Source organism: Paraburkholderia sp. RL17-380-BIE-A (assembly GCF_046028085.1).
Taxonomy (GTDB): Bacteria; Pseudomonadota; Gammaproteobacteria; order Burkholderiales; family Burkholderiaceae; genus Paraburkholderia.
Genome location: NZ_JARESQ010000030.1, coordinates 1 through 56663, shown reverse-complemented (window position 1 = coordinate 56663; position 56663 = coordinate 1). Strand labels below are relative to the sequence as shown.

52 protein-coding genes and 2 riboswitches (1 of these 54 running past the window's edge) are annotated in these 56663 nt (G+C 64.6%); of the genes, 25 read left to right on the top strand and 27 right to left on the bottom strand.

Features of this window, described 5'->3' with window-relative positions; all coding sequences use genetic code 11:
- Nucleotides 1-324, top strand: the 3' end of a protein-coding gene (locus P0D68_RS34055; protein ID WP_408303580.1) for a DeoR/GlpR family DNA-binding transcription regulator. The gene continues 432 nt to the left of window position 1, outside the view; 324 of the gene's 756 nt are visible here — the last part of the coding sequence; the start codon falls outside the window, past its left edge; it ends in the stop codon at nt 322-324.
- A gap of 53 nt (nt 325-377) precedes the next feature.
- Here the strand turns inward: P0D68_RS34055 and P0D68_RS34050 are convergent, their stop codons facing one another.
- Nucleotides 378-608: a hypothetical protein gene (locus P0D68_RS34050; protein ID WP_408303579.1), complete on the bottom strand. Its 231-nt coding sequence runs from the start codon at nt 606-608 to the stop codon at nt 378-380.
- 101 nt (nt 609-709) lie between these two features.
- Between P0D68_RS34050 and P0D68_RS34045 the strand changes: the two genes are divergently transcribed.
- A complete protein-coding gene (locus P0D68_RS34045; protein ID WP_408187798.1) occupies nt 710-1126 on the top strand; it encodes a hypothetical protein in 417 nt (138 codons plus the stop codon).
- 608 nt (nt 1127-1734) lie between these two features.
- Complete coding sequence (locus tag P0D68_RS34040) at nt 1735-2688, top strand: peptidoglycan DD-metalloendopeptidase family protein (RefSeq protein WP_408303578.1); 954 nt, start codon at nt 1735-1737, stop codon at nt 2686-2688.
- A gap of 10 nt (nt 2689-2698) precedes the next feature.
- Here the strand turns inward: P0D68_RS34040 and P0D68_RS34035 are convergent, their stop codons facing one another.
- Nucleotides 2699-3517, bottom strand: coding sequence for an alpha/beta fold hydrolase (locus tag P0D68_RS34035; protein ID WP_408303577.1), 819 nt, complete (start codon nt 3515-3517; stop codon nt 2699-2701).
- 362 nt (nt 3518-3879) lie between these two features.
- Complete coding sequence (locus P0D68_RS34030) at nt 3880-4278, bottom strand: hypothetical protein (RefSeq protein ID WP_091801762.1); 399 nt, start codon at nt 4276-4278, stop codon at nt 3880-3882.
- 407 nt (nt 4279-4685) lie between these two features.
- Here P0D68_RS34030 and P0D68_RS34025 point away from each other — a divergent pair, with 407 nt between their 5' ends.
- From P0D68_RS34025 to P0D68_RS34015, 3 genes are read left to right on the top strand one after another with little or no spacing between them, the layout of a single operon-like run.
- Entirely contained in the window at nt 4686-5141 is a 456-nt protein-coding gene (locus tag P0D68_RS34025; RefSeq protein ID WP_091801759.1) for a (2Fe-2S)-binding protein, read from the top strand.
- Between the two features lies 1 nt (nt 5142).
- Nucleotides 5143-7395, top strand: a complete 2253-nt coding sequence (locus tag P0D68_RS34020; RefSeq protein ID WP_408303576.1) for a xanthine dehydrogenase family protein molybdopterin-binding subunit — start codon at nt 5143-5145, stop codon at nt 7393-7395.
- 12 nt (nt 7396-7407) lie between these two features.
- Nucleotides 7408-8700, top strand: coding sequence for a c-type cytochrome (locus P0D68_RS34015; RefSeq protein WP_408303575.1), 1293 nt, complete (start codon nt 7408-7410; stop codon nt 8698-8700).
- A gap of 81 nt (nt 8701-8781) precedes the next feature.
- Here P0D68_RS34015 and P0D68_RS34010 read toward each other — a convergent pair whose 3' ends face one another.
- The 7 genes from P0D68_RS34010 to P0D68_RS33980 all read right to left on the bottom strand — a co-directional run bounded on the left by P0D68_RS34010 (nt 8782) and on the right by P0D68_RS33980 (nt 15273).
- Nucleotides 8782-9438: an amino acid ABC transporter permease gene (locus tag P0D68_RS34010; RefSeq protein ID WP_408303574.1), complete on the bottom strand. Its 657-nt coding sequence runs from the start codon at nt 9436-9438 to the stop codon at nt 8782-8784.
- 2 nt (nt 9439-9440) lie between these two features.
- Nucleotides 9441-10187, bottom strand: coding sequence for an amino acid ABC transporter permease (locus tag P0D68_RS34005; RefSeq protein ID WP_408303573.1), 747 nt, complete (start codon nt 10185-10187; stop codon nt 9441-9443).
- A gap of 93 nt (nt 10188-10280) precedes the next feature.
- Complete coding sequence (locus tag P0D68_RS34000; protein ID WP_408303572.1) at nt 10281-11105, bottom strand: transporter substrate-binding domain-containing protein; 825 nt, start codon at nt 11103-11105, stop codon at nt 10281-10283.
- 91 nt (nt 11106-11196) lie between these two features.
- Nucleotides 11197-12270, bottom strand: coding sequence for an ABC transporter ATP-binding protein (locus P0D68_RS33995; protein WP_408303571.1), 1074 nt, complete (start codon nt 12268-12270; stop codon nt 11197-11199).
- 47 nt (nt 12271-12317) lie between these two features.
- Nucleotides 12318-13220 carry an ABC transporter permease gene (locus P0D68_RS33990; RefSeq protein ID WP_408303570.1) on the bottom strand — a complete coding sequence of 301 codons (903 nt, stop codon included), beginning with the start codon at nt 13218-13220 and terminating at the stop codon, nt 12318-12320.
- On the bottom strand, nt 13217-14182 hold the full coding sequence (locus P0D68_RS33985) for an ABC transporter permease (protein WP_408303569.1): 966 nt from the start codon (nt 14180-14182) through the stop codon (nt 13217-13219). The genes P0D68_RS33990 and P0D68_RS33985 overlap by 4 nt, the downstream gene beginning before the upstream one ends.
- Nucleotides 14179-15273, bottom strand: coding sequence for an ABC transporter substrate-binding protein (locus P0D68_RS33980; protein ID WP_091801731.1), 1095 nt, complete (start codon nt 15271-15273; stop codon nt 14179-14181). The genes P0D68_RS33985 and P0D68_RS33980 overlap by 4 nt, the downstream gene beginning before the upstream one ends.
- A gap of 526 nt (nt 15274-15799) precedes the next feature.
- On the opposite strand from P0D68_RS33980, the gene P0D68_RS33975 reads away from it, so the two are divergent.
- Nucleotides 15800-16693 carry a LysR substrate-binding domain-containing protein gene (locus P0D68_RS33975; RefSeq protein ID WP_408186700.1) on the top strand — a complete coding sequence of 298 codons (894 nt, stop codon included), beginning with the start codon at nt 15800-15802 and terminating at the stop codon, nt 16691-16693.
- A gap of 20 nt (nt 16694-16713) precedes the next feature.
- On the opposite strand, the gene P0D68_RS33970 is transcribed toward P0D68_RS33975, so the two are convergent.
- Together P0D68_RS33970 and P0D68_RS33965 are read right to left on the bottom strand one after the other, a co-directional pair.
- Nucleotides 16714-17796, bottom strand: coding sequence for a calcium:cation antiporter (locus P0D68_RS33970; protein WP_091801724.1), 1083 nt, complete (start codon nt 17794-17796; stop codon nt 16714-16716).
- 460 nt (nt 17797-18256) lie between these two features.
- Nucleotides 18257-18613 (bottom strand): BON domain-containing protein, encoded by a 357-nt coding sequence (locus tag P0D68_RS33965; RefSeq protein WP_091801721.1) that lies wholly within the window; start codon nt 18611-18613, stop codon nt 18257-18259.
- Between the two features lie 453 nt (nt 18614-19066).
- On the opposite strand from P0D68_RS33965, the gene P0D68_RS33960 reads away from it, so the two are divergent.
- Complete coding sequence (locus tag P0D68_RS33960; RefSeq protein WP_408303568.1) at nt 19067-19708, top strand: DNA-3-methyladenine glycosylase; 642 nt, start codon at nt 19067-19069, stop codon at nt 19706-19708.
- A 283-nt stretch (nt 19709-19991) separates the two neighbouring features.
- A complete protein-coding gene (locus P0D68_RS33955; RefSeq protein WP_091801715.1) occupies nt 19992-20336 on the top strand; it encodes a DUF4148 domain-containing protein in 345 nt (114 codons plus the stop codon).
- 412 nt (nt 20337-20748) lie between these two features.
- Here the strand turns inward: P0D68_RS33955 and P0D68_RS33950 are convergent, their stop codons facing one another.
- The gene (locus P0D68_RS33950) at nt 20749-21192 is read right to left on the bottom strand and encodes a CBS domain-containing protein (RefSeq protein WP_091801712.1); all 444 of its coding nucleotides are present in this window, start codon (nt 21190-21192) and stop codon (nt 20749-20751) included.
- A 275-nt stretch (nt 21193-21467) separates the two neighbouring features.
- Here P0D68_RS33950 and ribA point away from each other — a divergent pair, with 275 nt between their 5' ends.
- On the top strand, nt 21468-22118 hold the full coding sequence (gene ribA, locus P0D68_RS33945; RefSeq protein ID WP_035516591.1) for a GTP cyclohydrolase II: 651 nt from the start codon (nt 21468-21470) through the stop codon (nt 22116-22118).
- Nucleotides 22119-22290: 172 nt separating this feature from the next.
- On the opposite strand, the gene P0D68_RS33940 is transcribed toward ribA, so the two are convergent.
- Together P0D68_RS33940 and P0D68_RS33935 are read right to left on the bottom strand one after the other, a co-directional pair.
- Nucleotides 22291-22491 (bottom strand): hypothetical protein, encoded by a 201-nt coding sequence (locus tag P0D68_RS33940; protein ID WP_408303567.1) that lies wholly within the window; start codon nt 22489-22491, stop codon nt 22291-22293.
- 26 nt (nt 22492-22517) lie between these two features.
- Nucleotides 22518-23423, bottom strand: a complete 906-nt coding sequence (locus P0D68_RS33935; protein ID WP_408303566.1) for an NmrA family NAD(P)-binding protein — start codon at nt 23421-23423, stop codon at nt 22518-22520.
- A 205-nt stretch (nt 23424-23628) separates the two neighbouring features.
- On the opposite strand from P0D68_RS33935, the gene P0D68_RS33930 reads away from it, so the two are divergent.
- Nucleotides 23629-24555, top strand: coding sequence for an AraC family transcriptional regulator (locus tag P0D68_RS33930; RefSeq protein WP_408303565.1), 927 nt, complete (start codon nt 23629-23631; stop codon nt 24553-24555).
- Nucleotides 24556-24587: 32 nt separating this feature from the next.
- On the opposite strand, the gene P0D68_RS33925 is transcribed toward P0D68_RS33930, so the two are convergent.
- The 3 genes from P0D68_RS33925 to P0D68_RS33915 form a co-directional block, all read right to left on the bottom strand.
- Nucleotides 24588-25415: an anti-sigma factor family protein gene (locus P0D68_RS33925; protein WP_091801703.1), complete on the bottom strand. Its 828-nt coding sequence runs from the start codon at nt 25413-25415 to the stop codon at nt 24588-24590.
- Complete coding sequence (locus tag P0D68_RS33920) at nt 25412-25930, bottom strand: sigma-70 family RNA polymerase sigma factor (RefSeq protein ID WP_091801701.1); 519 nt, start codon at nt 25928-25930, stop codon at nt 25412-25414. The genes P0D68_RS33925 and P0D68_RS33920 overlap by 4 nt, the downstream gene beginning before the upstream one ends.
- 139 nt (nt 25931-26069) lie before the next feature.
- Nucleotides 26070-26792 carry an anti-sigma factor family protein gene (locus tag P0D68_RS33915; protein WP_408303564.1) on the bottom strand — a complete coding sequence of 241 codons (723 nt, stop codon included), beginning with the start codon at nt 26790-26792 and terminating at the stop codon, nt 26070-26072.
- A 278-nt stretch (nt 26793-27070) separates the two neighbouring features.
- Here P0D68_RS33915 and P0D68_RS33910 point away from each other — a divergent pair, with 278 nt between their 5' ends.
- The 3 genes from P0D68_RS33910 to P0D68_RS33900 all read left to right on the top strand — a co-directional run bounded on the left by P0D68_RS33910 (nt 27071) and on the right by P0D68_RS33900 (nt 29080).
- Nucleotides 27071-27340: a DUF4148 domain-containing protein gene (locus P0D68_RS33910; protein ID WP_091801696.1), complete on the top strand. Its 270-nt coding sequence runs from the start codon at nt 27071-27073 to the stop codon at nt 27338-27340.
- Nucleotides 27341-27452: 112 nt separating this feature from the next.
- Nucleotides 27453-28544 carry a catalase family peroxidase gene (locus P0D68_RS33905; protein WP_408303563.1) on the top strand — a complete coding sequence of 364 codons (1092 nt, stop codon included), beginning with the start codon at nt 27453-27455 and terminating at the stop codon, nt 28542-28544.
- Nucleotides 28541-29080, top strand: coding sequence for a cytochrome b (locus P0D68_RS33900; RefSeq protein WP_091801691.1), 540 nt, complete (start codon nt 28541-28543; stop codon nt 29078-29080). The genes P0D68_RS33905 and P0D68_RS33900 overlap by 4 nt, the downstream gene beginning before the upstream one ends.
- Before the next feature lie 12 nt (nt 29081-29092).
- On the opposite strand, the gene P0D68_RS33895 is transcribed toward P0D68_RS33900, so the two are convergent.
- Entirely contained in the window at nt 29093-31588 is a 2496-nt protein-coding gene (locus P0D68_RS33895) for a GcvT family protein (protein WP_408303562.1), read from the bottom strand.
- 282 nt (nt 31589-31870) lie between these two features.
- Here P0D68_RS33895 and P0D68_RS33890 point away from each other — a divergent pair, with 282 nt between their 5' ends.
- The 3 genes from P0D68_RS33890 to P0D68_RS33880 all read left to right on the top strand — a co-directional run bounded on the left by P0D68_RS33890 (nt 31871) and on the right by P0D68_RS33880 (nt 37496).
- On the top strand, nt 31871-32653 hold the full coding sequence (locus P0D68_RS33890; protein ID WP_408303561.1) for a DeoR/GlpR family DNA-binding transcription regulator: 783 nt from the start codon (nt 31871-31873) through the stop codon (nt 32651-32653).
- A gap of 126 nt (nt 32654-32779) precedes the next feature.
- The gene (locus P0D68_RS33885; protein WP_408303560.1) at nt 32780-36238 is read left to right on the top strand and encodes a DEAD/DEAH box helicase; all 3459 of its coding nucleotides are present in this window, start codon (nt 32780-32782) and stop codon (nt 36236-36238) included.
- 460 nt (nt 36239-36698) lie between these two features.
- On the top strand, nt 36699-37496 hold the full coding sequence (locus tag P0D68_RS33880; protein ID WP_408303559.1) for a peptidoglycan DD-metalloendopeptidase family protein: 798 nt from the start codon (nt 36699-36701) through the stop codon (nt 37494-37496).
- Between the two features lie 452 nt (nt 37497-37948).
- Here the strand turns inward: P0D68_RS33880 and P0D68_RS33875 are convergent, their stop codons facing one another.
- Nucleotides 37949-38434 carry a hypothetical protein gene (locus P0D68_RS33875; RefSeq protein ID WP_408303586.1) on the bottom strand — a complete coding sequence of 162 codons (486 nt, stop codon included), beginning with the start codon at nt 38432-38434 and terminating at the stop codon, nt 37949-37951.
- Here P0D68_RS33875 and P0D68_RS33870 point away from each other — a divergent pair.
- The 4 genes from P0D68_RS33870 (at nt 38351) to P0D68_RS33855 (ending at nt 43736) form a co-directional block, all read left to right on the top strand.
- Complete coding sequence (locus tag P0D68_RS33870; protein ID WP_091801678.1) at nt 38351-39088, top strand: response regulator transcription factor; 738 nt, start codon at nt 38351-38353, stop codon at nt 39086-39088. The two genes, P0D68_RS33875 and P0D68_RS33870, sit on opposite strands and share 84 nt — an antisense overlap.
- Nucleotides 39085-40536 carry a FecR family protein gene (locus tag P0D68_RS33865; protein WP_408303558.1) on the top strand — a complete coding sequence of 484 codons (1452 nt, stop codon included), beginning with the start codon at nt 39085-39087 and terminating at the stop codon, nt 40534-40536. The genes P0D68_RS33870 and P0D68_RS33865 overlap by 4 nt, the downstream gene beginning before the upstream one ends.
- Nucleotides 40537-40602: 66 nt before the next feature.
- On the top strand, nt 40603-43095 hold the full coding sequence (locus P0D68_RS33860) for a CHASE2 domain-containing protein (RefSeq protein ID WP_408303557.1): 2493 nt from the start codon (nt 40603-40605) through the stop codon (nt 43093-43095).
- The gene (locus tag P0D68_RS33855; RefSeq protein ID WP_408303555.1) at nt 43092-43736 is read left to right on the top strand and encodes a DUF4136 domain-containing protein; all 645 of its coding nucleotides are present in this window, start codon (nt 43092-43094) and stop codon (nt 43734-43736) included. The genes P0D68_RS33860 and P0D68_RS33855 overlap by 4 nt, the downstream gene beginning before the upstream one ends.
- 10 nt (nt 43737-43746) lie before the next feature.
- Here the strand turns inward: P0D68_RS33855 and bluB are convergent, their stop codons facing one another.
- From bluB to cobA, 5 genes are read right to left on the bottom strand one after another with little or no spacing between them, the layout of a single operon-like run.
- Nucleotides 43747-44406, bottom strand: coding sequence for a 5,6-dimethylbenzimidazole synthase (gene bluB / locus P0D68_RS33850; protein ID WP_408303554.1), 660 nt, complete (start codon nt 44404-44406; stop codon nt 43747-43749).
- Entirely contained in the window at nt 44390-45742 is a 1353-nt protein-coding gene (locus tag P0D68_RS33845) for a cobyrinic acid a,c-diamide synthase CobB (protein WP_408303553.1), read from the bottom strand. Before P0D68_RS33845 ends, bluB begins: the two co-directional genes overlap by 17 nt.
- 3 nt (nt 45743-45745) lie before the next feature.
- Nucleotides 45746-46348 (bottom strand): cob(I)yrinic acid a,c-diamide adenosyltransferase, encoded by a 603-nt coding sequence (gene cobO, locus P0D68_RS33840; RefSeq protein WP_091801661.1) that lies wholly within the window; start codon nt 46346-46348, stop codon nt 45746-45748.
- Nucleotides 46349-46395: 47 nt separating this feature from the next.
- Nucleotides 46396-46803, bottom strand: a complete 408-nt coding sequence (locus P0D68_RS33835) for a cobalamin biosynthesis protein (protein ID WP_408303552.1) — start codon at nt 46801-46803, stop codon at nt 46396-46398.
- Nucleotides 46800-47573 (bottom strand): uroporphyrinogen-III C-methyltransferase, encoded by a 774-nt coding sequence (gene cobA / locus P0D68_RS33830; RefSeq protein WP_177205179.1) that lies wholly within the window; start codon nt 47571-47573, stop codon nt 46800-46802. Before cobA ends, P0D68_RS33835 begins: the two co-directional genes overlap by 4 nt.
- A gap of 240 nt (nt 47574-47813) precedes the next feature.
- Nucleotides 47814-48068, bottom strand: a riboswitch (cobalamin riboswitch).
- 67 nt (nt 48069-48135) lie between these two features.
- Nucleotides 48136-48416: riboswitch (cobalamin riboswitch) on the top strand.
- Nucleotides 48417-48635: 219 nt separating this feature from the next.
- Here cobA and cobW point away from each other — a divergent pair.
- From cobW to P0D68_RS33810, 4 genes are all read left to right on the top strand, one after another.
- Nucleotides 48636-49727 carry a cobalamin biosynthesis protein CobW gene (gene cobW / locus P0D68_RS33825; protein WP_408303551.1) on the top strand — a complete coding sequence of 364 codons (1092 nt, stop codon included), beginning with the start codon at nt 48636-48638 and terminating at the stop codon, nt 49725-49727.
- A gap of 6 nt (nt 49728-49733) precedes the next feature.
- Nucleotides 49734-53537, top strand: a complete 3804-nt coding sequence (gene cobN, locus P0D68_RS33820) for a cobaltochelatase subunit CobN (protein WP_408303550.1) — start codon at nt 49734-49736, stop codon at nt 53535-53537.
- Nucleotides 53534-54592, top strand: a complete 1059-nt coding sequence (locus P0D68_RS33815) for a magnesium chelatase ATPase subunit I (RefSeq protein ID WP_408303549.1) — start codon at nt 53534-53536, stop codon at nt 54590-54592. The genes cobN and P0D68_RS33815 overlap by 4 nt, the downstream gene beginning before the upstream one ends.
- Nucleotides 54593-54666: 74 nt before the next feature.
- Complete coding sequence (locus P0D68_RS33810) at nt 54667-55257, top strand: vWA domain-containing protein (RefSeq protein ID WP_408303548.1); 591 nt, start codon at nt 54667-54669, stop codon at nt 55255-55257.
- A gap of 39 nt (nt 55258-55296) precedes the next feature.
- Here P0D68_RS33810 and P0D68_RS33805 read toward each other — a convergent pair whose 3' ends face one another.
- A complete protein-coding gene (locus tag P0D68_RS33805) occupies nt 55297-56241 on the bottom strand; it encodes a flagellar brake protein (RefSeq protein ID WP_408303546.1) in 945 nt (314 codons plus the stop codon).
- Between the two features lie 226 nt (nt 56242-56467).
- A partial coding sequence (locus tag P0D68_RS33800) for a hypothetical protein (protein ID WP_408303545.1) occupies nt 56468-56663 on the bottom strand: 196 nt, incomplete at its 5' end.

The following is a 56663-nucleotide window of genomic DNA, read 5'->3' as shown; positions in this document are numbered from 1 at the left end:
AGGCATTCGATGGTCAACGTGGGCGCAGCAGCCATCGAAGCGCTCAGCCACATTCGCGCCGACCTGTATTTCATGGGCGTGACCGGCGTGCATCCGCAAGCGGGCCTGAGCACGGGCGACAGGGAAGAGGCCTATGTGAAACGCGCGTTCCTCGCGCACGCGGCGGAGACGGTGGTGCTGGCGTCGGCGGAAAAACTCAACGCGGCCTCGGCGTACAAGATCGCCGATGTGACGGCGGCGGGGACGATCGTAGTCGAACGGAACACCGCCGAAGCGCTGACCGCGCCATTCGAGGCGTTGGGCATCACGATAGCGCGGGCATAGTTCGGGATGCTTAGGAACTGAAAACCGTTATATGGCGGTTCTTACAGGATCCGTCATTTGTGAAATGGCTTCACGTAGTTTGACGCATCCTGCGGCGAATTGGCGCGATGATCCCGGCCCTTGCCCGCTATCGGGTGGGCAACTCGACGCTGCGTCAAGGCGATGCTCAGGGCATCGGCTTTTTCATGTGCGGGGGTGAAGGGCCGCCAACGCAGTCCGGCACCGTGGGCGCCACGCAAACGTGCGATGAACTTGCGCGCCGTGCTCTGTTCAAATGAATTCACGGTGCCGCTGCCTGCTCTTGGCTTACGGCTCGCGGCTTACCGCTTACGGCGCGCCCAACGTTTTCCCCGCAGGCAATGCTGATTCCTTTCACGGAGACTTCATGAGCAATCGCGCGACGCAGATCCTTCCTCACCATAGTTACGTTCATTCGATCGGCGCGCCGCTGGCTTGCGTGCAAGGCACGATCAGCAAGGTGTTCGCCAGCCCGGAAAATCACAACGGCGCCAATCACCAGCACTTCCTCATCAAGGTCGACACGGTGGTGAAGTTCGAGGGCGGTACGGAGAATCTCGTGGGCACCGAGCTATTCGTTGCCGTGCGTTTCGGCGACAACGAGGGTCTCGCCCATGAGATTCCCGCACTGCAGACCGGTCAGCCGATCGAAGCCCAAGGCGAATACATCCCCGACGCCAGCGCCTATCCCACTGAAGACAATCGCAATCCCGTTCTGCCTGTCCTGCACTTTACGCATCATCCGATCGGCTATGTGAAGTACCAGGGCCAGTACTACAGCTAGCCGGCTTCCATCGCGCAGGCCGGAAACAAATCCGTCCTCGCGCGGCCGCCATTCTCCCGCCACGCTCAATGTCGGTCCCGCTGCCGATTCAAGTTTTGGCGGCGCTTTGCCGTTAAAGCAAACGTTATCGTGCGGTTGCCGAGGTGTAGCCGTGGGTGCGGCTCGCATGGCCGACCGATGGGGGCGCCTGTGCGCGAATGGCGCTTGACGCTCGGTCCAACAACGACCGCTCTTGCAATGGCCACGCGCCGCCGCGCTACACGTTGCATGAGCAACGATGTCCGCAATACCGTGCGTAAGGTTTGTATCAAAGTATGTGAGCTGACGCGTTTTTTATAAAACGCACTTTACAATTCCGCTTGAATTTTAATTGGTAATCTGACCCTTTTCGCAGAAGATCGGCTGTTTTGACGGGCGGTATCCGTGCGCCCCAGGCATCCGGCAGCTCGTGAACGCATGGGGTTGGGTTGGCCGGCACGGCATGGATGAGCGCCGCACGAGGCGGCCTGGCTGTGTCGCGAGGAAAGCAGCGCGGCGGTTGGGCGCGCGCATCGCTCGCGGCAAGGCGGCATCCAGCTCGACAATGAATGAGGCAGGAGTCGAACAAGATGGGAAAGCGTTTCGACAGAACGATGTTGGCCAGTCTGGCCGGCGCATGGGTCGCGCTGGCGGTCAGTGGTTGTGCGAATGTGGGGCAGCAGGGTGCGCAGACAGGCGCCGCATCAGGCGCGGCGGTTGCGTCCGGCGTGCCGGCCGCGAGCGCGCCGGCATCCGATGCGGCGGCCGCAACGCCGGCCGCACTCAGCGCCGAGCAGAGCGCGCTGCTCAAGAAGTCACCGCCGCTCGTGTATCGCGTGAAACGTGGCGACACCTTGGCACGCATCGCGCAGCATCATCATTGCAGTGTCGGGCAGTTGCAAGCCTGGAATGGATTGAAGGCGTCCTCGCGGCTGAAGCGCGGGCAGGTGTTGCACGTCGCGTCGCCGGAGACGGTGCGGGCGGTGAATGCGGCTAATGCGGCCGCCAAGGCCGCTGCGGCTTCCGGGGCCGCGGCTTCCGCCGCTGCGCGGCAGGCCGCGGCATCTGGCGCATCGGTGGCGGGCGCGCCGCGATCGCAGTCCGCCCAGTCGCCCGCGCCGAGCGCCGCTGAAGCGCGCGAAGTGGCGCAGCAAACCGCGCGGCATGCGAATGCCGTGTCGCTGGCCTGGCCGGCGGGCGGCAGCGTGGTCGAAGGATTCCAGCCGGGCGAAACGCGGGGTATCGAAATCGGCGGCAAGCCGGGCGATCCTGTGCGGGCGGCGGCGGACGGGAAGGTGATGTATGCGGGCATGGGCCTGAACGGTTACGGCAGTCTGATCATCGTGCAGCACAACAAGGACTTCCTGACCGCTTACTCGCATAACCGCAAGCTGCTGGTCAAAACCGGCGATATCGTCGTGCAGGGACAGCAGATCGCCGAAATGGGCGACGAAAAGAACTCGCGAGTTTCGCTGGGCTTCGAGTTGCGCCGCGACGGCAAGCCGATCGATCCCATGCCGTACCTGCCGCAAGGACGCGGCTAGGCGCGCCCCCTCAATCCAGCCACCGCAGCGCCGCGGCGACGATCGCTTCCGGCGCGTCTTCCTGCATCAGGTGGCCGGCCTTCGGTACCGGCTGAAATCGCGCTTCCGGTATGGCTGCGGCCAGTTGACGGCCGCGCGCCAGCGGAATCCACTGGTCCTCCTCGCCCCACAGAATCTGCACCGGACAACGTAGGTGCGGATAGTGCGCTTCGACCTCGTCGGTGTAGCGCTGGTCCATCTGCGCGATTTGCCGGTAGAACGCGGCCTGGCCCGTTGCCCCGAGCCAGGGCGTTACATAAGGCGCGAGCTCGTGATCCGGAATCTCACGCGCGATCGCGCCGCGCACATACGCCTTGACCACTGCCTCGTGGATGTACGGCGGCAGGCCGGCGAACGCATCACCGTGCTCGCGCACGTGCCGCACGAACGGCGAACCCCACGGCGCGACCGCCACCGGATCGATCAGCGTGAGACTGCGATAGTCGCAGCCGTCGATCAGATGCGCACGCAATGAAGTCGCGCCGCCGAAATCATGCGCGATGACGTCCGGGTTATTTACCCGCCAATGCACGAGCAATTCCGCAAGCAACCTGTTCTGCACGCCGAGCGAAACGTCCTGAGCGTCGCGCTGTTCGGATTGCCCATAGCCGAGCAGATCGTAGTAGTAGATCGTGCGCGTTTGCGCGAGGTGAGGGGCAATGCGGTGCCACACATACGAAGAAAACGGCGTGCCGTGAACCAGCACTAGCGGCGGACCGTTGCCGGTCACGTTGAAGCGCACGGTTTGATCGCGAAACGTATAGCTTTCGGGGAGCGGCCAGTTTTGCATAACGATGAGCGTCGCAAGAAAGTTTGGCTACCTTAGCAGGGCTTCGTGCTGCATGCTGACCGGGTTTTCGTAGCCGGCCCGGAACGTCTCCCGCAGAAGCTCACCTTTGTTTTATTCAGCAAAGCCAGGCAAATTCAAACGTGGCTCGATCGCAGACGCGTTTCAATGACAAACGAGCCGCGCACGCGACACACACTCTTACGAATCGCGCATAAATTGCCTTGAAATAAGGCGTAAAACCATTGTCCGCATCCAAAAACGCCTGGTAATCGCACGATGACGCCCGCAAGGCGCCATCGTGCGAACAGGGTTAAGCGCGATCGAACCACGCACTTTATATGGTGAGGAAATTCGGGAGCCGGCTACTTCGACTCGATCCCGCGCAACAACTGCGACACCTGACCGTGCTGATGCAGGATCGCCGGATCGGCATGCAGTAGCGGCAGGTAGCGCGGCAGAAAAGTATTGTTCGGCATGTCGGGCGAGAACAGTCCCGCTACCGCTTCGGCCGCCGCGATCCGGTCGGTGGCCTCGGCTTCCTTGTCGTCGAGAATTTCGTCGACGTTCGCAATCACCGTTGAGAGCGGCGTGAGCCAGCGGAAACCCGAACCGTTGATGAGCGCCTGCAGGAAAGCCGCTGGCGTTACCGGGCCGAATTCCTTCTCATACGCTGCCCGCTCGTGATCGAGAATGGCCTTGTGCAGCGCCAATAGCGGCCGGCGAATGTCCGAGAGGAATTGAGTGCATTGCGAGTCGTTCATGTGTGCTGCTCCTTCGGATAGTCAGACCGGATCCATGCTAACAAAATCGCACGGCAGTGATTCGACAAGATTAACCGATCGTGCGAAGTCGCTCGGCTCGGGTGGATGCGCGCAAGGTAACGCCTTGATTCGAATCCGCTTTCAGCCTGGCAATATGCGCTGGGGTCATTATTTGGCCGGCCGGCGGCGTGCAGCCAGGCGGCGAACTTCTTAATGCGCGGCTACAATCTGCCGGTCAGTTTCCGGCGCGCTCGCGCCATGCATTAACCGCCGTTTTCAAGTATCGGAAAGCCGCAACGCGTATTAGTTCGGCTTATCGAATAAACGCGGCAGGTCTTCACGTTTTGGTTCGACGTCTCTGTCTAAACAGCCTCATCAACAATAAACCCGACTCTCGGAGCCGCTCAATGACAACGCTCAATATCAACGGCCAGACGCATACCGTCGACGCGCCTCCCGACATGCCACTTCTGTGGGTCTTGCGCGATCTGGTCGGCTTGACCGGCACGAAGTTCGGTTGCGGCATCGCTCAATGCGGCGCATGCACCGTGCACCTCGACGGCGTGGCAGTGCGCTCGTGCGTGTTGCCGGCAGCGGCGGTCGGCGACCGCAAGATCACCACGATCGAAGCAGTGGGCAACACGCCGGCGGGTCAGAAAGTGCAGCAGGCATGGCGTCAACTGGACGTGGTGCAATGCGGCTACTGCCAGTCCGGGCAGGTGATGTCGGCGGCTTCGCTGCTCGCGAGCAACCCCAATCCTACCGACGCGGACATCGACGCGGCCATGGCCGGCAATATCTGCCGCTGCGGCACATACAACCGCATCCGCGCGGCGATCAAGCAAGCCGCGAAGGGGGCCTGACATGTCCCAGGGATTGCTCGATGCACAGAACGGCGGCGCGTCTTCGAAAGGCGGCGCGCGCGCCGCGGGTGGATTGTCCCGCCGCACCTTTCTGAAGTTCGGCGTGACGGTGGGGGCGGCGGCCGGTGGCGGCCTGCTGCTCGGCTTCAGCATGCCGGCCGCCAGCCAGGATCAGAAGGCCGGCAAATCGGTGATTGGCGGCGACGGTGTCGAAACGCCGCAAAGCGGTGTGTTCGCGCCGAACGCGTTCATCCAGATCGATACTGCGGGCAAGGTCACGCTCGTGATTCCGAAGGTCGAGATGGGCCAGGGCGTCTATACGTCGATTCCGATGCTGATTGCCGAAGAGCTCGAAGTGCCGCTCGACTCGATCACCGTCGACCACGCGCCGCCGAACGAAAAGCTCTTCATGGACCCGCTGCTCGGCGGCCAGCTCACGGGCGGTTCGACCTCGATCCGCTATGCGTGGGAGCCGATGCGTAAAGCCGGCGCCGCCGCGCGCACGGTCCTGATCAGCGCGGCCGCGCAGCAATGGCAAGTCGATCCGGCGAGCTGCCATGCGCAGGCCGGGCAGGTGATTCATGAGGCCAGCAAGCGCAGCATCGGCTATGGCGAGCTGGTCACCGCGGCCGCCGGTCTGCCGGCGCCGCAGAACGTCAAGCTCAAAGACCCGAAGGACTTCAAGCTGATCGGCACGCCGGCGAAGCGCCTCGACTCGCCGGAGAAAGTGGACGGCACCGCGCAGTTCGGGCTCGACGTGCGCGTGCCCGACATGGTCTATGCGGCGATTGCCAACTGTCCGGTGTTCGGCGGCACGCTCGCGAGCGTCGACGACACCCACGCGAAAAAGATCCCCGGTGTGCGTCAGGTCATCAAGATCGACAACGCGGTCGCCGTGATCGGCGACCACACCTGGGCCGCGAAGCGCGGCGTGCAGGCACTGGTTATCAAGTGGAACGAAGGCGCGGGCGCAAACCTGTCGATGAAGCAGATCGTCGACGATCTCGCGAACGCGTCACAGCGCAACGGCGCGGTGGCGCGCAAGGATGGCGACGTCGGCAACGCATTTTCAAATGCCAAGACGCGCGTGGACGCCGTCTATCAGCAGCCGTTCCTCGCGCACGCCACCATGGAGCCGATCAACTGCACGGTGCATGTGCGCCCCGACGGCTGCGATGTCTGGCTCGGCTCGCAAGTGCCGACGCGGGTCGTGGACGCCGCCGTGGCGGTCACGGGTTTGCCCGCCGACAAGATCGTCGTGCACAACCACCTGATCGGCGGCGGCTTCGGGCGGCGGCTCGAATTCGACATGGTCACGCAGGCGGTCAAGGTCGGCAAACAGGTGTCGACGCCGGTGAAGGTGGTCTGGACGCGCGAAGAAGACATTCAGCACGACATGTACCGGCCGTACTACTACGACAAAATCTCCGCGGGCCTCGACGCGAACGGCAAGCCGGTTGCGTGGCAGCACCGCATCGTCGGTTCTTCGGTGATGGCGCGTTTCGCGCCGCCGGCCTTCAAGAACGGGCTCGATCCGGATGCGGTCGAAGTCGCTTCGGACCTGCCGTACGACTTGCCGAATCAACTGGTCGACTACGTTCGTCAGGAGCCGCACGCGGTCCCCACCGCATTCTGGCGCGGCGTGGGACCGACGCGCGGCACGTTCGTGGTGGAGAGCTTTATCGACGAACTCGCGGCGCAGGCCAAAGTCGATCCGGTCAAATACCGGCAGGATCTGCTCGGCAAGACGCCGCGCGCGTTGAACGTGCTCAACGTCGCCACGCAGGCGGCGAACTGGGGCAGCGCGGTGCCGAAGGGGCAGGGGCGCGGCGTGTCCGTCATGCATGCGTTCGGCAGCTTCTTCGGGATCGTCGTGGATGTCGCGGTGGATCAGGGCGAGGTGGCGGTCAAGCGTGTGGTGTGCGCGGTCGATTGCGGCATGGTGGTCAATCCGAACACGGTGGAGGCGCAGGTGCAGGGCGGCATCATCTTCGGCATCACGGCGGCGCTTTATAGCGAGATCACGATCAAGGACGGCCGCGTCGAGCAGAACAACTTCACCGACTACCGGATGTTGCGGATCGATCAGACGCCGCCTATCGAGGTGCATATCGTGAAGAGCGGCGAGGCGCCCGGCGGCATCGGCGAACCCGGCACGGCGGCGCTCGCGCCCGCGCTGACCAACGCGATTTTCGCGGCCACCGGCAAGCGGCTGCGGCAGTTGCCCGTTGGCAGCCAGTTGCAAACCGCCTGACCGGAGCCCGATATGAAAAACACACTGAAGGGTTTTGCCGTCGCGTTGAGCGTGACGCTGCCGTTGTTCGCGCAGACTCCGGCGCAGGCGGCCGCGCAATCCGCCGATCCTGCGCTCGTGCAACGTGGCGCCTATCTGGCCAAGGTCGGCGATTGTGTCGCCTGTCATACGGCGCCGAAAGGCAAGCCGTTTGCGGGCGGCCTGCCGATGACCACGCCGATGGGCCAGATCTACACCACCAACATCACGCCCGATCCGCAAACCGGCATTGGCGGTTACACGGAGGAGGACTTCGCGCGGGCCATGCGCGAAGGCATCGCGAAAGACGGCCACAATCTCTATCCGGCGATGCCGTACCCGTCGTACGCGAAGGTCAACGACGACGACATGAAAGCGCTGTACGCGTATTTCATGAGCGGCGTGGCGCCCGTGCAGCAGGCGAACCGCGAGCCGGACATCAAGTGGCCATTGAACATGCGCTGGCCGCTGAAGTTCTGGAACATGGTGTTCCTGGAGAAAGGCGTCTACCAGGACAAGTCGGGCAAAGACGTGGCCTGGAATCGCGGCGCGTATCTGATTCAGGGGTTGGGGCACTGCGGCTCGTGCCACACGCCGCGCGGCATCGCGTTTCAGGAGAAGGCACTGGATGAAAGCGGCAGCGCGTTTCTGACCGGCGGACTGCTCGACGGCTGGTTCGCGGCGAACCTCACCGGCGAGCACAACGTCGGTCTGGGCCGCTGGAACGATCAGGATCTGCAGGCGTTCCTGAAGACCGGCGCGAATCGCCATGCATCGGCGTTCGGTTCGATGACCAGCGTGATCAACAACAGCACGCAGAACATGAACGACACCGACATCGCCGCGATGACGACGTATCTGAAGTCGCTGCCGTCGGCGGGCGGCAGCGGCGCGCCGCCTTATACGTACGATCCGCAGGCGACCAAAGTGTCGCTGAACCGTCCCGCGAACAATGAAGGCGCGCGCGTCTACACGGCGTACTGCATGCACTGCCACGGCGTCGACGGACGCGGCTTCGCGCCGATGCTGGCGCCGTTGTCCGGCAATCCGAACGTGCTGGAAAAGGATCCGTCGTCGCTGATCAACGTGACGCTGAACGGCACGGAGGACCTGGTGATCGGCGGCATTCCCGCGCCGTATCCGATGCCGAAGTACGCACCCGTGCTCAACGACCAGCAGATCGCGGATGTGTTGACCTTCGTGCGGGCGGGTTGGAACAACGGCGCGCCGGCGGTGACGGCGGAAGACGTGGCGAAGTTGCGTAAGTCGACGCACGCGGCGCGCTAGTTCTGTCAGGCGGCATACAAAAAAGCGTTCAACCGTGCCGAGCGGTTGAACGCTTTTTTTATTCGCCCATCGCTGCACATTTCAGCGATGCTGGCCCACCTTCTGCCGTTTCTCCAGCACCCGCGCGTACCACGTCAGCGGGAAGCACATCGCGAAGTAAATCATCGCGACCATGCCGTAGATGGGGAACGGGCGGAACGCGGCGTTGGTGATCATGGTGCCGGTCTTGGTCAATTCCGTGAAGCCGATGATGGACGCGAGCGCCGTGCTTTTCACCACCTGCACGAGAAAACCAACCGTCGGCGCCACGGCGATTTTCAGCGCCTGCGGCCACACGATATAGCGCAACTGCTGGCCGAACGTCATGCCGAGGCTCGCGCCCGCGGCCCACTGACCACGCGGCACGGCTTCGACGCAGCCGCGCCAGATGTCGACCAGATACGCGCTGGTATAGAGCGTCAGCGTGACAGTGGCCGCGACCCATGGCGATACGTCGACACCGAGCAGCGGCAAGCCGAAGAACGCGAGGAAAAGCTGCATCAGCAGCGGCGTGCCTTGAAACACTTCCACGTACACCACGACGATACGGCGCAGCCAGCCGATCGGCGACACGCGCATGGCGAGCAGAATCAGCCCGACAATGCCGCCGCCCACGAACGCGATCAACGAGAGCAGCACCGTCCAGCGGGCGGCGAGCAACAGATTGCGGGCAATGTCCCACAGCGTGAATTCGACCATGATCAACGCTCCGTGGGCAGAGTGCGGGCGCCGCGCCACATCAGGCGGTTGCGCCAGTTACGCGGCGCGCTGTCGTTGCCGCGCGCCGCACGGCCCGCGAACAGACCGCGGCCGAGCCGGTTGAGGATTTGCCGCAAGACGATGGACAACAACAGATACGTCGCGGTGATGATCAGGTAGCTTTCGAACGAGCGGAAGTTGCGCGACTGGATGAAGTTGGCCGCGTAGGTGAGATCGGGCACGGAGATCTGCGAGACCACGGCCGAGCCGAGCATGACGATCAGCACCTGGCTCAGCAGCGCGGGAAACACGTTGGCGATGGCCTGCGGCAGCACGACATAGCGAAACACCTGCCCTCCGTGCAAACCGAGCGCCTGCGCGGCCTGCACCTGGCCGCGGGAAATCGAGTCGATGCCGGCGCGCACGATTTCGATCGCGTACGCGCCGAGATTGACGGTCATGGCCAGAATCGCGGCCTGCACTTCGTCGATATGAATGCCGAGGCTTGGCAAGCCGAAGAACACGAAGAACAACTGCACGATGAACGGCGTATTGCGGATCAACTCCACATAACTCGCCACCACCCAGCGCGCCCATTTCGGCCCGGCCACCGCCACACTCGCGCCGGCAATGCCGACAATCGCGCCGAGCACGGTGGAGACGGCCGTCAGCCCCAAGGTCACGGCGACGCCGTGCGCGAGCATGCCCGCATAAAGGCCGAAGCCGCTGAAATCGAACGCATAAGTCATGGCGTGGCGCTCATCGTGAGGTCAAACTCCGGCGCTGCGCCACGCAGGCAATCTCCTCGCGGGATTACGCTTCGTGGCGCGCGCAAAAAAGGTTCAGAGGTCGGCCGGCAGCGGCGCGCGCAGCCACTTCTGCGAAATCGCGTTCATGGTGCCGTCCTTGCGGGCCTTGGCAATCGTTTCGTCGACCTTCTGCTTCAGACGCGGCTCGTTCTTGTTCAAGCCGACGTGATCGGGTGAGCTGAACAGCGAGAACTTCTGCTCGGGATCATTGGCCGGATGACGCGCGAGAATCGTGGCGCCGACGTCGTTGCCGACTACCATCAACTGTACCTGACCAGAAAGAAACGCCGAAATTGCGCCGTTAGGATCGTCGAAACGTTTGATGTTCGCGGAGGGCGGCGCGATCTTGGTCACGCTCAGGTCTTCCAGCGTGCCGCGCGCGACCGAAATCGACTTGCCGGCGAGGTCGGCGGCGTTCTTTACGGGCAGGGCTTTCGGGCCGAACACGGCGAGGTAGTAGGGCGCGTACGGTTGCGAGAAATCGATCACCTTCTCGCGCTCCGGCGTCTGGCCGACCGACAGCAGCATGTCCGCCTTGTGGTCGGCGAGGTAAGCCATACGGTTGTCGCCTGTCACCTGTACGAGTTCGACCTTGGCGTTGAGCGCGCGGCCGATCAGGTTGGCCACGTCGATGTCGTAGCCCATCGGCTTCATGTCCGGGCCGATCGAGCCGAACGGCGGATAGTCTTCGAATACGCCGATGCGCACCGTGCCCGACTTGGCGATGTTGTCGAGCGCATCCGCATGCGCGGTGGACGGCAACGCGCTCAGCGCGCCGAGAGCGGTGAAGGCGAGCGTCGCGGCGAGTGTGGCGAACACCCGGCGGGTGCTGGATTGGGCAACGCGGCGTTGGTTCATGGTCTGTCCTCTGTCGAAAATAGCGGTATTGGAATGGGCGAATTCTTGAGTGATTCGGCGGTGCGCTTGGGTGCCTGAGTCTTGCCTGAAGTCAGTGTGCGGCGCGCGCGGCGATCAGCTTGCACGCATGCGGCGGCAATTCCGCGAACACCGGCATGCCGAGCGCGAGCCCCGGCGTTTCGCGCGGCGTGGTGGCGGCGGTCAGCGTAAAGCCGGCGCAGTCGATGGTCGCTTCGAGCGATGCGCCCACGTCGCGGATAAACGTCACGGTGCCTTGCAGCCGGTTCGGGCCCGCCGCGTCGGACGCCGCTTTCAGGCACACGTCTTCCGGGCGGATCAGCAGACGGATATCGCTGCTGGACGCCGGCACGCGCGCCGGCTGCGCCACGCTAATGCGACGGCCGCCCGGCAGGCTCACGCCGCCCGCGCCATCGTACGTGACCGGCAGGATATTGCCGAGGCCGATGAAGTCGGCGACGAATTCGCTGACCGGATCGCGATAGATGTCGAGCGGTTTGCCGACCTGGGCGATGCGGCCTTTCTCCATCACGACGATCTCGTCGGCCATTGTCATGGCTTCGCGCTGGTCGTGCGTGACCATGATCGTGGTGATGCCGAGACGCTGTTGCAGCAGGCGGATTTCCACCTGCATCGCCTCGCGCAGCTTGGCGTCGAGCGCGGAGAGCGGCTCGTCGAGCAGCAACAGTTTCGGCTGCGACGCGATAGCGCGCGCAATCGCCACGCGCTGGCGCTGGCCGCCGGAGAGTTGCGTGACCGGCCGGTTCGCCATGTGCGGCAACTGGATCAGGTCCAGCAATTCGGCCACGCGCCGCGTCTGCTGGTCCTTCGCGGTTTTGCGCAGCTTCAGCGGATACGCGACGTTCTGCGCGACCGTCATGTGAGGAAACAGCGCGAGCGACTGGAACACCATGCCGAAGTCGCGCTGGTTCGCCGGCAGGCGCGTGATGTCGCGTCCGGCGAATTGAATGCTGCCGGATGTGGGCGTTTCGAGACCGGCGATCATCCGCAGCAGCGTGGTCTTGCCGCAGCCGGACGGGCCGAGAAAGCACACCAGCTTGCCGTCGGGCACGCTCAGATCGACGCTGTCGACGGCATGCGCCGCGCCGAAGCGCCGGGTCACGGCCTGCAACGTTAAATGGGTCATCGGATGCTCCAGCAAGGGGTCGTCATGAGCGCGTGTTCGAGGGGCAGTCACAGGGCGACGCCTTCGTCGCCGATCAGCTTTTCGAGCAGCCAGATCAGCGCGAAATCGATCGCGACAATGAATACGGCGAAACAGAACACGGTCGGATCGAGCGACGACACCGTGCGGCTATAGAGCCACACCGGCAGCGTCATCGTATCGATGCCGTAAAGGAAAAACGTCACCGTGAATTCGTTGAACGAGACAATGAACGCGAACAGCATGCCGGCGAGAATGCCGGGGCGCATCAGCGGCAGGATCACGTCGACGAGCGCGCGGCCGGGACTCGCGCCCATTACGCAGGCGGCCTCTTCGAACTCCGGGCCGATGGCGGCGACCGAGGCCGCGCAGTTCTTCACGGTAAACGGCAGCGCCAGAATCACGTGCGCGATGATCAGGCGGAACACGCCAAGTTCGACCGGCAGCACGTTGAACACCAGCAGCAGCGACAGGCCGAGCATCACGAGCGGATAGACGAGCGGCAGCGCGACCAGCTGTTCGACCGCGGGCTTGCCACGAAAGCGGTAGCGGCTCAGCGCGTAGGCGGCGGGCACCGAGACGAGCGTGGCGATCACCATGGTGGAGAGCGCGACGATCAGGCTCGTGCTCAAGGCGGCGCCCATCGACAGCGAGTCGCTTGCGTCCGGTGACACGAAGCTGTGCCACGCGGCGCGATACCAGTGCAGGCCATAGGCGTGCGGCGGGAATTCGAGCGTGTCGGCCGCGCTGAACGACATCGTGATCATGGTGAGGATCGGCAGCGCGGCGAGGAACAGGACGATCGCCGCGAGCAGGGCGGCGGCCTTGCCGAGCTGGCCGGGCATGACGGAAGGCCAGCGCGGTGAGCGGGGCGATCGCGGCTGCCGGCGAACGACTTGCGCGGTTTGCGCGGTTTGAACAGGCGTGCTCATGCGTGAGGCTCCTCGGCGAGACGTTGGGTACGGCGCACGAGACGCTGCGACAGCGCCATCACGGTCAGCGTGGCGACCATCAGTACGACACCCGACGCGGACGCCGCCGGCCAGTTCAGCAACGGCGCGACCTGATCGTGGACCAGCACGGCGAGCATCGGCACGCGTCGTCCGCCGAGCAAAAGCGGCACGGCGAACGCGCTTGCGTTGTAAGCGAACACGAGCAGTGCGCCGGACACGAGGCCGGGCATGGCGAGCGGCAGCAGGACGTGACGCAGCGTTTGCCAGCGCGTCGCGCCGAGCGTGGCGGCGGCTTCCTCGTAAGAAGTCGACACCGCGCGCATCGCGCTCGAAAGGGGTAGCACGGCGAGCGGAAACGCGGTCTGGATCAGCCCGAGCAGCACGCCGTTTTCGCGGTATAGCCACATCAACGGGCGTTGCACGAGGCCGCTGCCGAGCAGCGCGTGATTGAGGAGGCCAGCCGGCCCGAGAATGATCAGCCAGCCATAACCTTGCAGCAGCAGGTTGACGAGCAGCGGCAGCAGCACGCCCGCCAGCAGGAGGCGCCGGGCGAGCCGCGACTTCGTGCGGGCCATGGCCAACGCAACCGGAATCGCCAGCAGCACCGCGCAGATCATGCTTTGGAATGCGAGCTTCAACGTGAGCCACAACGACTTCATGAAGTAGCCGTCGAGCAGGTCCGCGTAGTTTTGCAGCGTGAAGCCGCGCCACTCGTTGCCTTGCGTGCCGAAGCTCATGCGCAGCGCCACCAGCGCCGCCGCGCCGAGAATGGCGAGAAACAACAGGATCGGCGCGAGCAGCAGCCACGGCCGCGCCTTTTCCATCGCGGTGGCGGCGGGCGCATCGGGCACGAGATCGGGCCCGGCGTCCGGCATCGTATTTGACGAAGCAGCGGACGCCGCCGAAGCACGCCGCGAAAAGCGCGCGAGCATCGTGGTCATGCCGAGAAGATTTCGGTGTAGCGCTTGATCCATGCCGGCTGCACGACGGCGAGCGCCTTGTCGTCATGCAACACGGCCTTCTCGGCGATCTGCTGCGGGCTCGGCACGAACGCACGGCTCTCGGCGGGAATCACCGCTTTCGAATTGACCGGGCCGTTCAGCACGTCGGCGGCCATGCGGCCTTGCACGCCCGCGTCGAGCGAGTGATTGATGAAGGCGTGGATCAGATCGCTGTCGCCCGGGTGCGACTTGGGGATCACCGTGAACATCAACTGCGTGGCGAAGCCTTCCTTCATGCCGTAGGTCACGCCCATCTTGTATTCGGGCTTGCGGATCTGGTCCGGGAAAAACGCCGGCGAATAAATGCCGCCAATATCGAGCGAGCCGGTGCGGAACAGATCGGCCACCTGGTTCGGATTCTCGCCGAGCGTCATCACGCGATCTTTCAGTTGCATCAGCTTCTTGAAGCCCGGCTCGATGTTCTGCTGCGAGCCGCCGTTCATCTTCGCGGCGATGATCGCGAGGTCGACCGCTTCGGCCCACTCGGGCGGCGGCAGGAACAGGCGGCCGGCGTACTTGGGATCCCACAGCGCTTCGTACGATGCCGGCGCGGTCTTCACGGTCGAGGTGTTGTAGATCAACCCGTCCGACCACAGCAGATAGCCGACGCCGAAGCCGTTCGCGCCCGTGCGGTATTGCGGCGCGACGTCTTTGAGGTTCGGCAGTTTGTCCAGATCGGGCTTCATCAGCAGGCCGGCGTCGCCGAGACCCGCTGCGCCGACGCCCGCCAGCGTGATGACGTCGTAGGTGGGGCGATCGCCCGCGGCCTTCACCTTGGCGACCATGCCGGAGGTGCCGTCGGCGCGGTCGGCGATCACTTTGGCGCCGGTTTTCGCCGTGAAGGTGGCGGCGATGTTGCGCAACGCGGCCGCGCCTGTGTCGTCCGACCAGGTCAACAGACGCAGCGTCTTGCCGCTGAAGTTGTGTTCCTGCGCGCGCAGGTTGATGAACGGCATCGGCAAGGTGGACGCCGCGAGTGCCGCGCCGATCGTCTTGATGGCCTGCCTTCTACCCCGTTTGATCTCTTGCATGGCGGTCTCCTGTGTTGAACGCCTGTTGCCTGGTGAAATTGCTGTAACCGCCGCCGATGCAGCGCCTCTTCGCGTTGCGTGCCGATGCTGCGTGTGGATGCACTCTAGGTTTGCCAAAATCCCTCAACAAACGAAATATGCGCATGGAGGGCATGACGTAATCTCATGCGACGGCCGTCACGCGATCCGGCTGGCCTACACCGGTCAGACGGTGGGAGCGCCTAGGCAGTGGCGCATGCGGGTTAACGTCCATGTTTTGCCGATGTTTCGTTTGCCCACGGAGGTATGAGGAAAGCTCAGTTCTGGTGCGATTGAAAGCGCATCTCTCCCTATGTTGGTGCGTGGCCGGCCGGCGGACCGCGAGATCGGGCGGCGACATGAGCCAAACGCATGGTTGCCGCGGCGGCCGCTTCTCGTGCTGCAACCCGTGATCGCGTATCCTATGGGCTCGACAGACGTTTCAGCGGCAAGCGTTAAGCCGTACCGCAACGTCCACCAATGATTTTTTCTGATCCCGGATAAGCCGATGCGACGCCTACCGCCGCTCAACGCGCTGCAGATTTTCGAAACGGTGGCGCGGCATCGCAGTTTCACGCGCGCCGCCGACCATCTCTGCCTGACGCAAGGCGCGGTCAGCCGGCAAATCATCGCGCTCGAGGACTACTACAAGTTTCCGCTCTTCAAGCGTCATGCGAAAGGCCTGACGCTCACCGCCGAAGGGGAATTGCTGCTGCCCGCCGTGAAGGAGAGCTTTGCGCGCATCGAGGAAATCTCGCTGCGCCTCACACGGCAGCGCACCGACCTCGCGCTGAAAGTGCCGACCTGTGTGATGCGCTGGATGCTGCCGAAAATCATGCGCTTCCAGGCCGAGTATCCCGAACTCCACGTGCAGATCACGACCACGTGGCAGCACGACGTCGATTTCCAGCTCGAACCGTTCGACGCCGCGATCATCTACGGCTCGTCGCCCGGTGCGGATGTGCAGGCAGTGCCGTTGTTCGAGGAGCGCCTGACGCCCGTGTGCGCGCCCGATCTGCTGAAAGACAAGCCGCTGGCCGAAGTGGCCGACCTCGCGCGCCATACGCTGCTGCATCCCACGCGCGATCATCGCGACTGGAAGATGTGGCTCGCCAAGGTGACCGAGGTGGATGCGGCGAACGCGCCCACCATCGACGCCGAGCACGGCCCGAGCTTCGACACGCTCGATATGGCGACCAACGCCGCGCTACAGGGCTTCGGTGTTGCGATCAGCGACCTCGCGCTGATCGACGAGGACGTGGCGGCCAAGCGCCTCGTGCGGCCGTTCGATACCGTGCTCAAGACCGGGTGGCGCTATTACTTCGTCTATCCGGATTCGGTCGCGCATCAGCAGAAGCTGAATCTGTTTCGCGACTGGATCGCGGCGCACTGGGAGGAGTAGTCCGCAGCGTCGGCGCCCGATCAAGGCGCGAACGAGAGAAACAGATACGCGGCGAACAGCGACAGGTGTACCGCGCCTTGCAGGATCGTCGTGCGACCGCTGCTGAGCGTGAGCGTGCCCACTATCAGCGTGAGCACGAGGAGCACGGTTTCCTTGCCGTCGATCCCGAGCACGAGCGGCTGACCGGTGTACAAAAATACGCCGGCCACGGTTGGAATGGTCAGGCCGATACTGGCAAGCGCCGAGCCGAGCGCGAGATTCAGGCTGTTTTGCAAACGATCGACGCGCGCCGCGCGCACGGCGGCAAGCCCTTCGGGCAGCAGCACCAGTGCGGCGATCACAATGCCGACCACGGCCGCCGGCGCGCCCGCGTTCTTGACCGCGGTTTCGACCACCGGCGAGAGGACCTTGGCGAGCAGCACCACCGCGACGAGACACACCAGCAGCAAGCCGCCGGCTGCCAGCGCCTGAGCGGCGGTCGGCGGCGCGGCGTGGACGTTTTCATCCGGCGTGCCGGCGAGAAAGTAATCGCGATGGCGCACGGTCTGCACGAACACGAATACGCCGTACAGCACCAGCGAAGACACCCCGGCGAACGCCAATTGGGAAGACGACAGAAGCGGACCCACGCTGGTCGTCGTGTAATTCGGCATGACGAGCGTCAGCACGGACAGCGAGGCGAGCACGGCCAGCGCCGCCGAGGCGCCACGGCTCTGGAAATCCTGCTCGCGATGCCGGATGCCGCCCACCAGCAGGCAAATGCCCACAATCCCGTTGCAGACGATCATCACGGCGGCAAACACCGTGTCGCGCGCGAGACCCGCCTTTTCCGGGCCGGACGTGAGCATGACCGAGACGATCAGCGCGACTTCGATCACGGTGACCGCCACCGCCAGCACCAGCGTACCGAATGGCTCGCCGACCCGATGCGCGACCACTTCCGCATGATGCACCGCCGTGAAGACGGCCGCACACAGCGCCACGCCGACCAGCGTGAGCAGCACGCCGCTGCCCGGCATGGCATAGGCGATGCCGAGCACGATCCACGCCACGAATGGAGCGGCAATGGTCCAGCGGGGGAGAACGGTCGCGGGCGTGGTCATTCGGGGCCTCCTTTTCGATGCTTTTATTCGGTGGTGCTGCGGGCCCGGACGGCTTGCCCTTCCGGGCCAAAGCGCGCCTGGATGCTCAGGTGGCTTGTAAGCAGTATGCTCTAACGCTTTAAATTATAAAGAATAATGGTCGGCTAAGCGGCGGTCCATTGGCGCGGAGATTGACGAGGCGCCGTTGGCATCCTGTGAGCGCAAATGTTAACCGTCAGTGAGAGGAACTGGATAACGCAGAATGGCGCGGCCGGCATGGGCTCACGCGTTGCCAGGGAGCGGCGAGCGGGGACATGTGGTTTCGTTGGCTGGACCCGAGCGGCCGGGCAATCCCGGCGTGCGGGCAACCTGCGCTGCACTGCGCGGCGCCCGGCGAAGCCGCCGGGAGTCGCGTCAGGGCGCCAGCGCTCCGTGAGAGGGAACTGGCGCCCGGTCGTGTCGTTACGACGGGTTCAGCCGATTACTGGCCGACCGGACGAATCGTCAGGGCGTTCTTGACCGACGTCACACCGGCCACGCCTTGTGCTGTCTGAGTGGCCAGGTCGACCTGCGGCTGCTCAGGCACGGAGCCGGCCAGCGTCACTGCGCCACCGCGCGCGCGCACGGTGATGTTCGACACGCTCAGACCCTTGGTCTTCGACAATGCGCTGCGGACTTTGCGTCCCAGGGCGCGGTCGGCCGCCTTGGTCTGCTTGGCCGACGGCGATGCCGATGTGGCAGCCGGGGCTGCTGCATCGCTGCTTTGCGCATAGGCATTGAGGGACGCGAGAACGATCAGCGCGCTGCCGATCATCTTGATTGCCGGAAATGCTTTCATTCAACTCTCTCCTATTGTCATCGGCACTGCGCCCCCGGAATGGGGCGGTGCGCTACACCAGCGGGTACATCGGGATCAAATCTGAATGGAACGGTGCTGCGGATCGTGCGAATGCTTTACATCTTTACGCTGATTCGGGCGGGCCGAAACACACGCGAGCCGGCAAAGGCTGTGCTGCAGGCCGGAAACACACGATACTCCAATTAGTGCCATGGTGATGGCAACGCCGTACGTAAGTGAGGTTTTGCTACAACGATTGGGCCGATGAAAACAGACCGATGGCGTCGTATCGCTTGATATCGGGCGCGCATTGCTGTATTCGGGGCTAATTTTTCGGCGAGTTTTGGCGCCAATAACCGGCCGGTCGAACTGTCAACTATTGGGCGGGGCATCTCACGCTTTCGTCTCACTCGAATCTCTCGCCTCTCGTGGCTTCAATACAAGGCCTGACGCATGCGGAAACAGCAACTTCCAATCGTGCCATTGCTTCGTGACGATTTACCACTCGATACCGTGGAACTCGCGCGCTTCATGATCGGCAAATACCTCGTGCACGATCTGCCGGAAGGGCGCATGAGCGGGCGAATCGTCGAAACGGAGGCCTATCCGGTGGGTGACTCGACGGGGCATGCATTTGTCGGCCGCCGTCCGTATAACCGCTCGCTGTTTCTCGCCCGCGGTTACGCGTATGTGCGGCTGACCTATGGACTCTCGTACATGCTCAACATGTCCGCCGAGGCCGAGGAAGTCGGCGCCGGCATTCTGTTTCGCGCGATCGAGCCGCTCGAAGGCTTGCCGCTGATGGAAGCGCGCCGGCCCGGCGTGCCGCTGCGCGATCTGGCGCGCGGGCCCGGGCGGCTCACCATGGCGCTCGGCATCGGCCAGGCGTTCGATGGTCGGGATCTGTGCGCGGGGCGCGATTTGTGGATTGGCGTCGTGGAGCGTGGCGACCTGCCTGTGGGCGTGACGACCCGCATCGGCTTGTCGCGTGAAATGCATCGACCGCTGCGGTTCTACGAACCGGGCAGCGCATTTGTCAGCGGGCCGCGAAAGCTTCTGCTGACGCCCCAGTCCGGTGCGTCCGAACAGGCGTAAATTTGACCTGTGCTGAGGCGTCTGCCGGCAAAACGCACTCTAATCAGACGTATTTTTGAAATGTCAGACACAAAGGGTTACGATCCCGACAATTATTACGCCAAAGATGCTGGTTGGATGGGGATTCGCGGCAATGTTCGGCGCATTATTGCGATCGCGACAATTATTTATCTCGAAATCAAGGGTTTTCCCTCGACGATCTGGTGACTAGACTGAAACCACTCGCTTCTCACACACCGTGTTCAAGCGACGCAAATAAAACCAAGTCTGGAGGTAAGTCATCATGAAATCGCTCATCAAGGCAGTCGCTATTGCCGCAGTTCTCGCCGCTCCGATCGCTTCTTTCGCCCAGGCGAGCCAGCAACCTGTCACCCGCGCGGATGTACGCCAGGACCTGATCCAGATGGAGCAGGCTGGTTATAACCCAGCCACGTCCAATGATCCGACGTATCCGGCCGATGTTCAGGCAGCTGAGCATCGCGTAGTGGCTCAGAACCCGGCCATCGCGCAGACGCAGGAGCCGGTCGCCGACACCAGTGGCTACGGCGGCGTGGCAAACGGCTCGTCGCAAGCTGGCGGCGTGATCCAGCCGATGTCGGGCCCGAAGGGCGTGTATTTCGGTAACTGATTCGACAATTGACTAGGCGCTCGGGGCACGCGCGTTCAGCTTCGTGAGGGGGCTGAACGGGCGGGTTGCGTGACCGGGCGCTGGTCGAAAGTTGGCTGCGGCGGGTGACAGGTCGATCGGACGGCAATGCATCTCTCAACATCCACCCGTTACCCGTAGCCGCACGAAGTGCGAATCGCAGTAGTAGTTCGAATTCGCGCACGCCGAAGGCGGCGCGCGCACGGCTTTAAACGGCGAGCGCATGCGAATGCGTCGCGCATCAGCAGCGTCGCCGACACTGTAGCGCCGCTGTACCGCGAAGGTCGCGGCCTACACATTCAAGGAACCTCCGCTGCCGCAAGGTAGCTTTGCCCAACCGTTTTACGGATTGGGCTTTTTTTGCTAGTGCGGGTAGCAGGGCGAGCGCCCTGCGTCAGGGCCGCTCGCCGTGAATATAGAACTCGAGCTGCTGAATGGTGAACTGCTGTTCGGCGATGATGTTCTTCACCAGGTCGCCAATCGATACCATGCCGACCAGCCGGTCATTCTCGATCACCGGCAAGTGGCGCATGCGCCGCTCCGTCATGAGGGCCATGCAATCGTCGGTGGACTGATCGGGCCGCACAAAGCGCACGGCTTTGCTCATGATGTCGCGCACGGGCGTGGCCTTCGACGATCGGTCCAGCAGCACGACCTTGCGCGCATAGTCGCGCTCCGTGATGATCCCGGCGATGCTGTCGCCATCCGTGACGACCAGCGCGCCAATGCCCTTTTCGGCCATCAGCTTGATCGCGTCGTAGACGGAATCGTCGGCCCCGATGGTGAACACAGTGGTGTTGTTCGGTTTCGTTTTAAGAAGCTGTGCAACGCTTGTCATGGAGCGGCTCCGTTTCGCAGTGCAGCACGCCGGCGCGGCGTGCTGTCGTGAGGGACAGGCGATTCCAGTATAGGCCTGACACGGCGCTGGAGTACCCAGGGAATAACTGTGGCGCGCGCGACGTTCAACTCGGGTAACGAACGTTGCGCCGCCGCGCGGCTTCCGTGTCGCGTGCAAGGGCATACGGGTGCGGGACGCCGATTAGCGGTAAACTCCCCAGTCCGTACCTTATTCCCGGTTTGATCGGGTTCATGTCAGCACCACTGTCTAACGCCATGCTCACGTCTCACGATCCGTCGCCCGCAGCAGACGGCGCACTCAACGGCGAATGCGTCGTTCTCGATGCCACCGCCACGCTTCCCACGCGCTACGGCACGTTCACTTCCTACGTGTTTCGCGTGTGTGAGAGCGGCGCCGAACATCTCGCGCTCGTGATGGGCGACGTCGCCAACAAGTCGTCCGTGTTGACGCGCCTGCATTCCGAATGCCTCACCGGCGACGTGCTCGGCTCGTACCGCTGCGACTGCGGCGAGCAACTCGACCTCGCGCTGCGCTACATCGCGGCGGAAGGCTGCGGCGTGCTGCTGTATCTGCGCGGCCACGAAGGGCGCGGCATCGGCCTGTCCAACAAGATTCGCGCGTATGCGCTGCAGGAGCAGGGGCGCGATACCGTCGAGGCCAATCTCGACCTCGGCTTGCCGGACGACTCGCGCGAATACGATTCCGCCGCGGGCATTCTGCGCACACTGAAGGTCACGTCGGTGCGGCTCATGAGCAACAATCCGGAGAAGTTCGACACGCTGTCCAAGCACGGCATTCCGGTGTGCGAGCGCGTTGCGCTGGCCATCCCGATGCGCGAGGAAAACGAGCGTTATATCCGCACCAAGCAGGTCAAGTTCGGTCACTACTTCGACGAAAACGAATGAGTCACGCGTACACGCCGGCTGCCGTAGCTGAACGGAGGCCGGCGCTGTAGCGGTGGGTTCGTCAATATCTTGCGGCCGGAATTCCGGCCGCTTTGCTTTGCGCCTTTGTTGTGTGCCTGTCGTGTCCTCGGTATGCCCTCGTTGCGCAGAGTTCGCGCGGCAGCACAGTGGGTCAGAACATGCCGAAGTCGTCGTTGCTGTCGGGAATCGCGTTGAGTAGGTCCCACAGCGCGCGCCAGCCCAACCGTTCCGCAACACTCGCCAGGCTGGTCTGCCGGCGACGAGCGCTCGCGTGCGCAGGCGGCGTGGCACGACAGGGCGTCGAAACCTTGCTTGCCTCGATCGAGGCGCGTAGCCAAGGGCAGGTATCCATGCCGTCTCTCCTCGTCCAGTTGGCGTTCAGCGTGCGGTTGTCGTAGCCGGGGCCACCCGCGGCAGAATCGCCGCCAATACTTCCGCCAGCGTCGTCGCGCCGAAACGCCGCTCGCTGATGTCAGTTTCCACGTCGATGCGCCCCGCGTTGTGCGCGTCGTACAGGTCGGTGATCAAACGCGCGTGGGGTTCGCCGAGGCCCGCGCCTTCAAGCATCGCGGCCCATTCGCCGCGCGGCGCTTCGCGCGCCACGACTGCGCGGCCGGCCAGTTCGCCGATCGTGCGCGCCACGTCCAATGCGCTCACGCGCTCATCGCTTTCGATGCTCACGACCCGCGGCGAGACCTGCGGCGCTCGATCGTCGAGCAGCAGTTCGGCAGCCAGCGCGCCCACGTCCTGTGCGGCGACGCTCGGAAAACGCTTGCTCAAAGGATGATGCAAACTCGGCAGCACGCCTTTCGCGAGCGCGACCGGCAGCAAGCGAGCCCAGTTGTGCATGTGTTCGGCGGCGCGCAGGAAGGTCAACGGCGAGTCGACGCTTTGAAGTTGCGTTTCGAGCTCGTGGAACAACGTGGTGATGCCCGTGCCGGTTGCGTGTTCCGCGCCATAGTCGGAGAGCGCGAGAAGGCGCGCAGGCGGGTCGGCGCGCAATGCCGCGACACTCGTGTCGATCATGCGGCGCATGGCCTGCGCGGGATCGGCGTGCGCATGCGGCACCGGACACAGCAGTTGCACGCCGTGCGCGCCTTCGATCGCGCGCGCCACGCTCGCGGCGTCGAGCAGATCGGCGACGGCGATCTCACAGCCGATCTTCGTGAGGAATTCGCCCTGGTTTGCGTTGCGGACCACCGCACGCACATGGCGGCCCGCGCGGCGCAATGCCACGGCGCTTGCTTTGCCGACGTTGCCGGCTGCTCCAAAAATCACGAACACGATGCGCTCCTGGTTGGGTCGGTATGACGCCATCTTAGGGACGCGGCGCTCGGCATTCGCGCGAGTAGGGATGGCTTTGCGCAGATTTGGATGATGGTTTGAACTGCGGCGCCTTGGCGGAAGCGTTGAATCACGTAGAGTCGAGCGAAACCGCCAAAAACGCCGCACAATGCGGAAACCTTGGCCGCCATCCACGAGGGACGCAATGAATGCAGTGACACCGATACCGCAACCGCATAGTGGTTCCCGCGTCGTGTTGCGTTCGAGCAGGCTGCTCGGCTGGCAGGGTTTTGGTGCGGAGCTGGTCAACGTGTCGGCGGGGCTGCACCGGATACCGGCGTTCAAGCATCACCGCGTCGGCGTGCACGTCGGCGCGCCGGTGAGGGCGCGCTGCCTGTGCAATGAGCGCCGCTACTCGCGAATCCAGGCGCACGGCGACGCCGACGTGATTCCCGCCGGGCTAGACGGGCAGTGGAGCGACGAGGCCGCCTGCACGATTTTCAGCGTGTGGATCGGCGAAGCGTTCGCGCAGCGGACCGTCGAGCAACTGTCGTTAAACTCCGCCGACGCGCAATTGCGCCCGCAATTCCAGCTACGCGATCCGCGCTTTCAGTATCTCGCCTGGGCATTACGCGCCGAACTCGAAGCCGCTGAAGCATCCGATCCTTTGTACGCCGAGAGCCTGTGTACGGCGATGGTAGTGCGCCTGATCGGCGGTGCGCCGGCGCTCGAGAACAAGCGGCGCACGCTCGCCCCGAAAACGGCCGCGCGCGTGATCGAATTTATCGAAGCGCATCTGGACCAGCGTCTCACGCTGGGCGAACTGGCGGCGCTCGCCGAATTGAGCGTGCCGCATTTCAAGGTGCTGTTTCGCGAGACGCTCGGCATGCCGGTGCATCAGTACGTGGTGCAGCGGCGCGTGGAGCGCGCGCGCACGCTGCTGCTGCAAGGCAAGCTCAACGCGAGTCAGATCGCGCTCGATACGGGCTTCGCGCATCAGAGTCACATGGCGCATTGGATGGGCCGGTTGTTGGGCGTGACGCCACGCGAGTTGGTCAAGTCGAATGGGACTGCGGTGGGCAATGTTGCGTTCGATCCGCACAATGCCCGCCGCATCGCAGCATCGCGATAAAGCCTCGAGGGCCGCGCAGCATCGCGCCGCGGTCAGCCCGGCGCCGCACCCGTGAGCTGCGCATAGACGTCATGCGACAGTTGCAGCAACTGCTTGCGGTCGATCCCGCCCGACACCGCATAGCCGAAGTCGCCATCGATCCAGTAAAACACGTTCACCGGGCCGTCCTGATACAGCTTGAACGCCGTCGTGTTCGAATTCTGCTGGCGACGCGAAATGCACAGCGTGACGCGCTCGCCGTTCGGCCCGCGATACATGAACTGCGCGGTCGGTCCGTCGGCGCCGGGCAACAGGCGTCCACCCGAGAGGTTGAAGCCGTTCTTCGAGAGAATCGGCGGATGCACGTTGGTGCCGAGCCGGTTGGAGAGCCACTGCACGAAATCCTGCTCGTGATCGCCAGTGTTCATCTCGGTCGGCCGGTCCACGGCGGGCATGTAGACCACATGCGCCACCGCCGCTTGCCGCGCGAACATTTCGGAGCTGTCCGCACTGACCGGGCGCGTATCCGAGTGGCCGCCCGCAACCGGCGCGATGACGTCCTGGCCCATATGCGTGCCCACGCCGATGCCCACGCCCAACACCAGCGCCGCCGCCATTCCGGCGAATTGCGGCCAGTTCGCGGCAATCCGCCAGCGGCGCGGCGCGGGTGCCTGCAGGCGCTTCGGCACGGGCTCGCTCAGCACGCGGTCGTAGCGCTCGTGGAACATGCTGTTCAAGGAGAAATAATCGCTGATGCGCGCGGCCAGTTCGGGATTCTGTTCGAGCGCGCGCTCCACATCGGCACGGCGTTCGTCGGACAGCGTGCCGTCCACATACGCATGCAGGTCTTCTTCGCCGATCGGCATTTGTTGGTCGCTCATCGCACCACCTGTAATTTCGCACCGGGCTGCGTGCCCGCCATCAACGCCCGTAACCGCTCGCGTCCGCGCGACAGCCGCGACATCACCGTGCCGATCGGAATGTTCAGCGCGAGCGCCACGTCGGCATAGCTCATTTCCTCGAGGCCCACCAGCAGCACGACTTCGCGCTGCTCCATCGGCAGGCGCTGCAAAGCGTAGTCGAGGTCGCGCATCTCCAGCGAGCGGGTCTGCTCCGAGGGCACGGCGAATTCGCTTTCGGACACGCTTTCGTCGTCGACCGCCACGTGAACGGCGCGCGCCGAAGCCTTGCGCGCCTGATTGGCGAACACGTTGTGCATGATCGTAAACAGCCACGCGCGCAGGTCGGTGCCCGGCTGGAACATGCCGGTACGGCCGAGCGCGCGCTCCAGCGTGTCCTGCACCAGATCGTCGGCGAGGTCGCGATTGTTGATCAGCGCTCGTGCATAGCGCCGCAATCGCGGCACATGCTCCATCAGCTCGTCACGGACATCCATTTTCTATCCCGATCGTGGGGCTTTTCGCGGGCAAGGGGGCATCCTTCAGTCGCAAGAAGAGACGCGTTTGACGGGCGAACACCGTTGCTTGCACTTTATTCCCCTGCTTTCTGTGAGATCACGTATTGCGTTTCAGCAGTCATCGCATGGTCATCGCGTCGGCGGCGCGCATCAGGCCGTGGGTGCGGGCGTCGCCGGCAACCACGAAACGCTGCCGCTGCGCGGTCCAGAGCAACAGGCGAATGTCGCCGATGCGGCGCGCGGACCACTGCGGCTGCGCCGGCGCCAGCAACGCCAACGCGGAAAGCAGCACCACCGGTTGATTGTCGCCGTTCAGATAGATGAATTCGCTGACCCGCTGAAGCGGGCTCAGCGCAATCACTCTTTGGTCCACGAGGCGCAAACCGATTGCCGAGAGATTCGGCGCGGACGGATCGGCGCGAGTCGGCGACGCCGCGGAGAATTGCCCGGCCGAGCTTTCGGCGAGCGCCATGACCGCGGCATTGTTCAGCGCTTGCGCCGACACCTGCGTCGCGGCGAGCCAGCCGCTCGCCACCGCGAGCGTCAGCGCGAGCGCCGCCAGCGTGTTGAGCAGTTTGCGGCTGCGTTTAGACCCATTGATACGCGCGACTGCGCGGCGCCATCCTGTGGAGCGGCTCGGCACCGATTCGTCAGTTGTTTGAAAGGCCTGTTGGATCTGCGAGTTCAGTCGGCCGTAAAACGCCACCCGGCGCGCCTCCGCCGGATCCTTGCCGAGATAGTCCCGCAGAAACGCGGCGCGCTCCGGCGTCAGCGTGCCGTCTGCATAGGCCTGAATGTCCGCTTCGGAAAGCGGCGAGTCGGAAGGGGCGTCGGTGGTCATGGTGTCGGCGTGCGTTGGAGGTCGGCTACCGAGGGCGAACACGTATAGCCCCGAGTTTATTCCATCTGTTCACGCGCCGATTTCAACGCTACGCGCTTGCCGAAAAAGCACTTTCTTAAGGCCTTCACCAAGCCGCCGGATCGCGAGCTAACCCGATTTCGCGCCGCTTTATTCCCGCTTCCGGATATGTTTTTTCCGTGCCTTCGAGGCAGGAATAAAAGCCATCAGCGCGTGGTTCTCCCTGATGCAAACCCGCACAAGACTCGCTGGAGTTCATCATGAAGAAGATCGCTTTCGTTGCATTGTCCGTTGCTGTTCTGGCCGCTTCATCGAGCGCTTTCGCGCAGGGCAAGACCCGTGCTGAGGTGTACCAGGAATTGATCGAAGCGCAGCAGAACGGCCTGAATTACGTCACCGACGCATCGTATCCGGATGTAAGCCCGGTGTTCGCCCAGCAGGTCGCACAACACAGAGAAGCACTCGCTACGCAAGCGGCGGCCGCCAGCCATGGTGCGAGCCAAAGCGCGCAGGACGGCAGCGTCAATTGAAGCTCTGGATACCCGGCGCGCGAATGGAACGGGCGCGCCGGATATCGCACGGAATAGATCGCGGTATGCAGTGTTAGCCCGGTAAGCGCATCTATCCGATCAAGGAGTTTTCGTGGCAAAACCATCCGTTCCCAACCCCGGGCCTGTCTGCGTGCCTTGCAGGCTCGCCGTGATCGGCGCGGCCGTGCTGGCACTCGCCGGCGGCTTTGCCTACACGGCAGGCTGGCTGACGCCAGCGCGCCTCAGCGCGCCGCGTTTCATCAACACCTTCGAGAAAGTGGCGGGCCAGCCGCATCCAGGCTACCGGCGCAACCATGCCAAGGGCCTGTGTATCGAAGGCTATTTCGACAGTAACGGCGATGGCGCGGCGCTGTCCCACGCCGCTGTATTCGCGCAGGGGCGCACGCCGGTGACGGGCCGCTTCGCGGTGCCCGGCGGCAACCCCTCCGCGCCCGACACCAGTTCGCCTGTGCGCAGCCTCGCGTTGGAATTCCAGCTGCGCAACGGCGAGCAGTGGCGTACAGGAATGAACTCGACGCCCGTTTTCGCGGTGCACACGCCCGAGCAGTTCTATCAGCAACTGGTCGCCGCAACGCCCGATCCGGCGACCGGCAAAGCGGATCCCGCAAAGCTCAAGGCGTTTTACGCCGCCAATCCCGAGACTCAGCCGTTCCAGGCATGGGTCAAGGCGCATCCGCCTTCTTCGAGTCTGGCAAATGGCGCTTATTACAGCATCAACGCATTCCGTTTCACCGACGGCGCCGGCCATACGCGCGCCGTGCGCTGGGCGATGGTGCCCGAGACGCCGTACGCGCCGATCACCGACGCCGAAAAAGCCAAGAAGAATTTTCTCGAAGCCGACCTCGACCAGCGGCTGGAAAACGGCCCGTTGCGCTGGCATCTGATTCTGACCGTCGCCCAACCCGGCGACCCCACGAACGACGCCACGCTGCAATGGCCCGACGATCGTCAGCATATCGACTCGGGCACGCTGGTGATCGATCACACGACGTCGCAGGAAAACGGCGCGTGCCGCGACGTCAACTTCGATCCGACGATCCTGCCGGCCGGCATCGAACCGTCGGACGATCCCTTGCTCGCCGCGCGCTCGGCCGCTTACGCGCTCTCGTACAAACGCCGCACGCGCGAGGAAGCGTTGCACCCCGCGATTCATCAAGCCCAGACAAACGGAGCACACTCATGAGGCCGACGCCCACCCATTTCAGTCCGCTCGCGCGTCTGCTGCACTGGACAATGGCGCCCTTGATCATCGCGATGCTGTTCATCGGCGTGGGCATGGTCGCTACCGTCTCGCGCGCGCACAACACGCTGATTGCGATTCACAAGCCGCTCGGCATTGCGTTGCTGCTGCTTGTGGTGGTGCGTGTGGGCGTGCGACTCACGCGCGGCAGCCCGCCGTTACCGGACGATATGCCCACGCCGCAGCGGTTCGCGGCGAAGGCCTCGCATCTCGTGCTATATGCGTTGATGGCGGCAATGCCGTTGATCGGCTGGGCGATGCTGTCCGCTGCGGGCTATCCGGTCACGCTATACGGTCCGCTGCATCTGCCGCCGATCGCACCGCATAACGTCGAGTTGTTCGCGTTGCTGCGCGCGTTGCATACGTGGCTCGCATTCGCGCTGTTCGCCACGGTGCTGCTGCATCTCGCGGCGGCGTTGTTTCATGGGTTGATCCGCCGCGACGGCGTGTTTTCGAGTATGGCGCGCGGCGAGCGTTAGCGGCTCAGCGCTTTACTGCTTCACGCGTTCCGAACGCGGATCGTAAGGCGCCTTCAGGTGCACGGTGGCCGGCAGCAGTTCGCCGGCGACATCGATCGCGTAGCGGCCGCTGCTCAGGTAGGCGGTATCCGCTGCACCGTCGGGATTGTTCACGTAGCCCATTGCGACCGGACAACCCAGCGTGTGTCCGAACGCCGCCGAGCTGATGAAGCCGACCGGCTTGCCGTCGCGCAGGATCGCCTCGCCGCCCCACAGCATGCGCTGCGTGGCGCCGTCGGCGGTCAGCACCACCATGCGGCGGCGCAGCGGCTCGGCGCGCAATTTCAGCAGCGCGTCGCGGCCGCGAAACGCAATCTCCTTGTCGAGCTTGCACGCGAACGACAGGCCCGCTTCGAACGGATTGGTGTCCGGCGTGAGTTCGCGGCCCCACGCGCGATAGCCTTTTTCGATGCGCAACGAGTCGATTGCATAGTAGCCCGCGTTGACGAGGCCGAACGCCTCGCCCGCCGCGTGCAGCGTTTCGTACACGCCCACCGCGAATTCGACCGGTACATACAGCTCCCAGCCGAGTTCGCCGACGTAGGTGAGGCGCGTGGCCCGCACCGTCGCGTAGCCGAGATCCACTTCGCGGCTTTGGCCGAAAGCGAACGCTTCGTTGCTCCAGTCGGCCTTGGAGACGCTTTGCAGCAGCTCGCGCGAACGTGGGCCCATCACGGCGAGTACGGCGTACTGTCCGGTGACGTCGACGAGCGTGCAGTGCTGGTCGTGCGGAATTGCCCGTTCAATGGTGTCGAAGTCGCGTGTGGTTTGCGCGCTGCCGGTGACTAGCAGGTATTGATCGTCGGCGAGGCGCGTGAGCGTGAAATCCGATTCGTAGCCGCCGCGCTCGTTGAGCATGCCGGTGTATACCGTGGTGCCGGTCGGCACGTCTACGTCGTTGGCGACGATGCCTTGCAGCACGCTTTGCGCGTCGCGGCCCTTCACCAGAAATTTGGAGAACGACGTCATGTCGAACAGCGCGACGCCTTCACGACACGCGCGGTGTTCTGCGCCGCTCCAGGGCAGCCAGTTCTGCTGGCCGAAGGCGTAGTCGATTTTCGCTTCTTCAGGCGAGGGCGCGAAAAAGTTGGCGCGCTCCCAGCCCATCTTGCTGCCGAAGCAGGCGCCCTCGTCACGCAACAGCGAATACAGCGGTGAGCGGCGAAACGGCCGCGCGCTGTCGAGTTCGCGATTCGGCCACGGCATCGCGTAATGCAGGCCGAGCGTTTCCTTCACGCGATCGTGCAGCCACGTGTCGTTGCCGTTGAAGCGCGCGAAGCGGCGAATATCCACCGGCCACAAGTCCATGGTCGGTTCGCCCGCCACGATCCATTCCGCGAGCGCCATGCCGGCGCCGCCCGCCGAGGCGATTCCCATGGAATTGAAACCCGCGCCGACGAAAAAGCGCCGCAACTCAGGTGCTTCGCCCAGCATGAAGTTGTTGTCCGGCGTGAACGACTCGGGGCCGTTATAGAACTGCCGCACCTGGGCCGTTTCGAGCGCGGGCACGCGCTGCAACGCATTTTTCATCAGGATTTCGAACTGATCCCAATCGTCCGGCAGCAACTGGAACTCGAAATTCTCGGGAATGCCGTTCATGCCCCACGGTTTCGCATCCGGTTCGAAGCCGCCCATGACGAGGCCGCCGACTTCTTCCTTGAAGTAGATAAAGCCGTCCGGATCGCGCATGACCGGCAGATCCGGATGCACGCCGGCAATGCGCTCCGTGACAATGTAGTAGTGCTCCGCCGAATGCAGCGGCACGGTCACGCCGCACAGGCGGCCAACCGCCTTGGCCCATTGCCCTGCGCAATTCACGATGATGTCCGCGCTGATCGTGCCTTCTTCGCCGTCCTTGTTGCGCCACGCGAGTCCGCTGACCTCGCGCGCGCCGCTTGCCTTGCCGTCTCGCGCGCTGCGCGTGTGGATTGCCGTGACGCGAGTGTTTTCGACGATGCGCGCGCCGCGCATGCGGGCGCCGCGGGCGAGGGCCTGGGTCAGGTCGGTGGGATTCGCCTTGCCGTCGCCGGGCAGCCAGACCGCGCCGAGCAGGTCGTCGGTGCGCATGACCGGCCACAGGTCGCCGGCTTCCTGCGGGCCGATGACATCGCAAGCCACGCCGTAGGCGCGCGCGACGGCCGCGGTGCGTTTGAGTTGCGTCATCCGCTCGGCGGTGCGGGCCACCGAGAGCGAGCCGCATTGCTTCCAGCCGGTGGCGAGTCCGGTATCGGCTTCGAGTTCGGCGTAGAGCGCGGTCGAATAGCGGATCAGCTTCGTCATGCTCTCCTGGGCGCGCAACTGACCGACGAGGCCGGCCGCATGCCACGTCGTGCCGCACGACAGTTGGCCCTGTTCGAGCAGCACCACATCGGACCAACCCAGTTTGGTCAGATGGTAGGCGACCGAACAGCCGATGATCCCGCCGCCGACGATAACGACGCGAGCGTGCTTGGGAATGGATGTGGACATGTGTGGGAGTGCGTGGATTGAGTTGGCGTAGATTGCCCCAAAAAGACACGAAATGCAACGACCTCTGTCATTGTTGGAAATCCGCTCGTGTCATAGGACCGTCACGCTGCTCAGCCTTGTGTCTCGTCGTTTATCGAGGTCAGGCGTACCTGCGCCGCGGCTCGGCGCGCACCCGCTGCCCGATGGCGCCACAGTGTGGCTTTGCTTGGAAACGAGTGGCTATCAACCCCGAAGAAGCGTGACTTTTGCTAGACTCCACCTGACAGTCACCGCTCAATTTCCATGTTCTCCAACCAGCGCCAAGCCGAAATCCTGCGACTCGTCCGAGAGCAGCGCACCTGCACGATCACCGATCTGGCCGGCCGCTTCGACGTGTCCGACGAAACCATCCGCCGCAATATCAAGCCGTTGATCGCCGACGGCCTGCTGATCAAGGTTCACGGCGGCATCATGCTGCCCGAACGCCTGGATGAACCGCCGTTCCAGCGGCGCATGGCGGCGAGCCTCGAGGGCAAGCGGGCGATCGGCGCGCGCATCGGCGAACTGGTGCGGGACGGCGATTCGCTGATCCTCGAGGGCGGCACGACGTGTCTGCATATCGCGCAGGCGTTGGTGGTCCGATCGCGGCTCACGGTCGTGACCAATTCCATTGAAGTCGCGCGCGTGCTCGCGCCGCGCAATGGCAACCGTGTATTCATCGCGGGCGGCGAGTTGCGCCCGGACGACTGCGCCGCGTTCGGAGACAGCATGCTGGCCTTTCTGCGCCAGTTCCACGTGCGCTACGCGATCGCCTCGGTCACGGCAATCGACATGCAGGGGCGTTTCATGGACGCGCTGCCCGCCGACGTGGCCTTTTCGCTGGCGGCCTTCGCTCAGGCCGAGCGGCGGGTGGTCGCCGCGGACCACGCGAAGTTCGGCCACAGCGCGCTGGTGCACGCTTTCGGCGCGGATGCCGTCGACCTGCTGGTAACGGATGAAGCGCCGGTACCCGCGCTGGCTCAGGTGTTCGCCGCGGCCGGGCTGGATGTGGAGGTGGCCCCACAGCCAGGTGCGTCCAACGCGTAAAATGGCCGGTTACCACAGGCAATCGATGCCGCACGAAAATTCGCCGGCCGGCGCCGCCCACGCTCCGCCCGGGTGATCCTGTCCGCGCGCGCTTGCCTTTGCCGGCTTGAATAGGAATGGACGCCGATGTCGTCAGTTTTCTTTGATCGGGAACGCATTGCGGAATGGCTCGGGGACCACACCGTCGCCAAGGCGCGCTCGGTCGGCCCCGTCACCCACGTGAAATGGCACGGCGCCACGCTGAGCGGCGACGTGCAGGGCACGCAGCGGCTTCCCTATCAAACGCGCGTGCGCTTTCGTACCGATGGCGGTTCACCCTGGGCGCAGGGCGATTGCAGTTGTCCGGTCGGCCGCAACTGCAAGCACGTTGCCGCGTTGCTGCTCGCCGAGCTGAACTATCACGACGAGATGGACCATATCACTCACGTCGAGCCGGACGAGGGCGACACCGCGCGCGACCTGCCGCGCGAACCGATGGCTAACGTCGGAGCGCCGTCAGGCGTGCGGCCCGAACTGGTCAGTTGGCTCGAACGTTTTCGCGCCCGCGCCGAGGCTGCGGATGCGGACGCCCAGAAGGCGAGTGCTCCGCGCTCGCAGACCCTGGCTTACCGGCTTAACTGGTCCAGCTTCCACATGCGCCACGAGGTCGTGCTGTACCGCGCGCGCTGCGATGCGCACGGCGCGATCATCGCGGTCGACGAACCTTGGGGCAATGTGGAAGCGGCGCTCCTCAAGCAGCCGAAGTTCGTCTCCGACGAAGACCTGTCGATCCTGCGCGGCCTGTGGCTCGGCCGCTCACGCGAGGACTTCGGACAGTTCATCCTGCGTGGCACGAGCGGCGCGGAGATGCTGCAGAAGCTGATCGCGACCGGCCGGCTATTCTTCGACTTCACGCCCGACTCCGGTCACGACGGACCCGCGCCGCTCGCGCGCGGCGCCGACCGGCCCGGCCGGATCGAATGGGAGCCGCTCGCCGACGAGCGCCTGCGGCCCGTGCTGTGCACCGAGCCGCGCGCGAGCATGGTGCTGCCCACCGAACCGGTCTGGTATGTGGATGGCGTCGCGAATGAAGCTGGCATCGTTCAATCGTCGCTGCCGTTCCAGCAGTTGCCGGATTACCTCGCCATGCCGCCTATCTCGCTCGCCGAAGCGCCACTGGTCGCCTCGGTGCTGCGCGAGATCGCGCCCGAGTTGCCGCTGCCGCCCACGCACGACGCGTCCGCGATTCGCGTGATCGACGTCGATCCCGTGCCGGTGCTCACGCTCAACAGCCACGCGCTGCCGTCGGCGACGAGCAAGGCGGGTTTGCGTCAATCCGCTGCGGTCGAACTGGCGGGCGTCAGTTTTGATTACGACGGCGTGAGCATCAATGTCGACAGCAGCGTGACGCTCGTGCCAATGCCGGGCGGCGACGTGATTCATATCCGCCGCCGCTACGAGGCCGAGAAAAAGCGTCTGCTCGAACTGCGCAAGACCGGCTTGCAGAAGGTGCCGACCAGCCGCGTCTACGCGTCGCGCCTGCTGCCCGACACCATGCTCGGCCTGCCCGATGCCGAGGCGTGGACCGCGTTCGTCAACGACGCCGTGCCGGAGCTCGTGAGCAAGGGCTGGCGCGTGACGATGGCGCCCGAGTTCCGCTACAACGTCATCGAAATCGATGCGATCGAAGGCACCGCGCATCAGGCAGGCGACGGCTGGTTCGATCTGGAGATGGGTATCCGCATCGGCGAGCGCAACGTGCGGCTCGAACCGCTGCTTGCCGACCTGTTCCGGCGCGACCGGCGCTGGCTGAGCGGCGCGCTCGAAGCCATTGCCGACGACGAGCCGATCGAGTTGAAGACCGAGGAGAACAAGCGTTTGCGCTTGCGCGCCGACCGTCTGAAGCCGGTGGTGCGCGTGCTCGTCGATCTGTTCGACGCGCTCGGCGGCTCGCTCGCCGAGGGTGCGCCGCTGCGTGTGGCGTCCGTCGACGCGGGCCGGCTGGAGGCGTTGAACGGCACCGGCCGCTGGCAATTTCGCGGCGAAGATTCGATCCGGCAACTGGCGCAGCGTCTGCAGGCCGGTCCGGGGCTACGCGAGGTGCCGGTGCCGCGCGGCCTGAAGGCCGAACTGCGCGTCTATCAGCAACAGGGCTTGAACTGGATGCAGTTTCTGCGCGAACACGATCTCGCCGGCGTACTCGCCGACGACATGGGTCTGGGCAAGACGGTGCAGACGCTTGCCCATATCCTCGCGGAGAAAGAGGCGGGGCGTCTGAACCGGCCCGTGCTGATCGTCGTGCCGACCACGCTCGTGCACAACTGGCGCGAGGAAGCGCGACGCTTCGCGCCCGAACTGAAGGTCCTGGTGTTGAACGGCCCGCAGCGCAAGGAGCGTTTCGAGCAGATCGGCGAACACGAACTGATTCTGACCACCTACGCGCTGCTGTGGCGCGATCAGAAGGTGCTCGCCGAGCACGAGTATCACCTGCTGATTCTCGACGAAGCGCAGTACGTGAAGAATGCCACCACCAAAGCCGCGCAGGCCATTCGCGGTTTGCGCGCGCGGCATCGGCTGTGTTTGACGGGCACGCCGCTCGAGAATCATCTCGGCGAGCTGTGGTCGCAGTTCGATTTTCTGTTGCCGGGGTTTCTCGGCAGCCAGAAAGACTTCACCAAACGCTGGCGCAATCCGATCGAGAAGAACGGCGACGGCGTGCGCCGCGCTTTGCTGGCGCGGCGCATCCGGCCGTTCATGCTGCGCCGTCGCAAGGACGAAGTCGCCAAAGAGTTGCCGGCCAAGACCACGATTGTGTGCTCCGTGGACCTGGAAGGCGCGCAGCGCGACCTCTACGAAACCGTGCGCACGGCAATGCAGGAGAAAGTGCGCGCGGCGGTCAGCGCGCAGGGTCTCGCGCGCAGCCACATCATCGTGCTCGATGCGTTGCTGAAGCTGCGCCAGGTGTGCTGCGATCCGCGCCTTGTTCGCACGCTCAAGACCACCGGCGAGGCGGGCGAGGGGCCGGACTCGCGCGACAGAGTGGATAAGGTCGAGAAGGGCGCGCGCGCCATGCGTTCCGCCAAGCTCGACCTGCTCCTGTCGATGCTGCCGGAACTGATCGAGGAAGGGCGCCGCGTGCTGTTGTTCTCGCAGTTCACCGGCATGTTGTCGCTGATCGCCGAAGCGCTCGAAGAAGCCGCCATTCCGTACGTCGTGCTCACCGGCGATACGGCCGATCGCGTGACGCCTGTCGAGCGTTTCCAGCAAGGCGAGGTGCCGTTGTTCCTGATCAGCCTGAAGGCCGGCGGCGTGGGCCTGAATCTGACCGCCGCCGACACGGTGATCCACTACGACCCGTGGTGGAACCCGGCTGCCGAGAATCAGGCAACGGACCGCGCGCATCGGCTAGGGCAGGACAAGCCCGTGTTCGTGTACAAGCTGATTGCGGCGGGCAGCATCGAAGAAAAGATCGTGGAGTTGCAGGAGCAGAAGGCGGGACTGGCCGACAGCATTCTTTCCGAAGACGCCGCCGGCGCCGCCAAGTTCTCGGACGACGACCTCGAAGCGCTGTTCGCGCCGATGCCGGAAATCGAAGGCGGCAGATAACGCGCGCCGTGATCGCGATTGCGCCCGGTTGTGCGGGCAGGAATGCGCGCTCGGTGCGGCGGCGGATCTAACGCCAGACCACATCTCAGAACGTCCGGGGCGCATGCCGCGCCACGCGACGTCGCGCCCGTTCGCGGCGTTCAAATATCCCCAGTTTTGCCGTTGCTTAGTCCAGAAGCGTGACAAATAGTCAACGCGCGCTGCGTTCGCGGCGATGCCGTCAACGCTTTCGCCTGACACTCGTTGAACACGCGACCGTGAAGGTCAGGACAACGCAGTACGTCAAGGACATGCCATCAATGAAGAAGCCGATTTTTGCCACCGCCGTCACGCGCGCTGCCGAATGAATTGCAGCATGCAATGGCAATGCACTACTACATCACGCCCCATAGCGGTTGTGCCGACAACCTCGGCTAGCTACCTACACGATTTACCCGCGCACTTTAACGAATTCCTTTCGATGAAATCCTGTTTTTTCCGATGCGTCAGATCGGGCTTTTCCATGTTGTTCGCGTTGTCGCTGGCCGGATCGTTGACGGGCTGCGCGCCATCCAGATTGGGCAAAATGCCTGTCGCTTCGGCCAATGTTGCCGGCTCGTCGACGCCCACCGCTTCACCCGCATCTGAATTCGCTGCAACGGTGCCCGCCGGTTTCTACCGCGTCAATTCTGGCGATACGCAGACCGGTGTTGCCAAGGCGTTCGGCCGCGAGGCCGCCGCGCTCGCGCAGTGGAACCATCTGGCGCCCGACGACGGCCTGCAAGCCGGTCAGGTGCTGCGCGTCGCTCCGCCAATAGTCGATGATGGCTCACCGGCATCGCCCGCGCGATCGGACTCGCTTATGCAAGCGCGCGCGATCTTCGCGGAAGGCTCGGAAGAAGCTCCGCCCGCCAAGGCGCGACTCGCGTGGCCGGCCGGCGGCGCCGTGCTCGAGCATTTTGTTGCGGGCAGCACGAAGGGGATCGTGATCGGCGGGCAGCCCGGCGAACCGGTGAGGGCGGCCTCGGGCGGCCGTGTCGTGTACGCGGGCGGCCGGATCGCAGCGTACGGCAAGCTGATCATCATCAAGCACGATACGCATCTGTTGACGGCGTACGGCAACAACCGCGCGCTGCGCGTCAAGGAAGGCACGGCCGTCAGGGCGGGCGATGCGATCGCCGAAATGGGCGCGGACGATCGAGCGCAAGCGTCGTTGCGCTTCGAAGTGCGCGTGGACGGCAAACCCGTCGACCCGCTCAGATACCTCCCCGAGCGCTAGAGACGTGAACGGATGCTGCGGCGGTGTTTCCGGCAAACGACAGCATCTGTAACAAACCGTCTGCGTCTGTAAATGCGCTGCCGCCGCCTCTTCAAGTCATACCATTTTCAGAGTGAGACGACATAACGCTTCTATGCGCGACGCATTATCGTTTGCGTAATAGCTACCTGATCCCAGGTTACAAAGGCAGTTTTTTCATCTTGAGCTGCAATTTCGGAGCGGCTATTTTTAGGTCACTCGTGCGGTTAGACCCCCGCGAGCGTGTAGTGTTTTGAGCGGCGTCGGCCTTCAAAAGAAGGGGCGCCGCATTTTTTCCCTAACTCACACCTTGGGCTTAACAATCTTTAAACGATTTATTTTGAGACTGTTTCTATACTGACTCGCAAATTGTCAAATCGCGGTTTCCCAAGTGGGGGACGCAGCCTGAGAAAGACAACGGCGAACGGGGCCAACTACCGTGCGGGCGAGACCAGCCGCTGAAAACGACGACCCTTGCGGTCGATGCACACACACACGGCGCGGCGGGCGACTGTGCCGCTGAAAATGCTGGGATGGTTGAACAACCGCATCGCCTGACCGGAGATTCGCGTGATCTTATCCGGGAAAAGAACAGCCGTTTTTTCGATTATGATGACCTGCCCCTCGATACGCGGCGCGATAAAGCGAACACTGCGCGCTAATTTTGAGACGGAGGCGGGATCGAACAGGGCGCAAGGCAAAGGACCACAAGTCGAAAAATGTGCCGCCGAAGATGAAATTGGAAGCCGGATCGTCGGTGCTTGTGCCGTCATCCCGGTCATCTGCCGGTCAGCCGGCCACCAGTTACGAACGACGATGTCGCGTTGCGGGGTTTTATGAGAATTGCTGTCCTGGATGACGATTCGGCTCAGGCCGACCTTGTTTGCCAAACGCTGTCGGCGGCGGGTCATATCTGTCACGCATACGGCGCGGGTCGCGAACTGGTGCGGCAGCTGCGCCGTCAGACGTTCGATCTGCTGGTGCTCGACTGGAACGTGCCCGACATGTCGGGTGAAGAGGTGCTGCGCTGGGTGCGGGAAAGTCTTTCCGAGCGCCTGCCGGTGCTGTTCATGACGAGCCGCGGCCGTGAAACCGACATCACGTCGATTCTCAACACGGGTGCGGACGACTACGTCGTCAAACCGGTTTCCGCCGCGGTCTTGCTGGCGCGAGTCGGCTCCTTGCTGCGCCGCGCTTATCACCTCAAGCCGGCCGCGGTGAAGGAAGTTTTCGGCGAATTCGAATTCGATCTGGGCGCGAAGCACGTGGTGGTGCGCGGCACGGCGGTTGCCGTCACGCAGAAGGAATTCGACCTCGCGCTGTTGCTGTTCCAGCATCTGAGCCGGCCACTCTCGCGCGCGCACATTCTCGACGTGATCTGGAAGCAGGCGACCGACATTCCGTCGCGCACCATGGACACGCACGTATCGATGCTGCGCAGCAAGCTCGGTTTGCGCCCGGAGCACGGTTACCGTCTGACGCCGATTTACGGCTATGGCTACCGGCTGGAGCGGATCGAATCCGCCGCGCCGTCGGCGGCGCTCGGCCAACGCCCTGAAGCGGGGGACGCGTGACGTTGTCCGCCGGTGTGGCGCCGCGCGGCAGCGCGGTTTCGCCGGGCCGCCGCGGTGGCGCGTTGCTCGCAGCCGCCGGCGTGCTCGCGATGGCCTGCTTCGCGCCGGCATCATCGATTGCGCAGTCGATGCGTGCGCCGAAGCCGCGTGCGAAAGCCGCGGCGCCCGTGTACGTGTCGTATGTGACGCACGAGGGCGACACGCTGTACGACATCGCGGGCCACTATCTGCGCGATCCGAACGATTGGGCTGTGTTGAGCCGCGTGAATCATGTGCCCGCGCCGCGCCGCATGCCGGCCGGAGTCGTGTTGCGCCTGCCCGCCGACAAGCTCAAACAGGAACAGGAATCGGCCCGCGTGATTGCGACGAGCGGCCCGGTCGAGCATGCGTTCGGCAAGAATCCCTACGTGCCGCTCACGCAAGGCGCGACGCTGGGCGAGGGCGATAGCATCCGCACCGGCGAAAACGGTTTTGTGTCGCTGGAATTGCCCGACGGCTCGCATGTCACGGTAGCGCAGAACGGGCTGCTGGATGTCAGCACGCTACGGCGCACCACGCTGACCGGCGCCAGCGATCGCGTGCTCGAATTGCGCAGCGGCGAAGTCGAGAGCCAGGTCACGCATGCGACGAAAAAAGACGACCGCTTCCAGATCCGCTCGCCGTCCGTCGTGGCCGGCGTGCGCGGAACGCGCTTCAAGGTCGCCTACGACGGCGACGCGCGAATCACCGCAGTGGAAGTGCTGGACGGAGCGGTCGGCGTCGACCCTGCCGCGCTCGGCGGGCGCGTCCCGCCGCCGCCGGGCGTGCCGCTGCAGGCTTCCGCGCAGCTCGTGAAGGCGCGCTTCGGCAGCGTGACGCGGGAAGGCGAGACGATCGGCGGGCCGGTCGAACTGCTGCCCGCGCCCGCGCTCGCGCAGCCGGCCAAAGTGCAGGACGGCAAGACGGTCGCGTTCGACCTCGTTCCGGCCGAGCACGCCGTGGCGTATCGCGTGCAGATCGCACGCGACGCCGACCAGCTCGACCTGATCCGCGATCTGCGCGCGAGCGGGCCGCACGCGGATTTCGGCGACCTGCCCGACGGCACCTATTTCGTGCGCATTGCCGCGATCGACGGCAACGGACTCGAAGGACTGCCGCAGGTGTATGCGTTCGAGCGCCGTCAGCTTGGGCTGGCCGCCTCGGCCGGCCAGCGCGCCGGCAGCCGCGACTATGAGTTCCGCTGGTTCGTGAGCCGCGCCACGGTCGAGACGCGCTTCCGTTTCGTGCTGGCGAAGACGGCCGATCTGCGGCATCCGCTCGTGGACCGCACCGATTTGTCCGGCGGCCAACTGGTCGTGAGCGATCTGCCGGCCGGCGATTACTATTGGACGATCGTCGCCGAGCAGTTCGAGAACGGCCGCCTCTACGAAAAGAGCAGCGCCGTGCGCTCGTTTACGCTTGCGCGCTGACGCTGATAGATTCACGGGGCTGAGCGATTCATCAGCCCGCTTCCTGGCTCCGAACCAAACAACGCTTTGCCGACCACTCCTACGCGCCTGAGCCTCGATCCGCGCGCCCGTCTCGGACGGCGCGCCGGCCGCCGCTTCCTGATCGAATGGGCGGGTATCGGCTGCCTCGGTGTCGTGGTGATTCTGCTCAGTTCGCTCGGCCGTCTGAGCGCGAGCGTCGATCATCTGGTCTATGACCGCTTTCTGAGCCTGCGCGCACAGCCTGTGCTGCACGATATCGTGGTGCTCGAAATCGACAACGCGAGCATCGCGCAACTGGGCCGCTGGCCGTGGCCGCGCAGTGTCCATGCGAAGCTGCTCGAACAGATCGCGAAAGCGAATCCCGCCGCGGTGATCTACGACGTGCTGTTCACCGAGCCCAATGCGCAAGATGCCGAACTGGCCCCCGCTATCGCGCTGAGTCCGACCTATCTGCCGATACTGCTCGGCGCGCCCGACAGCGCCGGGCGCCGCACCGTGGTCGAGCCGGTGGCGCCGCTCGCGCATGCGGCGGCGGGGCTCGGCCATATCAATCTCGAAGTCGACAGCGACGGAATCGTGCGCAGCGTCGCGCAATATGAGGGCGACGCCGATGCGCGCTGGCCGCAATTGATGGTGCCGGTCGCCCAGGCCGTCGAGCATGGCGTGCTGCACCTGAACGGCGGACAGCCCACCCGTGCTTCCGCCGTGGCCTCGCCCGACAGCGACGACGACGGCCGTTTCCTCATTCCCTTCGGTCCCAACGCCCAGAACTATCCGAAGCTGAGTTTTGCCCGCGTGCTCTCCGGCGACGTGTCGCCGGAGCAGTTGCGCGGCCGCATCGTGCTGATCGGCGTGACCGCGTCCGGTTTGTACGACCGCTTTGCGACGCCGGTGTCGGGCGAACTCGGGCCATTGCCCGGCGTGTATATCCATGCCAACGTGCTCGACACGCTGCTGACCGGCCGCGAGATCGAGCCGGCCGCGCGCTGGGCGCTATTCGCGGTGTCGCTGGTGCCGCTCGCCGCGCTGCTGGCCGGTTTTCTGGTGTTGTCGCCGCGCCGTTCGCTGCTGCTGACCGGCGCGCTGTGCCTGCTCGCGGCGTCCGGCAGCGCCGCCTTGCTCTACGGCGCGCGGCTCTGGATGTCGCCGGTGCCGGCGATCGTCGGCGTGGTGGTCGTCTATCCGATCTGGAACTGGCGGCGGCTTGAAATGACCATGGCCTATCTGCGCGAAGAACTGCAGCGTCTCGCCGACGAACCCCATCTGCTGCCGGAAACGCCGCAGCGCCGCCGCGAGTTCGGCGGCGACGTGCTGGAGCAGCACATGGCGCTGATGGCGCAGGCCGCGCAGCGTGTGCAGGACATGAAGCGCTTCGTGTGGGACAGCCTCGACAGCATGCCGGAGCCGATCCTCGTCAGCGACGTGCGCGGCGTCGTGCTGATCGCTAACCATGCCGCCAAGGCGCATTTCGCGCGTCTCGCCGCGCCGCTGCCCGAAGGCCGCCCGATGCAGGCCGTGCTGGGCGGCCTGACGCTCGTGAAGACGATCGACAGCGACGCGGCGTCGGATGCCGAAAACAACCTGTTCGCCCGCGCGCACTGGCCGGCGCCGCTCGATCCGGCGCGCCATGAATTCGCCGCGCTGATGGCGCACGGCGTGGAAGTGCGCGACGCGCGCGAGCGCGACCATTTGCTGCGTTACGCGAACTGCACCAACGAGCAGGGCGAGACCACCGGCTGGATTGCGGGCCTCGTCGACGTGTCGGCCCTGCATGCGGCCGAGCGTCAACGGGAAGATGCGCTGCGGCTCCTGTCGCACGACATGCGCTCGCCGCAGGCATCGATTCTCGCGCTGGTGGAGATCGAGCGCGCCCGTAGCGAGCCGGTGCTCGCGCGCGGTTTGCTGGAGCGCATCGAGCGCTACGCGCAGCGCGCGCTCACGCTGGCCGACGACTTCGTGCAACTGGCGCGCGCCGAATCGCAAACCTATGTGCTGGAACCGGTGAATCTGACCGAATTGCTTATCGACGCCAGCGACGAAGTCTGGCCGCAGGCGCACGCCAAGCGTATTACGTTGCTCACCGAAACCGCCGCGGCCGACGGGACCGGCGCCGATGACGACGACCACTGGATCTGCGCCGACCGTTCGTTGATGACGCGCGCGCTCGTCAACATTCTGAACAACGCGGTCAAATACAGTCCGCCGGATACGCGGATCGTATGCAGCGTGGCGAGCCCGACACAGAAGGCGGTGCCGGGTGCGGCGAGGCGCGTGTCGTGCACGATTCGCGACCAGGGCTACGGCATTCCGAAGGAACAGCAGGCGGGCCTGTTCGAGCGCTTCCGGCGCTTTCACGAAGCCGAGCGCCCGGAAGTGGGCGGCGCGGGGCTCGGCATGGCCTTCGTCAAGACGGTCGTCACGCGCCACGGCGGCGATGTCGAGGTGGCGAGCGAACCCGGTCAGGGCACGGCGTTCACGATCCGTCTGCCGGTGCTCGAAGACGCGCAATCCGGCGCTTTCCTCACGCCGCGCACGTGACGTATGACTATGCACCTTATCGAAGCGAGAAGATCGTGAAAGCCATCCTGTTCTGTGCCGCGCTGGCCGCGGCGAGTCTGACCGGTTGCACCGGCCTGAGCGCCGACGTGCATACCGCCGACACCTCGAACGCCGCCGCCGCGTTGCAAGGCGAACGGACCTATGCGATCACGCGCATGCCGTCGCAAGAGGCCGGCGCGGATCATCCGCGCTTCGAAAGCTTGCTGGCGGATGAACTGGCAAAGCAGGGCTTCGTTGAAATGGCGGATCGATCCGCGCGTTATCTGCTCTCGATTGCTTACGACACGCGGCCGGCGACGATCGGCGTCAGTGAAAAAGGCTGCGCGCCGGGCGCCTGCGAACGAGCGCCCGATGCACCGTTCTCGCTGTTCGGCGGCCCTGTCTATCGGCACGCGCTGACGCTGCGGTTTTTCGAGCGCGCGAGCGGGCGGGAGGTCTATAAAGTCAGCGCGTCGAGCAGCGATCGCGACGCGGATCCGCTGCATGCCATGCCGGCGCTCGTCAAAAGCGCGCTGGCCAGGTTTCCCTTCGACGCGCCGCGCGACTGGCGCGTGAAACTGCGTGCTGACGAGACGAGTGGCGTGCCGACGGTGATGTCGGTGAAGCCGCTGCAACCGTAGTGCGCCAGGATCACTCCGGCGCGTCGCGGTCTTCCGGCCAACGGTTTTCGAAGACACAGTCGGCGAGCGGCAGGCGGCTCGCCCAGCGTTCGGTTTCCAGCATCGGCTCGTTGTAGAACTGGTCGACGTGACCCAGGCACAGAATCGCCACGGGCCGCGCGCCCTCCGGCATGTGCAGTAGTTGGCGAACCGCGTCGACATCGAACAGCGACACCCAGCCCATTCCCAGACCTTCCGCGCGTGCCGCCAGCCACATGTTCTGGATCGCGCACGCCACTGACGCGAGGTCCATTTCCGGCAAGGTGCGGCGGCCGAAGATATGACGCTCGCGCCCGTCCATCAGCGCCATCACCAGTAGTTCGCCGCAGTCCAGCATGCCTTCCACTTTCAGCTTCATGAACGCTTCGCGGCGTTGGCCGAGCGCGTCGGCGGTGGCGAGGCGTTCGGTTTCCACCGTGTCGTGCAAGGCCATGCGCAGCGCTGGATCGGTGATTCGCGCGATCCGCCACGGCTGCATGAAGCCGACGCTCGGCGCGTGATGCGCCGCGTCGAGCAGGCGCTGCAGCACGGCGGCGTCGACCGGATCGCGCACGAAATGGCGCATGTCGCGGCGTTCGTAAATGGCGCGGTAGACAGCGTCGCGCTCGAAATCGTCAAAAGGCTTCGCCATGGAACAGGGCGGCCGCGAAGGCCGGGTTGGAGGGCCAATAAGCGTGCATGTAGCTCGCCACGATCGAACCTGTGCGGTAGACGGCCTCACCGGGCGCATCGCCTTGCGGCCGGATCGCCGAACACAGAGGCGTGAGCGAGGTGTCGAGCTTCGAGTAGTGAAACGTGTGGCCGGTCATCGGCCCGTGCTGGCTGTCGATCCGTTGCATGCCGAGCGCGGTGAAGCGCGTTTGCATCGTCGCGTGGCCGGGCAGCAGACCGAGCATCGGCGTGCTGACGCCTTGCGTGTCGGTGAGGCGGTCAAGCAGATAGAGCATGCCGCCGCATTCGGCAACGAGCGGCTTGCCCGCGGCCGCGTGCGCGCGAATGCTCGCGGCGCTGCGCGTGTTGGCCGCCAGCGTTGCCGCGTGCAGCTCGGGGTAGCCGCCGGGCAGGTACAGCGCGTCCACGTGTTCGGGCAGTGGCTGGTCGGCGAGCGGCGAGAAGTAGTCGATCCGCGCGCCGAGCGCTTCCAGCAGCGCGACGTTGGCCGGATAGATGAACGAGAATGCGGCGTCGCGCGCGATGGCGATCGTCTTGCCCTCCAGCAGACGCGGCAGCACGTCCGGCACGGGCGCGCCGAACTCGACCGGCGGCGGGAGTTCGCACAGCGCGGTGCGGCCGAGCGTATCGGCGGCGTGATCCAGGCGCGCGTTGAGATCGTCGATTTCGTCCGCCTGGTGCAAGCCGAGATGACGGTCGGGTAAGGCGATTTCATCGCTGGCGGCAATGTGCCCGCACCAGCGCAGACCTGGCGGCAACGCTTCTTCGAGCATCTGCGCGTGCCGCGCGGAGCCGACGCGATTGGCGAGCACGCCGTAAAACGGCACTTGCGGCCGGAATTGCGCAAGACCGAAGGCGACCGCGCCGAAGGTCTGCGCCATTGCCTTCGCCGAAATCACCGCGAGCACGGGCACGCGGAACGTGGTGGCGAGATCGGCGCTGCTCGGCGTGCCGTCGAACAAACCCATCACGCCTTCTATCAGGATCAGGTCGGCTTCGGCGGCCGCTTGCGCGAGCAGGCTGCGGCAGGCGGCTTCGCCCACCATCCACAGATCGAGCGAGAGGACGGGCGCGCCGCTTGCGCGCGCCAGAATCATCGGATCGAGAAAATCCGGTCCGGTCTTGAAGACGCGCACGCGTCGCCCCAGCCGCCGATGGTAGCGCGCCAGACCCGCGGTGATCGTGGTCTTGCCTTGACCCGACGCGGGCGCGCTGATGAAGAGGGCGGGGCATGCACCGGAGGACGTCTCTTTTGAAGACGCGCCAGCGGAGGTGCCCTCGGGGGACGCGGACATTGCTCAGAACTCCACGCCGCGCTGCGCTTTCACACCCTGCTCGCGATACGGATGCTTGACGATGCGCATTTCGGTGACGAGGTCGGCGGCTTCGATCAACGCGTCCGGCGCGTGGCGGCCGGTCACCACCACGTGCAGCATCGGCGCGCGCGCGTTCAGCACCGCGAGCACTTCGTCGAGCGGCAGGTATTCGTACTTGAGCACCGTGTTCAGCTCGTCAAGGATCACCATCTGATACTCACCGCTTTCGATCATGCGGCGCGCTTCGTCCCAGCCTTTGCGCGCGGTCGCGATATCGGCGTCGCGATTCTGTGTGTTCCAGGTGTAGCCGTCGCCCATCGTGACGAAATCGCAGTTGGCGATCGCGCCGAGAAAGTCGCGCTCCGACGTGTGCAGTGCCCCCTTGATGAACTGCACGACGCCAAGGCGCATGCCGTGGCCCAACACCCGCACGGCCATGCCGAATGCGGCGGTGGTTTTGCCCTTGCCGGTGCCGGTGTTGACGATCAGCAGGCCTTTTTCGACGGTGGCGTTGGCCTGTTTCTTCTCGTGGCCTTCGCGTCGGCGCTCGGTCATGCGTTGATGCGATTCGGGATCGGTCTTCATGGCAGGTTCTGTTCCTGAGTGTCGTTGTTTGGATGTTCGCGTTGGGCTTAGGCCGTGGTCGAGGCGATCGCCACGGTGACGCCGGCATGGACGGTCTTGCGCACGAGGAGCCGTGCTCGAGGCGCTGCGGACGTGGTGGATTCACCGAGTCCGTCCGTCGCGGCAAGCAGCGCGCACGGCTCGCACACGCCATCCACGCCGAGGTGCTCACGCGCTGCCGCCGAAGGCTCCGCCACGGGCATCGCAGCAATCTGTTCACGGCTGAAGAATGTCAGCCGCAGCGCATGACGCGCGCAGAATTCGAGCAGGCCCGCTTCGTGGGCTTTGGTATCGATGGACGCTACGGTGCCGATTTCATCGAACGCATGCGCGCCGAGCGCGGCACGCACCGCCGCGTCGATCTGTTCGGCCGAACTGTGCGCACGGCAACCAATGCCCACGCTCAGCGTCTTCATTGTGTAGCCGCGCCGTCTGCGCAAGGCGCTTCGTCATCGGCCCGCGCCGCTGCGCGCGCCAGCGCGAGCGACGCCACGCCGCCGATCACCACGATCGCCGGCGAGCCGAGTCCGGCACGCGCGACGGTGTCGGCGAACTCGCCGAGCCGCGCGAGCGCATGGCGTTGCTCCGGACGGGTGGCCGATTCGATCGCCGCGCATGGCGTGTCGGCGCTCATGCCGGCCGCGAGCAACGCGTCGACGATATCGTGCAGCCGCCGCATGCCCATATAGATCACGAGGGTCATGCGCGTAGCGACGAGCGCGGCCCAGTCGGGTTCGCCGCTGCCCGCGCCGTGCCCGGTGACGAATACCACGCCTTGCGCGTGATCGCGGTGCGTGACGGGAATGCCGATGGCCGCGGGCGCGGCGATGCCCGCCGTAATGCCGTTGATGACCTCCACCTCGACGCCCGCCGCATGCAGCGCCTGCTGTTCTTCGCCGCCCCGGCCGAACACGAACGGATCGCCGCCTTTCAGGCGCGCGACGCTGCGCCCGGCCCGCACGTGTTCGAGCAACTGCGCGACGATGCCGGCCTGCGGCGTGGACGGATGGCCGCCGCGTTTGCCGACGTAGACGACCTGCGCGTCGGCGCGCGCGAACTGCAGCACGTCGGGATTCACCAGGTCGTCGACCAGCACCACATCGGCTTGGGCCAATGCGCGAGTTGCCTTGAGGGTCATGAGTTCGACGTCGCCGGGGCCGGCGCCGATCAGCCAGGCGCGGGTCATCGCAACGTGCATGGCGAGCGCCATGTCGTGACGGGCGGAAAGGGGCGAAGCGCGCAGGCGCGCCGGATGACGGACTTTGGGGGCATGCAGTGCTACGGATTCAGGCACGGCGAAACGCGCGGCTCGCCACGGTCCCTTTGGGAACGGATCGACGAACGGATGCGCCACGTCGTGCTTCAGCGCCTTCACATCCGTCCCTCGCGGATTCCGGCGGCCGGCGGCGTGATGTTGCCCTGAGGTTCGCCGCCTCCGCGTCTGGCCGGTATCCGGGCTGGCGGCCTCATGCGCTTTGCCTTCCCGTCCGCATTCATTCGTTGGAATGTCATGGACAGTGGCATCGAAAAAACGCATGCGCGGCGCGGGATGAAAGACATCGCGCCGCAGGTCGCTTACCGTTGCGGGGACAGCACAGGTTGAGCGCGTAAAGCGCGGCCTGTTTCCCGTTTAACTGCACACGCGAATGCATGTGCGGGCACCAAACGCGCGCATACGATAGCACATGGCGTCCCGCCCGATAAGCGCTTGCGGCTTGCGTTTCCTTGACGGCACCGGGCCGCGGGCCTACACTCGCACGCACTTTGGTGCTCGTGTGCGCGCTCGTGCGCATGCAGTTAAACGGGAAACAGGGTGCCCGCCTGCCATGGATCGGGTCAACCTGTGCTGCCCCCGCAACGGTAAGCGAAATGTGGTGCTGCGGTAAGTTCTTTAGCGCCACGGAGCCGGCTTCGATGTCCACGCGCAAGGCCGCGTCGGCATATCACCACTGGGCGAGAAATCACTCGCCCGGGAAGGGGAAGCGGCGCTTTCGCCAGCCCGGATACCGGCCAGAATACGAAGGGCGAACGCCGCGGGGATGCGGCGGTGCGTTCATGATCTCATTCCCGCTTCCTGTTTTTCTGTTGTCGCGGCAACCCGTCGTTCGTCCCCGTGTTGTGTTGTCGTTCTGGCTCGCTGGGCTTACGCGCCGCTTACCTGGCTACCCGGCCGATGCACGCAGACGCGCAGACAGACACACAAAAACACGCCGGCGTGCACGTGCAACTCCTACGGATGGACCTCACGATGCAAACTCAAATGCGCAAGATCCCCGTCACCATCGTCACGGGCTTTCTCGGCAGCGGCAAGACCACGCTGCTGCGGCACATTCTTCAGCATGCGGGCGGCAAGCGCATCGCGGTGATCGTCAACGAGTTCGGCGAACTCGGTATCGACGGGGAAATTCTCAAGGGTTGCGGAATCGGTTGCGATGAAAACGGCGTCGAAACCGAAGGCCAACTGTTTGAACTCGCCAACGGGTGCCTGTGCTGCACCGTGCAGGAAGAGTTTTTTCCGGTGATGGAAAAACTCGTCGAGCGCCGCGATCAGATCGATCACGTGCTGATCGAGACGTCGGGGCTCGCGTTGCCCAAGCCGCTGGTGCAGGCTTTCAACTGGCCGCAGATCAAGAACAGCTTTACCGTGGATGCCGTGGTCACCGTTGTGGACGGCCCGGCTGCGGCAAGCGGTCAGTTCGCCGACAACCCCGTCGCCGTGGATGCACAGCGCAAGGCCGATCCGAATCTCGACCACGAATCGCCGTTGCACGAACTGTTCGAAGATCAGTTGTCCGCCGCCGATCTGGTGATTCTGAACAAGACCGATTTGCTCGACGACGCGCAGCAAAACGCGGTCGAGCTGGTGATTCGCGAAGAGATTCCGCCGCAAGTGAAGATCGTGCGCGCGCAGATGGGCCGGCTCGATCTGCATACGTTACTGGGGCTCGAAGCCGCCTCGGAAGACACGATTCACCTGCGCCACGATCACCACGGTTCCGCCGAAGACGCCGACCACCATCACGACGAATTCGATTCGGTGGTCGTGCAGGCGAATGCGCTCTCGCGCGAAGCAGTGATCGCCGCGCTGCAAGGGCTCGTCGAAACGAACACGATCTATCGCGTCAAAGGGTTCGCGGCGCTGCCGGGCGCGGCGATGCGCCTCGTGATTCAGGGCGTGGGCCGCCGCTTCGACAGCTATTTCGATCGACGCTGGCAGGCTGGCGAAAGCGGCCCGAGCCGCTTCGTGCTGATTGGCGAGGATCTCGATCAGGCCGCGTTGCAGCGTGCGTTCGACGTGGCGCTCGGCGTGCCGTCGAGCGTCGAAACGCAACAGGCGTAAGCGCTCATGCATCTGCTGCGCACCACGCCGGGCGGTTTCGTCGACGATACACAAGGCGTGATCCGTATCGATCAGCAGCCCGCCGACATCGTCGTGCTCAGCTCCGCCGATACCACGCTGTCGCTGCTCGCGAGCGTGATTGCGCGCATGGGTGAAGGTTTCCCGAGCGTGCGGCTCGCGAACGTCACGTATTTGCGGCAACCGGCCTCGGTCGATTTCTACGTCGAAGACGTCTTGCAGCACGCGCGTGTGGTGGTGGTCGATCACCTCGGCGGCGAAGCGTATTGGCCTTACGGTATCGAGCAGGTGGTGGCGCTCGCCGAGCGCAAGCAGCAGACGCTCGCGATGTTCTCCGGCGATTTGCAGGAAGATCCGAACCTGCTCGCGCGCAGTACTGCAAGCGCCGATCTGTGCCATCAACTGTGGCGTTATCTGCGCGAGGGCGGTGCGCAGAATGCCGAGGCGTTCCTGCGCTGTATCGCGCACCGGACCTTCGGCTGGGGACGCGAGCCTGCGCCGCCGCGCGCGTTGCCTGCCGCGACGCTCTATCATCCCGGGCGTGACACGCCGACTATCGCCGACTGGCAGGCGCGCTGGCAACCAGACGCGCCGGTCGCGGCGATCCTGTTCTACAAGGCGCATCTGCAGGCGGCCAATACGGCCGTGTTCGACGCGCTGATCGACGCGCTCGAAGCGCAAGGCCTGAATCCGTTGCCGATCGCGATTACCTCGCTCAAAGACGTGTTCAGCCGCGAAATCGTGCAATCGCTGTGCGCAGAGCACAATGCCGCGCTGGTGCTGAATACGACCGCCTTCGCCGCGACCGCGATCGACGACCCGGAGCCGCTCGCGCTCGCCGGCGACGCGCCGGTGTTCCAGGTGATTCTGAGCGGCGGCAATCGTGAAGACTGGCAAAAGGACAATCACGGCCTCAATTCGCGCGATATCGCCATGCATATCGCGCTGCCGGAAGTGGACGGCCGCATCATTACGCGCGCCATCAGCTTCAAGGGGCTGGCATACCGTTGTCCGCACACTCAGGTCGACGTGGTGCGGTATCAGCCGGACGCCGAGCGTGTGGCGTTTCTCGCGGAATTGAGCCGACGCTGGTGCCGTCTGCGTTCACTCGATAACGCGGACAAGACAGTCGCGTTGATTCTCGCCAACTATCCGATGAGCGAAGGGCGCATCGGCAACGGCGTGGGACTCGATACGCCGGCCTCGGTGGTCCGCATTCTGTCGATGCTGCGCGACGAAGGCTATCGTCTCGCCGACTTGCCCGCCGACGGCGACGCGCTGCTGAAGAAGCTCACCGAGGGTGTGACCAACGATCCGGTGGTGCGCGATCTGCGTCCCGCACTGCAAAGCCTCGCGCTCGCTGATTACCTCGCGCACTTCAATGCGTTGCCCCTCGAGGCGCGGCAGGCGTTGAACGCGCGTTGGGGCCCACCTGAGCAGGATCCGACGCTGCGGCGCGGCCGTTTCATGATCGCGGGCTGGCGTTGCGGGCAGGTGTTCGTCGGCATTCAGCCCGCGCGTTCGCGCGAACAGGGCGATTACGCCAGCTATCACGACGCCGACCTCGTGCCGCCGCATGCCTATCTGGCGTTCTATTTCTGGCTGCGCCACCAGTTCGGCATCGACGCGATCGTGCATGTCGGCAAGCACGGCAATCTGGAATGGCTGCCCGGCAAGAGCGTCGCGTTGAGCGCTGCCTGCTGGCCTGATCTGATTCTCGGGCCGATGCCGCATCTGTATCCGTTCATCGTCAACGATCCGGGCGAGGGTAGCCAGGCGAAACGCCGCGCGCAGGCCGTGATCATCGATCACCTGATGCCGCCGCTCACGCGCGCCGAGACCTATGGGCCGTTGCAGGACCTCGAGCGGCAGGTGGACGAATACTATGAAGCGCTGATGGTCGACCCGCGCCGCTCGAAACTGTTGCGGCGCACGATTCTGGCGACCATCGTCGAACATAAGCTGCATGAGGAGTTGAGCCTCGCGGCGCCGACCGGGCAGGACGATGAGGACGCGCTCCTCACGCGCGTCGATGCATGGCTGTGCGAGTTGAAGGAAGCGCAGATTCGCGACGGCTTGCATACGTTCGGGCAATCGCCGGACGGTGTGCAACGGCGCGATACGTTGCTGGCGCTTGGGCGTTTTCCTGTCGGCGACGGGCAAGGCGCGAAGGCCGGCCTGATCGATGCGTTGGCGCGCGATCTGCAGATGGACCATCTGTTCGATCCGTTGTCGGTGGACTGGTCGGCGGTGTGGGACGGGCCGCGGCCCGACGCGTTGCGCACTGTCAGCGATGCGCCGTGGCGGCACTGCGGCGACACGCGTGAACGGCTGGAGTTGCTGGCGGCCGAGTTGTTGCGCGGCGTGTGCGGCGATCAGGAGGCCATCTCTTCGGCTCCGCTCGCTGCCGGATTGCCGCAAGCGGCGCGCGTAATCGGGCGACTGCGTTCCGATGTGCTGCCGCGGCTCGACGCCTGCGGCCCGCAGGAAATGCTTCATCTGAAGCGCGGTCTCGAAGGGCGCTTCGTGCCGCCGGGACCGAGCGGTTCGCCATCGCGTGGACGCCCCGATGTGCTGCCCACCGGCCGCAACTTTTATTCGGTCGACACGCGCGCGGTTCCCACGCAAGCGGCCTGGTCGCTGGGATTGAAGTCCGCTCAGCAACTGATCGAACGGCATTTACAGGAGAAGGGCGACTATCCGCGCGCCATTGGCCTCTCCGTGTGGGGCACCGCGACCATGCGCACCGGCGGCGACGATATCGCCCAGGCGCTCGCGTTGCTGGGCGTGCGGCCGAAGTGGGCGCCGGGCAGCCATCGCGTGACCGATTTCGAAATCATGCCGATCGAGGTGTTCGACCGGCCGCGCATCGACGTCACGTTGCGTGTGTCCGGTTTCTTCCGCGATGCCTTTGCCAACGTGATGCATCTGTTCGACGCCGCCGTGCAGGCGGTCGCGGAACTCGACGAACCCGAAGACCTGAATCCGATTCGCGCGCGCGTGCTGCGTGAGCGCGATGCGCTCATTGCGCGCGGCATGGACGCCGCCGAGGCGCGCAAGCGCGCCGGCTGGCGCGTGTTCAGCGCACGGCCCGGCGCGTATGGCGCGGGACTGCAGGACATGATCGACTCGCGGCAATGGCAGACCGACGCCGATCTCGCGAACGCCTATCAGGCGTGGGGCGGTTACGCGTACACGCAAAAGAGCGCGGGCGAAGAAGCGCGTCACGCGTTCGGCACGCGCCTCGCGGCGCTGGACGTGGTGCTGCAGAACCAGGACAACCGCGAGCACGATCTGCTCGATTCGAACGACTACTACCAGTTTCAGGGTGGCATGGTCGCCGCGGTACGGCATCTGGCCGGCGATCAGCCGAGCGTGTATCACGCCGACCATAGCAATCCGGCCGCGCCGCGCGTGCGCACGCTGCATGAGGAGATTGCCCGCGTGATCCGCTCGCGGGTGGTCAATCCGAAATGGCTCGATGGCGTGAAGCGTCACGGCTACAAGGGCGCGGCGGAAATCGCCGCGACCGTCGATTATCTGTACGGCTACGATGCGACCGCGCGCGTGATCGCGGATCATCAGTACGCGCTCGTGACCGATGCCTATCTGAACGACGCTGACACCCGCGCGTTCTTGCAGCGGCACAACCCGCACGCGTTGCATTCGATTTGCGAGCGCCTGCTCGAAGCGATGCAGCGCGGTTTGTGGCAGACGCCCGGCGACTATCGCGCGCAAGTGGAACAGCATCTGCTCGCGAGCGAGCAACAGATTGAAGGAATGCAAACATGAACTCAGCAGCCCGGCGGCCTGTTTTTCCTTTTGCCGCGCTGATCGGCCAGGCGCCCTTGCAGCAGGCGCTCTTGCTGGCCGCTATCGATCCGGCGCTGGGCGGCGTGCTGGTGACGGGGCCGCGCGGCACCGCCAAGTCGACGGCGGCGCGGGCGCTCGCCGAGTTGTTGCCGGAGGGGCAACTGGTGAATTTGCCGCTTGGCGCGAGTGAAGACCGCTTGATCGGCACGCTCGATATCGAAACGGTGCTGCGTGACGGTTCGGTGCGCTTCTCGCCGGGTCTGCTCGCGAAAGCGCATCTCGGCGTGCTGTATGTGGATGAAGTCAACCTGCTGCCCGACGCGCTCGTCGACGCCTTGCTCGATGCGGCGGCAAGCGGCGTGAATACCGTCGAGCGCGATGGCGTGTCGCATAGCCACGACGCGAGCTTCGTGCTGATCGGCACGATGAATCCTGAAGAGGGCGAGCTGCGGCCGCAACTGATCGACCGTTTCGGCTTGATGGTCGAGTTGCAGAACTGCTTCGAGCAGCATGTGCGGCAGGCTATCGTAAAAGCCCGGCTGGCATTCGATCTCGATCCGCAGGGGTTTCGTGCGGGTTATGCGCAGCAGCAGGCGGCTTATGTGCAGCAGATTCGAGCGGCGCGCGCCGCGCTGCCGCAGCTCGCGTTCGACGACGCGGTGCACGCGCGTGTCAGCACGTTGTGCATCGACGCCGCCGTGGACGGTTTGCGCGCCGATCTCGTGATGCTGCGCGCGGCGCGGGCGTTGGCGGCGTTCGAGCAGGCGGCTGCGGTGACGACGGAGCATGTCGATCGGGTTGCCGAGGCGGTGTTGATTCATCGGCGACATTCTCGTGATTCCCATGCGCGTCGTGACGCGCGTGAGAGTGGCGCTTCTCAAGGCGGCGGCGCGGGGCGGCCGTCTGCGTCTGCGGAAGGCAATGCGCCGCCGGCTGACGCGGCGGGCGACAGCGAGTGGGGCTACCTTGCCCCAGAGCCGGCCGCCACCACGCAGGTCAAAGGCGTCATACCGCTCAGCGCAAAAAAACGCTGAGCCATCGGAAGGGCGCCGCCGCTGACTCGCGCAGCGGTTTTCGATGGCGGCAAGGTGCGGGTGCGTACAGCCGCTTGCATGGGACGCTGGGCAAGCGCATCGCGTGGCCTCACACACTCGCGGCGAAGGGCCAAGGCGCTTTACGAACCGGGCATCTGCGTTTCATGCGCGAGGCGCCGCGTGGCGGCGTGCTGCATTGTTTCGTGCTCGATTGTTCTGGTTCCATGCTGGTCGGGCAGCGCCTCGCGCTCGCCAAGGGACTGTTGGTCGCCTTGTTCGACCACGCGAGCGCCGCGCGTGCCGAGGCCGCCCTAGTCTGTTTCGGCGGTGCGGGAGCGGATGTGCGATTCGGTCCGGCCGTGCCGCGCTGGTGGAACGAGCGGTGGTTGAGTCCGGTGGGCGGCGGCGGCGGCACACCGCTTTCGGCCGGCATTCAGCGAGCGACCCAGCTGCTGGAGCGCAGCGCGCGCCGCAAACCCGCGCAGCAACGCTGGCTGTGGATCCTCACCGACGGGCGCACGCACGATACGCCAGTGCGCCCGCTCGACGTGGACGAAGTCGTGTTCGTCGATTTCGAGCGTGAGGCGATACGGGTGGGCCGCTGCGAAGTGCTCGCCGATGCGTGGGGCGCGCGACGTTGTACGCCGGAAGAATTGATGGGCTGAGCGGCAGGTGCGTTGCGCCGCTCGCCGTCCTGCGCTGATTTATTTCAAGCCGTTCGACCAATACACCACGTCGTCCTGGCGGTCGAATACGAAGACTTTCATCGCCATTTGCTGGGTCGCGTCGAGCTGATCGAGTTCGAGCCCATGAGTCGAAGGCTCGCCCGGTCCGTTGCCTTTGTGCACATTGCGGATCACGGCCGTGGTTTCGATCTCCGTATCCAGATCTTTCGATTTCAGGCGGAATGCCAGACGCAACCGGTCGCCGACAGCACCCAGCGTCCAGGAAGCGGCCAGCGACATGCCCAGTGCGCTAATGCCTTTCGCGAGTCCAAGCCCCTCATACGAGTCCCCGTTTTCACCGATGCCGAAACGCACCGCGAGGTGCGTGCGGACGCGGATCGACTTGCGCTCGCGCAGGCGACGGATCACGCCGGGCTTCGACAACACGACGTAGTCGAACGGCGAGCGGCAGATTGCCTCGATCGTGCAGACGAAACGAAACACGGCATGACTGGCTATCGCGACGATTTCGATGTTTTCGCCGAGGCCCAGCGGGAGCATGCGACCGTCGTGCATTGGCGGCGTGACGAAGAGCGCGTGATTCGGCGCGAAGCCAATGATGCGGCATGGATGCATCGGAGCGCCGCTGCCGAGCTGCGGACGCACACCGATCAATGCACCGATTTCCAGGTGCATGTCCTTTAGCGTCAATGGGCCGCCAGGGTCTGCCTGAGTGTCTGGGTGAGGTGGCGCTTGCGTGCCTGCATCCAGCAGGTCGCCCCGTTGAGGACGGAAGTGGTTGAACAGGAAGGTGCGTTCGTCCGTGGTCGCGAGGATGGTGCCGCTCGTGAAAAGGAGCGTGCCGTCGGCGTCGACGATCGGCCAGTCGAGAGCGCTGCCCACCGGGACGTTATCCAGATTGAGTGCTGGCGTTTGCACGGCGAGTGAGCGTTCGTCGACGTGTTCCTCGACTGGATTGTCCATGGTCGGCGGTAATTGGAGTGACGGGATATCTTGGTTGACGGCCGGCAAGGCGGAAACTTTAGTTTTCTCGGCTGACTCGGCTTTGGTTTCTTCCGGCGCTCCTTTATGTTGGGCGGCGAGTGCTCTATATATAGCGAGGTTGGTCATTGCCAGATGGGTTTGGTAGAGGTGCGGTCGTGGGTCACTGTCTCGCTGCCGCAAGTAGAATTGTTCCGCGAGCGGCCAATTAGATCGGATGGCTAACTAAATTGGCGGTGTCGCTGTGAGGTCTGTTTCGGTGCTCCTCAACTTTTTGAAAAATATTGCGCGAAGGGGGTTGACGATATGTCTCTCGCTCTCCATAATCTCGTTTCTCTGCTGCTGATGCAGCGACGCAGAACGAAGCGGTGCCGGTTAGGTGGAAGTACGGTGCTGGTTCGGTG

Excerpts from the sequence above, each read along its gene's own strand:
- P0D68_RS34045 (WP_408187798.1), top strand. The coding sequence starts at position 710 with ATGAGCAATCGCGCGACGCAGATCCTTCCTCACCATAGTTACGTTCAT.
- P0D68_RS33925 (WP_091801703.1), bottom strand. The coding sequence starts at position 25,415 with ATGAGCGACCAACAAATGCCGATCGGCGAAGAAGACCTGCATGCGTAT.
- P0D68_RS33965 (WP_091801721.1), bottom strand. The coding sequence starts at position 18,613 with ATGAAAGCATTTCCGGCAATCAAGATGATCGGCAGCGCGCTGATCGTT.
- cobA (WP_177205179.1), bottom strand. The coding sequence starts at position 47,573 with ATGACCCGCGCCTGGCTGATCGGCGCCGGCCCCGGCGACGTCGAACTC.
- P0D68_RS33930 (WP_408303565.1), top strand. The coding sequence starts at position 23,629 with ATGAATGCAGTGACACCGATACCGCAACCGCATAGTGGTTCCCGCGTC.
- P0D68_RS33885 (WP_408303560.1), top strand. The coding sequence starts at position 32,780 with ATGTCGTCAGTTTTCTTTGATCGGGAACGCATTGCGGAATGGCTCGGG.
- P0D68_RS34005 (WP_408303573.1), bottom strand. The coding sequence starts at position 10,187 with ATGACTTATGCGTTCGATTTCAGCGGCTTCGGCCTTTATGCGGGCATG.
- P0D68_RS33990 (WP_408303570.1), bottom strand. The coding sequence starts at position 13,220 with ATGAGCACGCCTGTTCAAACCGCGCAAACCGCGCAAGTCGTTCGCCGG.
- cobW (WP_408303551.1), top strand. The coding sequence starts at position 48,636 with ATGCAAACTCAAATGCGCAAGATCCCCGTCACCATCGTCACGGGCTTT.
- P0D68_RS33920 (WP_091801701.1), bottom strand. The coding sequence starts at position 25,930 with ATGGATGTCCGTGACGAGCTGATGGAGCATGTGCCGCGATTGCGGCGC.
- P0D68_RS34030 (WP_091801762.1), bottom strand. The coding sequence starts at position 4,278 with ATGAACGACTCGCAATGCACTCAATTCCTCTCGGACATTCGCCGGCCG.
- P0D68_RS34035 (WP_408303577.1), bottom strand. The coding sequence starts at position 3,517 with ATGCAAAACTGGCCGCTCCCCGAAAGCTATACGTTTCGCGATCAAACC.
- cobO (WP_091801661.1), bottom strand. The coding sequence starts at position 46,348 with ATGAAGACCGATCCCGAATCGCATCAACGCATGACCGAGCGCCGACGC.
- P0D68_RS33835 (WP_408303552.1), bottom strand. The coding sequence starts at position 46,803 with ATGAAGACGCTGAGCGTGGGCATTGGTTGCCGTGCGCACAGTTCGGCC.
- P0D68_RS33950 (WP_091801712.1), bottom strand. The coding sequence starts at position 21,192 with ATGACAAGCGTTGCACAGCTTCTTAAAACGAAACCGAACAACACCACT.
- P0D68_RS33970 (WP_091801724.1), bottom strand. The coding sequence starts at position 17,796 with ATGACCACGCCCGCGACCGTTCTCCCCCGCTGGACCATTGCCGCTCCA.
- P0D68_RS33880 (WP_408303559.1), top strand. The coding sequence starts at position 36,699 with ATGAAATCCTGTTTTTTCCGATGCGTCAGATCGGGCTTTTCCATGTTG.
- P0D68_RS33985 (WP_408303569.1), bottom strand. The coding sequence starts at position 14,182 with ATGACCACGATGCTCGCGCGCTTTTCGCGGCGTGCTTCGGCGGCGTCC.
- P0D68_RS33870 (WP_091801678.1), top strand. The coding sequence starts at position 38,351 with ATGAGAATTGCTGTCCTGGATGACGATTCGGCTCAGGCCGACCTTGTT.
- bluB (WP_408303554.1), bottom strand. The coding sequence starts at position 44,406 with ATGGCGAAGCCTTTTGACGATTTCGAGCGCGACGCTGTCTACCGCGCC.
- P0D68_RS33845 (WP_408303553.1), bottom strand. The coding sequence starts at position 45,742 with ATGTCCGCGTCCCCCGAGGGCACCTCCGCTGGCGCGTCTTCAAAAGAG.
- P0D68_RS34025 (WP_091801759.1), top strand. The coding sequence starts at position 4,686 with ATGACAACGCTCAATATCAACGGCCAGACGCATACCGTCGACGCGCCT.
- P0D68_RS33975 (WP_408186700.1), top strand. The coding sequence starts at position 15,800 with ATGCGACGCCTACCGCCGCTCAACGCGCTGCAGATTTTCGAAACGGTG.
- P0D68_RS33955 (WP_091801715.1), top strand. The coding sequence starts at position 19,992 with ATGAAATCGCTCATCAAGGCAGTCGCTATTGCCGCAGTTCTCGCCGCT.
- P0D68_RS34020 (WP_408303576.1), top strand. The coding sequence starts at position 5,143 with ATGTCCCAGGGATTGCTCGATGCACAGAACGGCGGCGCGTCTTCGAAA.
- P0D68_RS33915 (WP_408303564.1), bottom strand. The coding sequence starts at position 26,792 with ATGACCACCGACGCCCCTTCCGACTCGCCGCTTTCCGAAGCGGACATT.
- P0D68_RS33980 (WP_091801731.1), bottom strand. The coding sequence starts at position 15,273 with ATGCAAGAGATCAAACGGGGTAGAAGGCAGGCCATCAAGACGATCGGC.
- P0D68_RS33895 (WP_408303562.1), bottom strand. The coding sequence starts at position 31,588 with ATGTCCACATCCATTCCCAAGCACGCTCGCGTCGTTATCGTCGGCGGC.
- P0D68_RS33940 (WP_408303567.1), bottom strand. The coding sequence starts at position 22,491 with ATGGATACCTGCCCTTGGCTACGCGCCTCGATCGAGGCAAGCAAGGTT.
- P0D68_RS33815 (WP_408303549.1), top strand. The coding sequence starts at position 53,534 with ATGAACTCAGCAGCCCGGCGGCCTGTTTTTCCTTTTGCCGCGCTGATC.
- cobN (WP_408303550.1), top strand. The coding sequence starts at position 49,734 with ATGCATCTGCTGCGCACCACGCCGGGCGGTTTCGTCGACGATACACAA.
- P0D68_RS33960 (WP_408303568.1), top strand. The coding sequence starts at position 19,067 with ATGCGGAAACAGCAACTTCCAATCGTGCCATTGCTTCGTGACGATTTA.
- P0D68_RS34040 (WP_408303578.1), top strand. The coding sequence starts at position 1,735 with ATGGGAAAGCGTTTCGACAGAACGATGTTGGCCAGTCTGGCCGGCGCA.
- ribA (WP_035516591.1), top strand. The coding sequence starts at position 21,468 with ATGCTCACGTCTCACGATCCGTCGCCCGCAGCAGACGGCGCACTCAAC.
- P0D68_RS33890 (WP_408303561.1), top strand. The coding sequence starts at position 31,871 with ATGTTCTCCAACCAGCGCCAAGCCGAAATCCTGCGACTCGTCCGAGAG.
- P0D68_RS33995 (WP_408303571.1), bottom strand. The coding sequence starts at position 12,270 with ATGACCCATTTAACGTTGCAGGCCGTGACCCGGCGCTTCGGCGCGGCG.
- P0D68_RS33900 (WP_091801691.1), top strand. The coding sequence starts at position 28,541 with ATGAGGCCGACGCCCACCCATTTCAGTCCGCTCGCGCGTCTGCTGCAC.
- P0D68_RS34000 (WP_408303572.1), bottom strand. The coding sequence starts at position 11,105 with ATGAACCAACGCCGCGTTGCCCAATCCAGCACCCGCCGGGTGTTCGCC.
- P0D68_RS34010 (WP_408303574.1), bottom strand. The coding sequence starts at position 9,438 with ATGGTCGAATTCACGCTGTGGGACATTGCCCGCAATCTGTTGCTCGCC.
- P0D68_RS33805 (WP_408303546.1), bottom strand. The coding sequence starts at position 56,241 with ATGGACAATCCAGTCGAGGAACACGTCGACGAACGCTCACTCGCCGTG.
- P0D68_RS34015 (WP_408303575.1), top strand. The coding sequence starts at position 7,408 with ATGAAAAACACACTGAAGGGTTTTGCCGTCGCGTTGAGCGTGACGCTG.
- P0D68_RS33910 (WP_091801696.1), top strand. The coding sequence starts at position 27,071 with ATGAAGAAGATCGCTTTCGTTGCATTGTCCGTTGCTGTTCTGGCCGCT.